This is a genomic window from Microbacterium yannicii PS01 (genome assembly GCF_000304335.1).
In the GTDB taxonomy this organism is placed as follows: Bacteria; Actinomycetota; Actinomycetes; order Actinomycetales; family Microbacteriaceae; genus Microbacterium; species Microbacterium yannicii_A.
This window is the reverse complement of record NZ_CAJF01000027.1, coordinates 1-56,695: the sequence shown is the minus strand read 5'-3', so window position 1 is coordinate 56,695 and position 56,695 is coordinate 1. Positions and strand designations below refer to the sequence as shown.

Here is a 56,695-nt window from a genome sequence, read left to right as displayed (position 1 = left end):
CGTCAACGTGTTCGACCAGGGCCAGGACGGCGACATGGCCTACCTCGTCATGGAGTACCTGCCGGGCATCACGCTGCGCGAGCTGCTGCGCGAACAGCGCCGGCTGACGGTCCCGCAGGCCGTGACGATCCTCGACGCGGTGCTGTCGGGACTCGCCGCCGCCCACAAGGCGGGCATCGTCCACCGTGACGTCAAACCCGAGAACGTCCTCCTCGCCGAGGACGGCCGCATCAAGATCGGCGATTTCGGTCTCGCCCGCGCGACCACGGCCAACACGGCGTCAGGCGCCCAGCTGCTCGGCACGATCGCGTACCTCGCCCCCGAGCTCGTCACCCGCGGGACCGCCGACGCCCGCAGCGACATCTACGCGCTCGGCATCATGCTCTACGAGATGCTCACCGGCGAGCAGCCGTACAAGGGCGAGCAGCCGATGCAGATCGCGTTCCAGCACGCCACCGACTCGGTGCCGCGACCGAGCGTGAAGAACCCGGGTGTACCCGAGCCGCTCGACGAGCTCGTGCTGTGGGCGACCGAGCGCTCCCCCGATGACCGCCCGCTCGACGCGCGGGAGATGCTCGACCGGCTGCGCGAGATCGAGCGCGACCTCAGCATCACGCCGGTGATCACCCGCACGAGCCCGATCGGGGTCCTCCGCGACGACGTCGCCGCGACCGGCGAGCTCACCGCGGTGCTTCCTGCGACCTCGACCGGGCCGACGGCCTCGATGGAAGAGGTCGACAACGCGACACGACTGCGCCGGGCCACGCAGCGCCGGCGCGCCAAGGGCGGGTGGCTCATCGCCGTCGTCATCCTGCTCGCCGCCCTCGCGGGGGGCGCCGGATGGTGGTTCGGGTCCGGCCCCGGCTCGCTCGTCGCGGTCGCCGATGTCTCGAACATGTCGTTCGCCGACGCGGCGGCGCGGCTACAGGAGGACTCGCTGATCGCGGTGCAGCGCGACGAGAACAGCCTCGATGTTCCCGCCGGCCTCGTCATCCGCACCGAGCCCCCCAGCGGCTCCCGCGTCGACCGCGAGGCCGAGGTGACGGTGGTCGTCTCGCTCGGCCCCGCTGAAGTGCAGATCCCCTCCTTCATCGACAGCGCCGAAGCCGACGCCCGTGCCGGGCTGGACACGCTCGAGATCCGGGTGGATGCCGAGAACGCCACCTTCTTCACCGACTCCGCGCCCGACACCGTCGTCGGCGTCATGATCACGCCCGCCGACGGCGCCGAGCCCTTCGCGTGCGGCGACGGCTGCGCCGCCCGTCAGGGCGATTCCGCGCAGCTGTGGGTCTCGCTCGGGCCCGCCCCCGACGTCGTCGGAGACAGTGAGGGCTCCGCGCGGAGCGAGCTCGAAGGCGTGCAGCTCGTCGTCGCCGACGAGAGCGCCACCGAGACCAGCGAGTCCATCGAGGAGGGCCGCGTCATCCGGGTTCTCGGCCGCGAGGACGGCGGGTGGCTGCGCCCGGGCGACACGGTGACGCTCGTCGTGTCGACCGGACCGCCGCTGTTCGAAGTGCCCGACGTCGTGGGACTCACGCGCGACGAGGCCAAGGCCGAGCTCGAGGCCGAGGGCTTCGCGGTGAACTGGGCGCTGTTCTGGAACGCCGTCCCCAACGACCTGACCGAAGTGACGAGCCAGGACATCGAGGCCGGCGAACTTCGCCGCAGGGGCACCGAGGTCTACCTGCAGCTCACCGTCACCGGCTGAGACAGCGGAATCCCGGATGCCTCGGGTCGAGGCATCCGGGATTCTCTGCGTGTCGGCGGCAGCCGTCGCTCAGCGCTTCTCGAGCTCCTCGGCGACGAGGAAGGCGAGCTCGAGACTCTGCATGTGGTTCAGACGCGGGTCGCACAGCGACTCGTAGCGCGTTGCGAGTGCGGCCTCGTCGATCTCTTCGGATCCGCCGAGGCACTCGGTTACGTCGTCGCCGGTGAGCTCGACGTGGATGCCGCCGGGGAACGTGCCGACCTCCCGGTGCGCCTCGAAGAACCCGCGCACCTCGTCGACGACGTCGTCGAAGCGACGGGTCTTGTAGCCGGTGGGCGTTGTGATGCCGTTGCCGTGCATCGGATCGGTGACCCACAGCGGCGTGGCGCCGGAATCGCGCACGGCCTCCAGCAGCGGCGGCAGCGCGTCGCGGATCTTGCCGGCTCCCATGCGGGTGATGAACGTCAGGCGGCCGGGCTCGCGCTCGGGATCGAGCTTGTCGATCAGGGCGAGCGCGGTCTCGGGCGACGTGGTCGGGCCGAGCTTAACGCCGATCGGGTTGCGGATCTTCGAGAAGTAGTCGACGTGTGCGCCGTCGAGCTCGCGAGTCCGCTCACCGATCCACAGGAAGTGCGCCGACGTGTTGTACGGCGTGTTCGTGCGGGAGTCGATGCGCGTCATCGGCCGCTCGTAGTCCATGAGCAGGCCCTCGTGACCGGTGTAGAACTCCACGCGCTTGAGCTCGTCGAAGTCGGCGCCGGCGGCCTCCATGAAGCGGATGGCGCGGTCGATCTCGCCCGCCATGCGCTCGTACGCCTGGTTGGCCGGGTTCTGCGCGAAGCCCTTGTTCCACGAGTGCACCTCGCGAAGGTCGGCGAAGCCGCCCTGCGTGAAGGCGCGGATGAGGTTGATCGTCGAGGCGGCCGTGTGGTAGCCCTTCAGCAGCCGCTGCGGATCGGCCCGACGCGAACCCTCGGTGAAGTCGTAGCCGTTCACGATGTCGCCGCGGTAGGCGGGAAGCGTGACCTCGCCACGCGTCTCGGTGTCGCTGGAGCGGGGCTTGGCGAACTGACCCGCCATGCGGCCCATCTTCACGACCGGCATCGAGGCGCCGTAGGTGAGCACGACCGCCATCTGCAGCACCGTCTTGATGCGGTTGCGGATCTGCTCGGCGGTGGCCCCGGCGAAGGTCTCGGCGCAGTCGCCGCCCTGCAGCAGGAAGGCCCGTCCGGACGCCGCGCGCGCCAGGCGGTCGCGGAGGTTGTCGACCTCGCCCGCGAAGACGAGCGGGGGCAGGGTCGAAATCTCAGCGGATGTCGCAGCCACCGCCTCGGCGTCGGGCCAGGCGGGCTGCTGCTTGATGGGCAGGGATCGCCAGTGGTCGAGGGGGTCGAGCTGCTGCAGCATCCCTCGAGTCTAGCCGCGGGCGCACCGGCCCCGGCGCCGGATGACAGCGGTCAGCGCGGGGTCTTCAGCCGGTCCTTCACCGTCGACGCGTAGACGTCTTCGTACTCCTGCTCGCCCAGTCGCTGCAGTGCGACCATGATCTCGTCGGTGATCGAGCGGAGGATGTAGCGGTCGCCTTCCATCCCCTCGAAGCGCGAGAAGTCCAGCGGCTCGCCGATGACGATGCCGACCCGCACGATGCGGGGCACGCGGGTGCCGATCGGCATCATCGTGTCGGTGTCGACCATCACGACCGGCACGACGGGGACGTGCGCCTCGAGGGCCATGCGGGCCAGGCCGGTGCGGCCCCGGTAGAGCTTGCCGTCGGGGCTGCGCGTGCCCTCCGGGTAGATGCCGAGCAGGTCGCCGCGGCCGAGCACCTGCAGCCCTGTGTTCAGCGAGGCCTCGGAGGCCTTGCCGCCCGACCGGTCGATCGGGATCATGCCGGTGGCCTTGAAGAACATGCGGGTGGACCAGCCCCTGAGGCCCTTGCCGGTGAAGTAGTCGCTCTTGGCGAGGAACGCGACCGGACGGTCGATCATCAGCGGCAGGAACACGGAGTCGACGAACGAGAGGTGGTTGCTCGCGAGGATCGCGGCACCCCCGGCGGGGATGTTGCGACGGCCGATGATCCACGGGCGCCAGATCGCCTTGACGATCGGGCCGATCACCACGTACTTCATCAGCCAGTAGAACATCGCCTACTCCTCCGCGGACGCCAGGTCGGCGGCGCCGATGAGGCCGGCGTCGTTGCCGAGCTCGGCGATCGCGAACTCGGCGATCGGCCGCTCGCCGTACCCGGGCAGGGACGTCTCATACGCGATGCGCACCGGCTCCAGAAGGTCCTCGCCGAGCTGCGCGACACCGCCGCCGATCACGAAGAGCTCCGGGTCGAGCACGGCCTGGAATCCTCCGCACGCTTCGCCGAGGGCGGTCGCGACCCGCCGGAGCGCCTCGACGGCGCCTTCGTCGCCCGCGAGCACGAGGCGCGAGACCGCCGGGCCGGTGATCGTGCCCTTCTCCGCGCGGAGCGCCGCGAGAGCGGCGCCGATGCCGCCGGCGTCGGCGATGGCGTTGGCCTCGCGCTGCAGCGCCCGGCCCGACGCGTACTGCTCCAGGCATCCGTTCTGGCCGCAGCCGCAGGGCAGGCCGTCGCGGATGAACCGCATGTGGCCGAGCTCGCCCCCGATGCCGTGACCGCCGCGGAACAGCTCGCCCTCGGCGACGATGGCGCCGCCCACGCCTGTGCCCATCGTGAGCATCACCATGTGGTCGACTTCGCGGCCGGCGCCGAAGCGGAACTCGGCCCACCCGGCGGCGTTGGCGTCGTTCTCGATCGTGACGGGCACGTCGATCCGCGCCTCGAGGCGCGCCTTGAGCGGTTCGTCGTGCCACGCGATGTTCGGCGCGTGGATGACGGTGGCGCGGTCGCGGTCGATGAAGCCGGCGGCCGCGACGCCGACGGCGACGACGTCATGGCGCGACGCCAGATGCCGGGTCATGTCGACGACGGCGTCGGCCAGGGCGCTGGTGTCGATCGGGGTGTCGACGCGGAGCTTCTCGACGATGCGGCCGTGGGAGTCGACGACACCTCCCGCGATCTTCGTTCCGCCGATGTCGATCCCGACCTTGAGCACTGCACTCCCTCTCCGGCCTCCGCGCGCGCGACGGCGCCTTGAAGTCTATCCAGGGCACGCCCGTCCACAGTGCCGCTGGTCGCAGCGTGACGGCGGATTAGACTCAGGTCAGATCCGCCCGAGATTCACCCCGTCCGGTACCGAAGGAGCTGCCGTGGTCCAGTTCGAAGTCCCTCCGATCGTCCCTGCTGATGCGCAGGCGAACATCACCGATCTCTTGGTCGAGCGGGTGAAGCAGACGCCCGACCTGGCGCTTTTCGCCGTTCCCGACGGAGGCGGGTGGCGCGACATCAGTGCGCGAGACTTCCACCGCCAGGTCATCGCCCTCGCCAAGGGCTTCGTCGCGGCGGGTGTCGAACCCGGCGACAAGGTCGCCTTCATCGCCCGCACAACCTACGACTGGACTCTGGTCGACTTCGCGCTCTTCTTCGCGGGCGCCGTCATGGTCCCGGTGTACGAGACGAGCTCCGCGTCGCAGGTGGGCTGGATCCTCTCCGACTCGGGCGCCGTGGCGTGCATCGCCGAGTCGGCCGACCACACCGCCCGCCTCGCCGAGGTGCGCGGCGAGCTTCCGCTGATCCGCTCCACGTGGGAGATGCAGCGCGGCGACCTCGACACCCTCATCGCGGGTGGCGTCGACGTCAGCGACGACGAGATCGAGCGGCGTCGCAACCTCGCCAACGGCGCCGACATCGCGACCCTGATCTACACGTCCGGCTCCACGGGACGCCCGAAGGGCTGCGTGCTCACGCACAGCAACTTCGTCGAGCTCACGCGCAACTCCGCCAAGGCTCTGCACGAGGTCGTCGCCACGCCGGGCGCCTCGACCCTGCTGTTCATCACCACCGCGCACATCTTCGCCCGGTTCATCTCGATCCTGAACATCCACGCGGGCGTGAAGACGGGGCACCAGCCCGACACCAAGCAGCTGCTCCCGGCGCTCGGATCGTTCAAGCCGACCTACCTGCTGGCCGTGCCGCGCGTGTTCGAGAAGGTCTACAACTCCGCCGAGCAGAAGGCCGAGGCCGGCGGCAAGGGCAAGATCTTCCGCGCCGCCGCCCACACCGCCATCGAGCACTCCACGCTCCTCCAGGACGGCAAGAAGGTTCCCTTCCTCACCAAGATCAAGTTCGCTCTCTTCGACCGGCTCGTCTACAGCAAGCTGCGCGCGGCGATGGGCGGCAACGTCGTTTACGCCGTGTCGGGTTCTGCGCCGCTCGGACCGCGCCTCGGCCACTTCTTCCACAGCCTGGGCGTCACCATCCTCGAGGGCTACGGTCTCACCGAGACCACGGCGCCGGCGACGGTCAACCTCGCGACGAAGTCGAAGATCGGCACCGTCGGACCCGTGCTTCCCGGCGTCGCGATCCGGCTGGGTGAGGACGACGAGGTCCAGGTCCGCGGTATCAACGTCTTCAAGGAGTACTGGCGCAACCCCGAGGCGACGGCCGCATCGTTCGACGGCGACTGGTTCCGCACCGGCGACATCGGCTCGTTCGACGAAGAGGGCTTCCTGAAGATCACCGGCCGCAAGAAGGAGATCATCGTGACCGCCGGCGGCAAGAACGTCGCACCGGCGGTGCTCGAGGACCCGATCCGCGCCAATCCGATCGTCGGTCAGGTCGTCGTCGTCGGAGACCAGAAGCCGTTCATCTCGGCACTGATCACCCTCGACCCCGAGATGCTGCCGACATGGCTGGCGAACAACAGCCTCGACAAGAGCATGTCGCTCGACGAGGCGGCGAAGAACCCGGCCGTGCGCGCCGAGGTGCAGCGGGCGATCGATGAGGCCAACACGCACGTCTCGCGTGCAGAGTCGATCCGCAAGTTCACGCTCCTCCCGCTCGAGTGGACCGAGGCGAGCGGACACCTCACGCCGAAGATGAGCATCAAGCGCAATGTCATCATGGACGACTTCGCGACCGACATCGAGGAGCTCTACGCGGTGCCGGTGAACACGTCGAACGTCTCGTTGAGCTGATCCGCCGCAAGAGAAGAGCGGATGCCGGGACCCCGGCATCCGCTCTCTTGCTTGACGCCGAACCCGACGCGGAATCAGAACCAGTCGGACTCGCGGATCTCTCGCATCGCGACGCGGCGCTCCTCCGGGCTCAGCCGGTCGAGGTAGAGGGTGCCGTCGAGGTGGTCCGTCTCGTGCTGCAGCGCCTGGGCGAGCAGGCCCTCCCCCTCGATGACGATCTCGTTCCCGTCGAGGTCGATGCCCACGACCTTCGCCCTCGGATACCGGATGGCATCGTGCCACAGACCGGGCACCGATAGGCAGCCCTCGCCGATGGGCTCGGGCTCGCCCGACACCTCGACGAGCACGGGGTTGAGCACGTATCCGATGTCGCCGTCGATGTTGTAGCTGAAGGCCCGCAGGCCGACGCCGATCTGGGGCGCCGCCACGCCGGCGCGGCCGGGAAGCTCGACGGTGTCGACGAGGTCGCGCACGAGCGCGCGCACTCCGTCGTCGATCTCATCGATCGATGTGCTGACGGACTTCAGGACGGGGTCGCCGAAGACACGGATGGGACGAACGGCCATCGGATGCCTCAGGCGGCCGGCGCGTAGGAGCGCAGACCCTCGATGACCGTCGCCGCGAGCTCCCGGGCCGCGAGGCGCGTGTCGGCCTGCAGTTCCCGGAATCCGATCGCGCTGCCGGCCGCGATGTGCGGGTCGTACGGCACGCGGACGACCGCGCGTACACGGGAGCGGAAGTGCGCCTCGAGCTCGTCCAGCTGGACGAGGGGCTGGCCGGGACGGGCGTTGTTGAGCACCACGACGGCGCCGCGCACCTTGTCGGAGTAGCCGTTGGTCTCGAGCCAGGTCAGCGTCTCGGAAGCCAGCCGCGCCTCGTCGACGCTGAGGCCGGCCACGATGACGAGCTGGTCGGCCAGGTCGAGCGTGGCTCCCATGACGGAGTGGACGATTCCGGTGCCGGTGTCGGTGAGGACGACGGAGTAGTAGTGCGCGGCGAGTGAGGCCACATCCCGGTAGTCGTTGTCGTTGAACGCTTCGGACACGCGCGGGTCGGTGTCGGACGCGACGACATCCAGCCGCGTCTCGTCGCGCGCGACGATGTTCGACAGGTCATTGAAGCCGACGACGTCGCCGCGCACCCGCACGAGGTCGCGGACGGTCTTTCCGCTGTCGCGCGAGATGCGCTCGGCGAGGGTGCCGCGATCGGGGTTGGCGTCCACCGCGATCACGCGGTCGTCGCGGGCGTCGGCGAGGGCCATGCCGAGCAGCGTCGTCACGGTCGTCTTGCCGACGCCGCCCTTGCGGGAGAGCACCGGCACGAACCGCGCACCGCCCGTGAGCGGCGCGGCGATACGGCGGTCGAGCTCCTTGCGCGCCCGCGCGCGCTTGCTGTCGCCGAGGTTGATCCGGCGGCCGGAGAGCGAGTAGACGAAGTGCTGCCACATGCCTTCCGGCTCGGAGCGCACGACCTGGTGCGGGTCGAGGAGGCGATCGGCGGTGAGCAGATCGGCCGTCTCGCGATCGGCCTCGAACTCGCCCAGGCGCTTCGAGGTCAGGGCGATTCCCGGACGCGGCTGCGAACGCTCGACCGCACGCTCGGGGACGGGCACGGCGCCGGTGTGGTGGGCTTCGCGGCGGGTGGCCGGCGTGGGCCCGGCGACCGGCAGCGGCGGCACCGGCGGGGCGGTCCGGGCTGCGGCATCGGTCGCCGACGATGCCGGCGACGCGGCCGGCTGGGGGTTCTGGGGTTTCAGCGGTCATGGGTTCCTCCGCGATCGCGGCCGTCTCTTCTGCCAGGGCGGTGGCGAAGTCGACATCCGCGAACTCGACGTCCTCGAACGCGGCATCGTCGTCGAACACGGCATCGTCGTCTGACTCCGCGGCACTCTCCGGCGCCGCGTCGTCGAGCGCTGCCGCGCCTCCAGAGCCGGCGTCGTCATCCGCGTGGGGCTGGTCGGCGTCGCTCTGCCAGGGCTCCGCCGGCGCGGAATCCTCGGCGGCGTGCGGCTCCGCATCGGGCTGAGGGTCGGCCTCGGGCTCCCGATGATTGATCACCGTCGCCTCGTACACCTCATCGGCATCCGCGATGTCTTCCGAGGGGCTCGCCGCCGCGAATCCCTCGCCCTCGACCGTCCACTCCTCGAGGTCGGCGTGCGCGGTGTCGCTCTCGATGATCTCGGCCTCGGCCGTCTCCACCGCCGGCTCCGGCTCAGCCGGACGGGCGAGCACCGGCAGATCGGCGTTGGCGGGGATCTCGATGACGAACGGGATCTCGTCGTCGATCACGTCGTCATCGGCCAGATCGTCCTCGGATTCCGTGGGCAGCTCGACGCTCACCTGAGCCGTCGCACCGCCCAGAATGCCGATCCCGGTCGTCTCGAGACTCCCCGTGTCGGAGAGCACGCCGTTCTCGGGTTCGTCGGGCGTGTGGTCGGGTCGGTCGGGCGTCACTGCGGAGATCTCCAGGGCAGAGGGGCGTTTCGGGCGGATGCCACCCTCCAGGCTACTGCGACGGGCGGATCACGACCAAAAGGTCGCCTGCGTCGACCTGGGCGGTCTCGGCGATCGCCAGGCGCTCCACGACGCCGTCGACGGGCGCGGTGATGGCCGCCTCCATCTTCATGGCCTCGATGGAGGCGACCGGCTGCCCCGCCGTGACGGCATCGCCGACGACGGTCTTGAGCGTGACGACACCCGAGAACGGCGCCGCGACCTGACCCGGCTTGGAGGTGTCGGCCTTCTCCGCCTGACGCGACTCGACCGAGATGCTGCGGTCGCGGACGAAGACGGGTCTCAGCTGACCGTTCAGCGTGGTCATGACGGTGCGCATGCCCTTGTCGTCCGCCTCGCCGATCGCCTCCAGGCCGACGAAGAGCTGCACGCCGCGCTCGATCTCGACGACGTGCTCGGTCCCCTGAGCGAGGCCGTACAGGTAATCCGCCGTATCGAGGACGCTGAGGTCGCCGAAGACCTCTCGTCGCTGCTCGTACTCGCGGGTCGGTGCCGGGAAGAGGAGCTTGTTGAGCATCGCGCGGCGGGCTTCGGCATCCGCTCCGAGGGCCGCCGACTCGCTCTCGGTGAGGGGCGTCACCTCGATGCTGACGTCGCGGCCCTGCAGCACCTTGGTGCGGAAGGGCTCGGGCCAGCCGCCGGGCAGGTCTCCCAGCTCGCCCGCCATGAAGCCCACGACCGAGTCGGGGATGTCGTAGTTCTGGGGGTTCTCGGCGAAGTCCGCCGGGTCGGCCTTGACGGCGGCCAGATGCAGGGCGAGGTCGCCGACGACCTTCGACGACGGCGTCACCTTCGGCACCCGGCCGAGGATGTCGTTCGCAGCGGCGTACATGTCCTCGATGAGCTCGAAGTCCTCGGCCAGGCCCAGGGCGATCGCCTGCTGTCGCAGGTTCGACAGCTGCCCGCCGGGGATCTCGTGGTGGTACACGCGCCCGGTCGGACCCGGAAGCCCCGACTCGAACGGGCGGTAGAGGTGGCGCACAGCCTCCCAGTACGGCTCGAGGTCGCTCACGGCGCCGAGGTCGATACCGGTGTCGCGCTCGGTGTGGGTGAGAGCGGCCACGAGCGCCGACAGCGAGGGCTGGCTGGTCGTGCCCGACATCGGCGCAGCCGCCGCATCCACGGCATCCGCCCCTGCCGCGCTCGCGGCCAGCAGCGTCGCCAGCTGTCCGCCGGCGGTGTCGTGCGTGTGCACGTGCACCGGGAGGTTGAAGTTCTCGCGCAGCGCGGCGACCAGACGGGATGCCGCGGCCGGCCGCAGCAGTCCCGCCATGTCTTTGATGGCCAGCACGTGCGCGCCCGCTGCCGTGATCTGCTCGGCGAGGCGGAGGTAGTAGTCGAGCGTGTAGAGGTCCTCGGCGGGGTTGAGCAGGTCGCCGGTGTAGCAGACGGCGACCTCGGCGAGAGAAGTGCCGGTCTGCAGCACCGCGTCGATCGCGGGCCGCATCTGCGCCACGTCGTTGAGCGCGTCGAAGATGCGGAAGATGTCGATGCCCGATGCCGCGGCCTCGGCGACGAACGCGTCGGTGACCTCGGTCGGGTACGGCGTGTACCCCACCGTGTTGCGGCCGCGCAGCAGCATCTGGATGGCGATGTTGGGCAGCGCCGTCCGGAGCCGGTCCAGCCGCTCCCACGGGTCTTCGCCGAGGAAGCGCAGGGCGACGTCGTAGGTAGCCCCGCCCCAGGCCTCGACCGACAGCAGCTGGGGGGTGAGGCGCGCGACGTACGGAGCGACGGTCACCAGGTCCTTCGTCCGCACGCGCGTCGCGAGAAGCGACTGGTGGGCGTCGCGGAACGTGGTCTCGGTGACGGCGAGGGCGGTCTGCGCACGCAGGGCCTGCGCGAAGCCGGCCGGTCCGAGCTCGAGCAGACGCTGACGCGAGCCGGCGGACGGCTCGACCGTCAGATCGGCCGTGGGCAGCTTGAGCCGCGGGTCGACGGTCACGGGGTTGTCGCCGTGCGGCTTGTTGACCGTCGTGTCGGTCAGCCAGTTGAGGATCTTCGTGCCGCGGTCCTTCGACTCGCGGCCCTTGAGCAGCTGCGGCCGCTCGTCGATGAACGACGTCGAGACGTCACCCGCCACGAACGCGGGGTCGTCGAGCACGGCCTGCAGGAAGGGGATGTTCGTCGAGACCCCGCGGATGCGGAACTCGGCGAGTGCGCGCCGTGCGCGCACGACGGCAGCCCCGAAGTCGCGCCCGCGGCAGGTCAGCTTCGACAGCATCGAGTCGAAGTGCGGGCTGATCTGCGCGCCCGCGGCGGTCGTGCCGCCGTCCAGGCGGATGCCGGCACCGCCCGGTGAGCGGTAGGTCGTGATCTTGCCGGTGTCGGGCCGGAAGCCCTGGGTCGGGTCCTCCGTCGTGATGCGGCACTGCAGAGCCGCACCGCGCAGGCGGATGCGGTCCTGGGTCAGCCCGAGCTCGTCGAGGCTCTGGCCGGCGGCGATGCGCATCTGCGACTGCACAAGGTCGACGTCGGTGACCTCTTCGGTGACCGTGTGCTCGACCTGGATGCGCGGATTCATCTCGATGAAGACGACCTCGCCCGTACGCGGACCGGCCGTCTCGAGCAGGAACTCGACCGTTCCGGCGTTCTGATAGCCGATCGAGCGGGCGAACGCGACGGCGTAGCCGTGCAGCGCGTCGCGCACGGCCGGGTCGAGGTTCGGCGCGGGCGCGATCTCGATGACCTTCTGGTGCCGTCGCTGCACCGAGCAGTCACGCTCGAACAGGTGAACGGTCTCCCCCGCCGCGTCGGCGAGGATCTGCACCTCGACGTGGCGCGGCCGCTGCACGGCCTGCTCGAGGAAGACGCGGGCGTCGCCGAAGGCGCTGCCGGCTTCGCGCATGGCTTCGGCCACCGCCGGCGCCAGCTCTTCGCGGGCCTCGACCCGCCGCATCCCCCGGCCGCCGCCACCGGCCACAGCCTTGACGAAGATCGGGAAGCCGATGTCGTCGGCCTGGGCGAGGAGGACGTCGACGTCATCCGATGCCTCGGTCGAACGCAGCACGGGCACACCGGCAGCGATCGCATGATGCTTCGCCGTGACCTTGTTGCCCGCCATCTCGAGCACGCTCGCGGGCGGGCCGATGAAGGCGATGCCGTTGGCGGCGGCCTTCTCGGCGAGCTCGGGGTTCTCCGAGAGGAAGCCGTAGCCCGGATAGATCGCGTCCGCGCCGGCCTCCTTCGCTACGCGCACGATCTCGTCCACGTCGAGGTAGGCCCGCACGGGGTGACCCTTCTCGCCGATGAGGTAGGCCTCGTCGGCCTTCAGCCGGTGCAGCGAGTTGCGATCTTCGTACGGGAAGACGGCAACGGTGCGGGCTCCCAGCTCGTACGCTGCGCGAAACGCGCGGATCGCGATCTCTCCACGGTTCGCGACGAGGATCTTGCGGAACATTCGACCTCCGGAGGCGGGGGTGCGGACGGGGCGCTTCACACGGGCCCGGGAAACAGCCCCTGATAACGGCCCCAGATGATGGCCTGAGTGTGCTCACAGCCTAGGGGACGGTAACGTGGTGCCTTGTGCACGTCCTTTCCGTCAGCTCGCTCAAGGGGGGTGTCGGCAAGACGACCGTGACTCTCGGACTCGCGTCGGCGGCTTTCGCCCGTGGTGTCCGCACGCTCGTCGTCGACCTCGACCCGCAGTCCGACGTGTCGACGGGCATGGATATCCAAGTCGCGGGGCGCCTGAACGTCGCCGACGTCCTGGCCAATCCGAAAGAGAAGACCGTCCGGCAGGCCATCACCTCCAGCGGGTGGGCGAAGGTGCACCCCGGCACGATCGATGTCATGATCGGCAGCCCGTCCGCCATCAACTTCGACGGCCCCCACCCGAGCGTCCGCGACGTCTGGAAGCTCGAGGAGGCGCTCGCGACGATCGAGGCCGACTACGACCTCGTTCTCATCGACTGCGCGCCGTCGCTGAACGCCCTCACCCGCACCGCTTGGGCGGCCAGCGACCGGGTCATCGTCGTCACCGAGCCTGGACTGTTCTCGGTGGCCGCCGCCGACCGCGCCCTCCGCGCGATCGAAGAGATCCGCCGTGGGCTCTCCCCTCGCCTGCAGCCGCTCGGCATCGTGGTGAACCGCGTGCGCCCGCAGTCGATCGAGCACCAGTTCCGCATCAAAGAGCTGCGCGACATGTTCGGCCCGCTCGTGCTCAGCCCGCAGCTGCCCGAGCGCACGTCGCTGCAGCAGGCGCAGGGCGCCGCCAAGCCGCTGCACATCTGGCCCGGCGACTCCGCGCAGGAGCTCGCGGCCGACTTCGACTCGCTGCTGGACCGCGTCATGCGCACCGGCCGCATCCCGGTCGCGGACGACACGCGGGCGTAACGCCGTACGCCCCGGCTTCTGGTGACCACTTTGCTCATCAGATGATCAGATTGCGTACTTCCTGCGCGCTCTGATCAGCAGGACTTGCCTTTCGCCGCGCTGTCGCTGACCATATCGACCATGGCATCGACGACGCTGCATCCCGACAGTCTTGCCGTGCACGCCGGCCGCGATGATCTCGCGAACCTGGGCGTCCACGCTCTCCCCCTCGACCTCTCGTCGACGAACCCCCTGCCCGACGTCGACCTCGGCGGCCTGTCGTATGAGGTGCTCGCGACCGGCGGGCATCCGTTCGACGGCGGGTCGAACGTGTACGCACGGCTCTGGAATCCCACGGTCGCCCGGTTCGAGCAGGCTCTGGCGCAGCTCGAGCACGCCGAAGAGGCGGTCGCGTTCTCCTCGGGCATGGCCGCGGTGACCGCTGCCCTCCTCGCCCTCGCCCACGAGAGCGGCCGCCGCCACGTCGTGGCGGTGCGCCCCCTGTACGGCGGCACCGACCATCTGCTGGCGTCAGGGCTCCTGAGCGTCGAGACGACGTACTGCACGGCGGATGCCGTCGCCACCGCGATCCGCGATGACACCGCGCTGGTCGTCCTGGAGTCACCGGCCAACCCGACGCTCGAGCTCGTCGATATCCGGGCCGTCGTGGCGGCGGGCGATGTCCCGGTGCTCGTCGACAACACCTTCGCAACGCCGGTGCTTCAGCATCCGCTCGATCTCGGCGCCACCCTTTCGCTGCACAGCGCCACGAAGTACCTCGGCGGCCACGGTGATGTGGTCGGCGGTGTGATCGCGTGCGACGCTCGCACCGCGGCAGCTCTGCGACGGGTGCGCGCCATCACCGGCGGCATCCTTCATCCGCTCGGCGCCTACCTGCTGCACCGGGGTCTCGCGACACTGCCCGTCCGCGTCCGCGCGCAGCAGGAGGCGGCGCGGACCGTCGCCGACTGGCTCACCCGGCGGGATGACGTGGCCCGCGTGTACTTCCCCGGACTGGCGGAGTGCGACCCCCGCGGCCTGATCGGCACGCAGCAGTCCGGTCCCGGAGCCATGATCTCGCTCGAGCTCGTCGGCGGGTATGGGGCCGCGGCAGGTCTCACCTCGTCGGTGCGGCTGTTCACGCATGCGGTGTCGCTGGGCAGCGTCGACTCGCTCATCCAGCATCCGGCCGCGCTCACGCATCGACCCGTGCAGTCCGAGGCCAAGCCTTCGGCAGGCCTCGTCCGGCTCTCGATCGGGCTCGAAGACCCGGCCGACCTCATCGCAGATCTCGACCAGGCGCTCGCGACCCGGGCGGAGCGACTGAGCAGCCCCGTGTCGGCTGCGAACTGATCCCCGAGATCGGGTCAGGCGGTGCGTGCGGCGCGGCGCAGCGCCAGCTCATCCATCGCTTCGGGCTTCTCGACCTCGAAGTCGACGAGCTCCGACTCGACCTCACGGAGCACCTTGCCGACCGCGATCCCGAACACGCCCTGACCGCGGCTGACGAGGTCGATGACCTCGTCGTTCGACGTGCACAGGTACACCGAGGCGCCGTCGCTCATGAGGGTGGTGCCCGCGAGGTCGCGGATGCCCGCGGCGCGGAGCTGATCCACCGCGGTACGGATCTGCTGAAGAGAGATCCCGGTGTCGAGCAGGCGCTTGACGAGCTTGAGGACGAGGATGTCGCGGAAACCATAGAGCCGCTGAGATCCCGAGCCGCTCGCGCCGCGCACGGTGGGCTCGACGAGTTCGGTGCGTGCCCAGTAATCGAGCTGGCGATACGTGATGCCGGCGGCCCGCGCGGCGACCGCGCCCCGATAGCCGACTTCGTCGTCCATCGCGGGAAGCCCGTCGGTGAAGAGGAGTTCGGCGACGAACGGCTCGTTGTCTGCCGCGTCTCGAGCAGTCATGCCCGTCCCCCTCCGGATCGGATATCTCCACGCTAGATCAGCCTTCCCCCTGCGGCAATGACATCCGCCGTCGGCGGCCCGGCGTGTCGCGGGCCGGACGCGCTCAGGAGAGCAGTCGGTCCAATGCCGACCGGACGAAGATCGCACGCACCTCGTCCAGGCGCTTGGCGAGTTCGGGCGCGATCTCGCCGGCCCGTCCCCGCGATGCGGAATCGGTCCGGCGCAGCAGCGGTGCCAGCGCCGATTCGACCAGCGAGACATCTCGCTCGGCGTTCTGCCGGAGAGCTCGCACATGGCGCGGCTCGATCCCGTGTCGATCGAGGGCCACGAGGGCGCGCAGCAGGGCCACCGACTGCTCGGTGTACACCTCGCCCGACACGAGCACGCCGGTGCTGATCGCGTCGTTGAGCAGCTGGGGGGCGGCGCCCGACGCGGCGAGCAGCTCGTCGCGACGGTAGCGGCGCGGCGCCGGCAGGATCGACGGCGGCGGCACGGCCGTCGGAGTCACCGGATCCCGGCCCGCGTCCACGTCTTCGAGATAGTCGCGGATCACCGACAACGGCAGGTAGTGGTCGCGCTGAAGCGTCAGGGCGAGCCGCAGGCGCTCGAGGTCCTCCGGGGAGAACTTCCGGTAGCCGGAGTCCGTGCGCACGGGCGTGACGATGCCCTGCACCTCGAGGAAGCGGAGCTTGCTCGAGGTCAGCGACGGGAACTCCGGAGAGAGCCGCGCCAGCACCTGGCCGATGCTCAGAAGACCCGCGGACGATGATCGTTCGCGGGCGGAGGCGGCGGGCATCAGACGTCCGCGGCCTGAGGCAGGTCGGCGGGCGAGACGAAGAAGTTGAGGCGGAACTTGCCGACGCGCACCTCGGCGCCGTTCGTGAGCGGAGCGCGGTCGACCCGCTCGCCGTTCACGTAGGTGCCGTTGAGCGAGCGCTGATCGACCAGTTCGAACGCGGCGCCGCTGCGGGTGATCTCGGCGTGACGGCGCGAGACGGTCACGTCGTCGAAGAAGATGTCGGCCTCGGGATGCCGGCCGACGGTCGTCACATCGGTGTCGAGCAGATACCGGGCTCCGGCCGTGGGTCCCGACCGCACGAGCAGCAGTGCGGCACCGGACGGCAGGGCCTCGATCGCGTCGAGCTCCGCTTCGGCCAGCTCGCTGCCGAACGGCACGAACGACAGGTCGGAATCGTGCCCGAACGTCTGCGTCGTGTCGGCGGCGCGCTCGGAATCGCGTGCGTCAGCCCCGGCGGCCCGGCGGATGTCACCCTGGTCGGGGCGGCGGTCGTCCTCCACGTTGTCCTCCTCTGACGCCCCAGCCTATCCGATCACCCGATGCGCGAAAGAGGCGGATGGGGCGGGTTGTCGCCCGCATTGTTTCGCCTCGTGTCAGCCGGCGTGACCCCGCGCAGGCCGGCGCTTAGCCTGACTGAGTCCGAACCGACGATACCCATTCGAGGAGATCACCGTGTCCACCCCGCACAGCCACATCCCGCCCCTCGAGGTGCGCGAGCGTGCGTTGTGCATGTGCGACCGCGGCGACACCTGCTCCTCCTACGCTCCCGGCCACGCGCTGCATCTGATCCAGGCGCGGCTCGCGTCGGCGACGCCCGCTGACTGGGCGGATGCGATCGTCGAGGACGCCGACTCCCGCTCCGGCTTCGTGATCGTGCGCAGGCTCGGCGACGATGCACCGGTCGCGCTGTGGAACGGCAGCGGGGCTGCGGCCCGTGTCTCCGTGGGCACGCCGGTCGCCCTGCACGAGCGCTACCACGTTCTCGCCGTAGGCGGCGAGCGGTTCAACGTCCTGCGCGCGTGAGGTGTCGGGCCTGGCCCCGTACGTGCGGCGAGCTCAGCTCATCGCCATCATCCTGTCTTTGACGGCCGTGCAGGCGTCCATGCACGCCTGGCAGGCCTGAGCGCACATCCGGCAGACCTCGCTGTGGTCGGCGTGCTTCATGCACTCGTCCATGCACAGCTGGCACATCGCGATGCAGGCGTTGAGCATCGCCATCATCGCGGCCGGGTCCATGCCCTGCATGCGCATCATGCTGCGCACCATCGTGTTGCACATGTCCGCGCAGTTCATGCACGCCGGGGCGCACGACAGCATCTGCGTGGAACACACCGTGCATGCCTGCTCGCACGCCGAGCAGGCATCCATACAGGCCTGCAGCACCGACATGTCCATCTCCTGCATGCCGGGCATCGACATCATGTCCTTCGACATGGCGCCCATCATCATGGCGTCCATGGCCCACCTTCCTTCCGTCATCCGGTCGGCGGGCAGGTCCTCCCGCCTGCCGCCATGCTAGACCTCGGGGTTCGCCCAGCGAAGGGGCGGATAGGGTCGATCGGGTGATGTCACAAGGAATTCACGCGCACCGCGTCGCCCGTCTCCCGCGCCTCACCGTCGTCCTCGCCGCACTGATCCTCGCCGCCGCAGCCGTCCTCGTCGGAGCTCCGCCGGCGCAGGCGCACGACGAACTCCTCGGCAGCGATCCCGCAGCCGGAAGCACGGTCGAAGGTCTCCCCGACGCGCTCGCCCTCACCTTCAGCGGCGCGATCGCGCCCGACGACGGAGCCTCTGAAGTGCAGGTGACGGATGCCGCGGGCACGAGCCTCGTGGACGGAGCACCCACGGCGCAGGACAACGTGCTCACGCAGCCCCTCGCCGCCGAGGGACTGGGGGGCGAGGCATCCGGGGTGATCACCGTGCTGTGGAAGGTCGTCTCGAGCGACGGTCACCCGATCTCGGGCGAGCTCTCGTTCACCGTGACCGCTGCGGCAGCGCCGACCACGTCGCCCACGCCGAGCGCCGAGCCCACCGAGACGACCGCGCCCGGCGCGACCGTCGAACCGGCCCCCACCGAGACCGCGCCGCCGGCCGAACCGGCCGGCGAGGACTCGGGCTTCGCCGACGTATGGCCGTGGGTGCTCTTCGGCCTCATCGCGGCCGCCGTGGCAGGGGCTGTGCTGTACCTGCTTCTCTCGCGCTCGCGCCGCGAGAGGGCGCTCGCCGAGGGCCGCCCCGACGGCACGCAGCCCGGAACCGAGCCCCCTGCCGACCGATAGGCTTGGAGTCATGCCTCACTACGACGTCGTCATCCTCGGCGCTGGCCCCGGCGGGTACGTCGCGGCCGTCCGCAGCGCTCAGCTCGGCCTCTCGGTCGCGATCATCGAAGAGAAGTACTGGGGCGGTGTCTGCCTCAACGTCGGCTGCATCCCCTCCAAGGCGCTTCTGAAGAACGCCGACCTCGCGCACCAGTTCCACCACAAGGCGGACCTGTTCGGGATCTCGGGCGATGTCTCGTTCGACTTCGGCGTCGCGTGGGACCGCAGCCGCAAGGTCGCCGAGACCCACGTCAAGGGCATCCACTACCTGATGAAGAAGAACAAGGTCACCGAGTACGAGGGCCGCGGCTCCTTCGTCGACGCGAACACGATCGACGTCGCGAAGACCGACGGCTCGAGCGAGCGGGTGACCTTCGACAACGCCATCATCTCGACGGGCTCGAAGGTGCGCCTCCTCCCCGGCGTGCAGCTGAGCGAGAACGTCGTCACCTACGAGGAGCAGATCCTCACGCGCGACCTTCCGGAGTCGATCGTCATCGTGGGCGCAGGCGCGATCGGCATGGAGTTCGGGTTCGTGATGGTGAACTACGGCGTCAAGGTAACGATCATCGAGTTCCTCGACCGCGCGCTCCCCAACGAGGACGCCGATGTGTCGAAGGAGATCGCCAAGCAGTACAAGGGCTACGGTGTCGACATCCTGACCTCGACCAAGGTCGAGTCGGTCACGGATCAGGGCGACAAGGTCACTGTCGCCTACACCGCCAAGGACGGCAGCGCCGGTTCCATCGAAGCCGACAAGGTGCTGATGTCGATCGGGTTCGCCGCGAACGTCGAGGGCTACGGCCTCGAGAACACCGGCGTCAAGCTCACCGACCGCGGCGCGATCGACATCGACGACCACATGCGCACCAACGTGCCGCACATCTACGCCATCGGCGATGTGACCGCCAAGCTGCAGCTGGCCCACGTGGCAGAGGCGCAGGCCGTCGTCGCTGCCGAGACCATCGGCAAGGCCGAGACGATGACCCTCGGGGACTATCGCATGATGCCGCGGGCGACCTTCTGCTCGCCGCAGGTGGCGTCGTTCGGCCTCACCGAGCAGCAGGCGCGCGACGCCGGCTATGACGTCAAGGTCGCGAAGTTCCCGTTCTCGGCCAACGGCAAGGCGAACGGCCTGGGCGAGCCCATCGGCTTCGTCAAGCTCATCGCCGACGGCGAGCATCTGGAGCTGCTCGGCGGTCACCTCATCGGACCGGACGTCTCGGAGCTCCTTCCCGAGCTCACTCTCGCTCAGAAGTGGGACCTCACCGCGCTCGAGGCCTCCCGCAACGTCCACACGCACCCGACGCTGTCGGAGGCCGTGCAGGAGGCCTTCCACGGCCTCGCCGGACACATGATCAACCTGTGACCTGACACGGAAGGCCCGGGACGCTGGTCCCGGGCCTTCTTCGTGTGTGCCGCGAGCTCGTCAGTGTCCGAGCGCTCGCGCGAGTTTCGAATCGGATGCCGCAGACCGCGCGCCGGCGGCGAGCGCCGCGTCTGTGACCGCAGCGAAGAATGCCGCGCGCCCGTCGGCGTCGGCAGGGGCGGCAGCGCCGAGCTCGACCTCCCATTCCTGCCACTCCCGCTCGGCTCCGGAGCGCTCGTCGCGCGTGCGCACCCGGTCATCGGCGAATTCGGCCAGCACTCCCCCGGATTCGTTCAGGAGGAGGAAGACAGTGCGCTCGTTGCGGATCCGTGCGAGCGGCAGGAAGGGTCCGCGGGTGACCGCGGCCAGTTCGCTGAGCGCCCCCTCGGGCGGGACGCTCGGCTCGCCGAGCGGCCACTGCAGCTCGACGCGACCGCCGTCGGCACCGCGGGGCCCCTTGATGTGCCACCCGGCATCGGGCCCGCCGGTCCGCCGGCGCAGAGCGAATCCCGCACGCGCGAGCGAGAGCCCGGCATCGTCGAGATACACCGCATCGAGTTCGCGCCGCTCGCCGGCAGTGACCGACGCGACCCCCGGCACCGCCGACCAGTCCGGCCTCGCCACGCCGGCGTCGACGTCGAACTTCAGCTCGACTTCGACCGACCGGCTTCCGGCTGACCGCGAGGGACCGATGTCACCGCCGGTCACGAGCGGTGTCGCTGAAGGGGTCGATGTCGTCCTCGGATTCTATGAACCAGAACTCCGCCTCGGTAGGACCGTCGCCCTCGCCCGTGTTCTCGGGCCTTCCCTTCCGCTCGTAGACGACCTGCGTCTCGCTGTAGGGGACGATCATGCGTTCGAGCTGCGGGTCGTCGAGAGGCAGGACCTGCCCGTCGAGCGGACCTCCGTGAAGTCGTGCGATAGCCATGAGCCGAGCCTAGACCCGGCCCGCCGACACCGATCCGGCCTTGACAGCAGGACGCTGTCGCCGACGTGGGTGCAAGCGCTTTCAGCCGATGCGCCTAGACTCGCTCGCGTGAAGGCCATCCGCACGTTCACCGTCCGCCCCGTCCTCGCCGAGTCCCTCGCTCCGCTGGATCGCCTCGCGTCCAACTGGCGCTGGTCATGGAGCCGCTCCACTCACGCCCTGTTCGCCGCGATGGATCCGGTCCTGTGGGCCCTGACCGGCGCGAATCCGGCGCGCATGCTCGGGGCCCTGGGTCAAGCGCGGCTCGACGAGCTGGCTCACGACGACTCGTTCGTCGCCCGCGTGCGCGAAGAGGACGAGCGCCTCGAGTCCTATCTCGGCGGCGAGCGCTGGTACCAGGGTCTCGAGGGCCCGAAGCCGGCTCACATCGCGTACTTCTCCCCCGAGTTCGGCGTCGACGGCTCGCTGCCGCAGTACTCCGGCGGTCTCGGCATCCTCGCCGGCGATCACCTCAAGAGCGCGTCCGACCTGGGCGTTCCGCTCACCGGCGTCGGCCTGTTCTACCGGGCGGGCTACTTCCGCCAGTCGATCGGCGACGACGGGTGGCAGCGCGAGAGCTACCCCCTGCTCGACCCGTACGGCCTCGGCCTCACGCTGCTGCGCGACCGCGACGGCGCGCCGGTCGAGGTGGCCCTCGACCTGCCCGGGGCACGACGGCTTCACGCCCGGATCTGGATCGCCGACATCGGCCGCGTGCCGCTGCTGCTGCTCGACTCCGAGACGCCGTCCAACACCGATGAGATGCGCAAGGTCACGGATCGCCTCTACGGCGGTGGCGGCGAGCACCGGCTGCTGCAGGAGCTGCTGCTGGGCGTGGGCGGTGTGCGCGCCGTACGCGCGTGGTCCGATCTCTCCGGCCGGCCGGCGCCGGATGTGTATCACACCAACGAGGGGCACGCCGGGTTCCAGGGTCTCGAGCGGATGTCGGAGCTCATCACGCACGACGCGCTCGGCTTCGACGAGGCGCTGGCCCAGGTGCGGGCCTCCACGGTCTTCACGACGCACACGCCCGTGCCCGCCGGCATCGACCGGTTCCCCCGCGATCTCATCGCCGACTTCCTCACCGGCGGGCTCTTCGAGGGCCTCGACGCCGGACGCGCCATCGCGCTCGGGCTGGAGACGTGGAGCGGCGGCGACCAGAGCGTCTTCAACATGGCGGTGCTCGGGCTCCATCTCGGGCAGCACGCCAACGGGGTGTCCGTTCTGCACGGAGCGGTCAGCCGCGGCATGTTCGGTCAGCTGTGGCCGGGCATCGACACCGACGAAGTGCCCATCACCTCGATCACCAACGGCGTGCACGCTCCGACATGGGTCCACCCCGCTCTCAAGGCGGTGAGCGAGCGCGCCTGGGGCGATGCGCGCACCGACACCCACGACTGGACCGACCGCGAGACGATCAGCGACGCCGAGCTGTGGGGCGTGCGCCAGCAGATGAAGAGTGAGCTGGTGGCCGAGGCGCGCCGCCGTGTCGCGGCTGGGCTGAAGGTCAACGGCAACGGCGGCCCGCCGACCTGGATCGAGGAGCTGCTCGACCCCGAGGTGCTGACGATCGGGTTCGCGCGTCGCGTGCCGACCTACAAGCGCCTCACGCTCATGCTGCGCGATCCCGAGCGGCTCACGCGGCTGCTCACCGATCCGAAGCGGCCGGTGCAGATCGTGATCGGCGGCAAATCCCATCCCGCCGACGACTCGGGCAAGATCCTCATTCAGCAGCTCGTGCGCTTCAGCCGCGACCCGAAGGTGCGCGGGCGCATCGTGTTCCTCCCCGACTACGACATCACTCTCGCCAAGGACCTCTACCCCGGGTGCGATGTGTGGCTGAACAACCCGCTGCGCCCGCTCGAGGCGTGCGGCACGAGCGGCATGAAGGCGGCGCTGAACGGCGCGCTCAACCTGTCCATCCTCGACGGCTGGTGGGACGAGTGGTTCGACGGTGAGAACGGCTGGGCGATCCCGACCGCCGACACGGCCACGAGCGACGAGGAGCGCGACGACGCTGAGGCTTCGGCGCTGTACGACCTCATCGAGCACCAGCTCGTCCCGAAGTTCTACGAGCGCGAGGGCGGCATCCCTCTCGAGTGGCTGCGGATGGTCCGCCACACGATGACGGATCTCGGTGGCAAGGCGACGAGTGACCGCATGGTGCGCGACTACGTCCAGCGCCTCTACGTGCCCGCCGCGGCGCACGACGCCGCTCTGCGTGCCGATGGGTTCGCCGAGGCCAAGGCCCTCGCCGCGTTCGTCAGCCGCGTGAAGGACGCCTGGGGGCGGGTCTCGGTGGCGAGCATCGACAGCTCGGGCATCCCCCAGCAGGCCCAGGCCGGCGACGCTCTCGACGTGCGCGCCGACGTGCGGCTGGACGGGCTCTCGCCCGACGACGTTGCGGTGGAGCTGGTGTACGGCCGCACCGACGAGGACGACGCCCTGGCGACCGATCACTCCGTGCACCGCCTGTCCCCCGCCGGGCCGCCGGTCGACGGCGTGACGAGCTACACCGGGACCCTTCCGCTGACGGTCACCGGCACGTTCGGCTATGCCGTGCGGGTCGTGCCCACACACCCTCAGCTGGTCTCGCCCGTCGAGCTCGGCCTGGTGACGTACGCCTCGTAGCCGCGCGTGCGGGCCGGGGGCGTTCATGAAGACGTTCCGATGAAACGTGTCAGATCCATCGTCGGTCATTGACCGTGGCGGCGGCCCGGGTTAGCCTCTCGGTGCAGGAAAGCGCATTCCAACGCGGCGCTCCCCCACCTGCACCGAAAGAAGGATTCGATGTTGAACCTCCGAAAGAGATCCACGTGCGCACTGTTGGCGACCACCGCCGCGGGCGCTCTTGTCCTCGGGCTGGCGCAGCCCGCGACCGCCCACTCGGCGCCGCCGCACCACGGCGCACCACAGGTCGAGGCCCTCGACCGCGGCCTCATCGCCGTCTCGACCGGCGAGGGCGTCTTCCTTAGCTGGCGCCTTCTCGCGACGGAGGCCGGTCCCGCCACCGACACCGGCGTGAGCGGTCCGTCGTTCGCGGTGTTCCGCGACGGTGATCGCATCGCGACCGTCGACGACAGCACCAACTACGCCGATCCGGACGGCACCGCCGCGTCCGTCTACACCGTCGCGCCGGCGTGGCACGAGGTGACCGGGCAGCAGTCGGCCGAGGTATCGGTGTGGGGCGACGGGTTCTACGACCTTCCTCTGACCAAGCCGGCGGACGGCGTGACGCCGGCAGGCGAGGCGTACACATACGCGGCCAACGACGCATCGGTCGCCGACGTCGACGGCGACGGCGCTTACGAGTTCGTCGTGAAGTGGGACCCGTCCAACGCCAAGGACGTCTCGCAGAAGGGCTACACCGGTCCGGTGTACGTCGACACGTACGAGCTGGACGGCACTCTGCTGAACCGCATCGACCTCGGCGTCAACATCCGCGCCGGCGCCCACTACACGCAGTTCATGGTCTCCGACTTCGACGGCGACGGCCGCTCCGAGACGATGCTCAAAACCGCCCCGGGCACGAAGTCGGTGCGCTACAACGCGGACGGAACCGTTGCCGACGAAGCGAACATCACACTGCTCGCCGAAGACGCGGCCGCAGGGTATTCGCACGCCGACGACTACCGCATGAGCGCCGCGGACTACCGCGAGCACCTCATCGAGATGTTCCAGGGCTGGTCGGAGCACCCAGAGGTCACGGCCGGCACCTGGCCCGCCACCCTCGAGGAGGCCTGGGGCATCCCGGTCGAGCACGAGTACCCGCTCTCGGAAGAGGCGGCGAGCGAGCTGACGGACTACTACATCACGACGTACGCGCCCGCGCGCAGCGCCCGCAACGACCTCACGACGTTCGAGGGCTTCATCCTCGACGGCCCCGAGTACCTCACGGTGTTCGACTCGGCGACCGGCGAAGAGCTCGAGACCGTGCGCTACAAGCCGGGTCGCGGCGACGACGGCCTGCTGTGGGGCGACTACGCGATGTCGCGCATCGAGCCCGGCAACCGCGTCGACCGGTTCCTCGCGGGCGTCGCCTACCTTGACGGCACCCATCCTTCGGCGATCTTCGCCCGCGGCTACTACACGCGCGCGACCGTCGCGGCCTACGACTGGGACGGCGAGCACCTGAAGGAGCGCTGGTTCGCAGACAGCGGTCACGTGCCGATGACCAACCCGTTCAATGACGGCCCGCACGGCCGTGACGGCACGGACCCGGAGTTCGCGACGCTCACCACGCAGGGCTTCCACTCGCTCAGCGCCTCCGACGTCGATGGCGACGGCAAACACGAGATCGTGTATGGCGCCGCCACGATCGACGACGACGGCGGTCTGCTGTACAGCTCGTTCGACGTGCTCCCCGAGGGCAGCGCCGCTCCCGGCGAGAACGTGCGGCTCGGCCACGGCGACGCCCTGCACGTCACCGACATCGACCCGAACCGCCCGGGACTGGAGATCTGGACCGCGCATGAAGGGGGCACCTTCGCGCCGTACGGTTCGGCGATGCGGGATGCCGCGACCGGTGAGGTGCTGCACGGCACCTACTCCGGCCGCGACACCGGTCGCAGCATGATCGGTGATGTGCGCGCCGACGTGCCGGGCCTCGAGGCGTGGGCGAGCATGCCGGGCGGCACCGACGGATCGGGTCTGCTCAGCGCGACCGGCGAGAACCTCGAGCCGGCGATCCCCGGCACCAACCAGTCGATCCGCTGGGCCGCCGATCTCACGACGCAGATCGTCAACGGCAGCGGCGACGCGACGCCCACGATCGACGACTGGAAGCGGGGCACGCTGCTCACCGCGGAAGGCACGCGCACGAACAACGGCACGAAAGGCAACCCGTCGCTCGTGGCTGATGTGCTCGGCGACTGGCGCGAGGAACTGCTCGTGCGCACTGCGGACTCGTCGGCGCTGCGCATCTACTCCAGTACCGAGGTGACGGCGCACAAGCTCCCGACCCTCATGCACGATGTGCAGTACCGCGCCGAGGTCGCACGCCAGAACACCGCGTACAACCAGCCGTCGTACACGAGCTACTACCTCGCGAGCGACATGGATTTCGCGGGTGTTCCGGTCCTCACGCAGGCGGCCACGCCGCGGGAGCCGCGGTTCGTCGACCCGCGCGGCTCGCTGCTGGACTTCGTGGTGATCGTCCCCGACCGGGCGTTCGACTACTACGTGGACGGCGTCAAGGTGCGCATCCCGCTGGTGAAGGTGGCGCGCGGCGCCGAGGCGACGGTCACCGCGGTGCCGAAGCAGGGCTACGCCGTCGCCTCCGGAGCGACGTCCACGTGGACGCATCAATTCGGCGCCGGACGCTGATGACGAGATGACGGATGCCTCGGCCCCGCTCCTGCGGCGGTCCGAGGCATCCGTCGCTCCGTCTAGGGTGGTGTGGTGAAGCCGTTCGTCCTCCTCGCCACCCGCGCCGAGGATGTGCCGGCCGACGAGGAGTACGAGCTCTTCCTGCGCTATACCGGCCTCGAGGAGCGCGACCTGATGCGCGTCCGGCTCGAGGCCGGCCCGATGCCGGCACTCGAGCTCGACGGACTGTCCGGGATCTTCGTCGGCGGAGGACCGTTCAACGCCTCCGACCCGCCGGGCGAGAAGTCCGTCGTCCAGCGTCGCGTCGAGGCCGAGTTCCAGGCGCTGCTCGACCAGGTGGTGCAGCGCGACTTCCCGTTCCTCGGGGCCTGTTACGGCATCGGAACGCTCGGCGCGCACCAAGGGGCGACGATCGATCGCCGGTACGGCGAGCCGATCAGCGTCGTGCCCGTCACGCTGACCGAGGCTGCGGCATCCGATCCCCTGCTGACCGGACTGCCGAGCACATTCGACGCCTTCGTGGGGCACAAGGAGGGGATGTCCGGCCTCCCCGCGCGGGCGACCCTCCTCGCCTCATCGCCGGCGTGCCCGGTGCAGATGTTCAAGGTGCGCCGGAACATCTATGCCACGCAGTTCCATCCCGAGCTCGACCTCGAAGGCATCACCACGCGCATCCACGCGTACGCGGGGCACGGCTACTTCGCGGTCGACGAGCTCGAGCTGACGCTCGCCGCCGTCCGACGCGCCGCCGTCTCGCACCCGAGCCGCATGCTCCGCACCTTCGTCGAGCTCTACGCACGCTGAGCGCTCGCCGGGCGCGGGGGCTGTTCAGCGGCCGGACCGGTGGCGCACCACGCGCGACACCGTCACCTCGCCGACAGGCGCGAACCCGTCGAGCTCGGGACCGAGGCCGATGTCGGCGAGCACCACCTCGCCGGCCAGCGCGGGACCGCGGTCCCGCGTCAGCCCGGCCTTCACCGCGCCGAACGTGACCGTGACGGATGCCGGCATCACGATGTCGCCTGCCGCACCGGTGTCGGGGTGCAGACCGCTCGGCAGATCGACGGCGATCACCCTCGATCGCCCGTCGGCGACCGCCGGGAGCAGCGCCTGGACGGCCTCACGAGCCGTGCCGCGCAGCGTCGGGTCCTTCGTCGCGCCGATTCCCAGGATGCCGTCGAGAACGAGATCGTAGTCGACGGCGCCCTCGCGCACGGCGGGCAGCTCGACGCGGCGCGCGCCGGCACCGAGCGCGGTCGCGAGACCCGTCTCGTGCACCCGCGCGCCCACGGTGAGCACGTCCACGTCCATCTCGTCGGCGAGCAGCGCCGCGGCGTACAAAGCGTCCCCGCCGTTGTCGCCGCTGCCGGCCAGAACGAGCACGTGCTGCGCGTGGGTCGAAGGAACGCCGCGTGGCGGCCGGGCATCCGCGCCCGCGTGGTCGCGGTCGAACTCGTCGCGCACCACCTGTGCGAGGGCGGCGGCCGCTCTGGCCATGAGCGGCTCCCCCGACGCGAGGAGCGACGACTCCGCCGTGCGCACCTGCTCGACGGTGAAGACAGGAACGCCGCTCATGACTTCGCCCGCTCGGCGTCGGCCTCGTCGCGGGCGAGACGCAGCTCTTCGCTCGCGACCGCCACCGCGTCCTCGGCGCGGCGGACGCGACGCAGAGCGAACGTCGGCGAGCCGTGCCGCTCACGCACGCGATCGACGCGCTCGCGCTCCCCCACGATGACCCACGTGGAGGCGAGGAGGATCACCTGCGACGACAGGTTCATCCACAGCAGCAGGGCGATCAGCGCGGCGAAGGACGCCAGCAGGGGGTTGGAGCCCGCGCCCCGGACGAACAGGCCCGACAGCTGCTGGAGCACCGTGAGACCGACGGCGCCGATCAGCGCTCCGGTCCAGAGCGAGCGAGCTCCCGGCCGCACGCCGCTCAGCGTCCGGAAGGCCAGCGCGACCATGGCGGCGTCCAGCACGAACACGACGGCGAGCGATACGCCGCGCGTGGCGAGGTCGGTGATCGGACCCGGGCCGATGCCCGCCCACTCGCGCAGGAGGTCGACGAACGCCGTGCCGGCGAACGTCGCCGCCGCCGAGAGCACCAGGCCGCCGCCGATGGCGACCGCCAGCAGCAGGTTGCGCAGCAGCACCCACACGAAGAAGACGTCGTCGTGCACCTTGTCGGCGAGCGTGCGCAGGGCGCTGCGGAGCGACCCGATCGCGCCGATCGCGGCGCCGACCAGCCCGACGAGTCCGAGGATCCCGGCGAGGGTGAATCCGGCGGGCGCCTCGATGTCACGGACATCGATGAGGCCCTCCTCGCCCACCAGTCCCGGTACGGCGGCATCGACCGCGTCGACGAGCGAGCGGAACGCCTCCGGATTGCCGCTGAGCCACAGCGAAGCGAACGAGAATCCCAGCAGCACGCCCGCGAAGACGGAGAAGAGCGCCCGATACGTGATGCTGTCGGCGAGCATCGGCCCCCTGTGCTCGGAGTAGTGGAACCACACTCGCACCGGCTTGATCGACAGCATCCATGCGATCAGGCGTGGCATGAATCCGCGGGAAGCGCTCATGGCGCCACCCTATCGAGGGGCGAAAACCGGGATCGCCGCTTGACGAGGGCCCCGTCGTGTGCCCGCCCGACCCGTCAGCCCGGCGGGAGCAGGCGGCTGTACCCCGACGCGATCGCCTCGCCGACGAAGATCCCGGCCCAGGCACCCGCCAGCATCCAGGGACCGAACGGGATCGCCGTCTTGCCATCCGCGCGACGAAGCAGGATGAGCGCCATGCCGAACAGACCACCGAGCAGGAAGGCCGCGAAGACACCGACCGCCAGCGCACCCCATCCGAGATAGGCCAGGAACAACCCGATGACTCCGGCGAGCTTGACGTCGCCGCCGCCCATCCCACCCGGCCGAACGAGCCGCAGCGCGAAGTAGAACCCGTACATGAGCGCCATGCCGATCGCCGCACGCAGCAGCGCCGACCAGTCTCCGCTCACGGCGCTCGCGATCGTCAGCAGAGCGCCGCCCACGAGGTACGCCGGAAGGACGATGGCGTTCGGAAGGCGATGCGTCCGGATATCGATCCGGGTGAGCACGATGCTGATGACGGCGAAGTACATGTAGGCGAGTGCGAGGACCCCGCGCACCCAGATCTGGGCATCCGGGCCGGATCCGCCGGAGGCCCCACTCGCCGAGGCGCCCGACAGGTACCACCACCCGACGACAGGCAGCAGGGCCGCGCACGCCACCGCGATGGCGTCGAATCGAACGCGGGGCGCAGCGCCCGGGTCACGCGCCGTGGAGCGGCCCTCGTCGATCGTGCGCACCGTCGCAGTGTAGGCGGCCCCGACCCCAGGCCGGGACCGACCGCGTACGAGCTGTTGATAACCCTTCCCGCCACCTGCGGAGGTCGGCTCGTGAAAGCTCACTCCTGGTGGTCGTCGTGAGCATCCTTCATGAGCCTCCCGACCGACGTCGGTAGTCCCTGATCAGCCGTCCAGCACTTCGAGCCGGACTGTGACCGGACCTCCGTCGACGAGGGATTCGGCATCCCTGACAGCTTTCTTCAGCGGAAGCACGTACGAGCCGGCGGAAGAATCGGGGAAGATCGAGGTCGTCCACTCGGACCCGCCGATCCGTGCCCGGACCCGCACGGCACCGAAGCCGCGGTAGGGTCGCGGGATCTCCCGGATCTCTTCGCTCAGCTCGGGCGGGACGGCGGTGAAGAACCACGCCGAGTCCTCGCGCGCGCTCCAGCGGAAGACGTCGCTGTCGAACTCGATGATCACGTCATCGAGGCTAGCGAAAGCCTCCGACGCCGCGTCAGAGGTGCTCGCCCGGCGGCCCACCGTAGCGGTCGACGAGCCGCTGCAGGCAGTTGGACCAGCCTTCGACGTGGCTCGCGCGCTCCTCGTCCGACACGAACCCGGAGTGACGCACGATCACGCGTGTGGAGCCATCGGCGGCCGGCTCGAGGAAGAGCTCGACGTCCGTCGAATGATCTTCTCCGGCCCACCGCCACGCCAGCCGCAGCGTCCGGGGGGCATCGACCGCAAGGATGGTCGCCTCGACCGCGAGTTCTGCGACGTCGGAGCGCAGCTCCCACCGGCCCAGCTCGCGCAGGTCTACCGCCGCCGTGCTCTCGAACCGGGGCGGCCACATCCACTCCTGGAGGCGATCGGCGCGGGTGAAGTCCGCCCAGACGTCGTCGACGGATGCCGCAACCAGCGCCTCTTCGGTGAGCTCCTGCATGGCTCATACCGTAGCCGGTCACGCGGACATCGAGATCAGCGGCCGTACCCCGCCGCCCAGTCGTCGGCCTCGGGAGCCCACGCGGTCTGCTCACGCGACGCAGTCGCCGAGGTGTCGATCCGGCGCCATGGCGCGCCTTCGGGCCAGCTCGCGGCGAACGTCGTCACGACCTTGCCCACGCGGCGCGACAGACCCGAGAAGGTCTGGACCGGTCGCGCCGACACCGGCATCCGCAGCTGCGGGTCATACCGGACGCCGTCGGGCGCGCGGAGCCGGATCGTCAGATCCAGATCGTCGTGGATGCGCGGGTTTCCGCGGTCGACGCGCAGCCGCACCCGCTCCCATACCGCTGTGCGCATGGCGAAGTTCGACCCGAAGACGAGCGGGATCCCGAGCCACTTCCTGATCCAGTAGTGCCCGCCGCCCACGTACCAGCGCTCGCCGAGCAGGTTCTGCAGCGGCGTGCCGCCGTAGAACTCCGCTCCCCCGGTCAGGACGCCCAGCGAGGGATCGCTCACGAAGGCGCGCACCAGCCGCGCGACCCAGTCGGGATGGGGACGCGAGTCGGCGTCGAGCCGCGCGATGATGTCGGCGTCCGCCATCGCCTCGTCGTACCCGCGCGCCGCGGCCGGCCAGATGCCGATCACCGGCTCGGTGATGACGTCGGCCCCGTAGCGACGGGCCACCGCCGCCGAGGCATCCGTGCTGCCGTTGTCGACCACGATCACGCGATCGGCGACGCGCGTCTGATTGCTGAGCGCACCCAGGCAGGCTTCCAGGAACGGGGCGTCGTCGCGGCACGGGACGACGACTGTGACGCGTGGGGCCAGGGGCACAGCCACACGATACTCTCGCGGCGGCCGAGCGCGATCAGCCCGCCCGATCGTACGCCCGGGCGTCACCAGAGCGGGTGGATGGCCTCTCGCAGCGATCGGTCGTACACCTCGCGGACGACCCGGTCGAACGCGTCCACATCGAATCCGCCCTCGAGCAGCGCACCGGCGCCGGCGTTGGACTGCGCCTGCCGCACGTTGCGAGCCCCGGGGATCGCACTGGTGACACCGCGCTGGGCGGCGATCCACGCGAGCGTAGCCGCCGGCAGCGTCACGCCCTCGGGCAGAGCGGCCGCGAGCTCGTGCGCGGCGGAGAGCCCGACTTCGAAGTCCACGCCCGAGAACGTCTCGCCGCGGTCGAACGCCTCGCCGTGACGGTTGTAGGTGCGGTGGTCGTCGGCGGCGAACGTCGTCGTCGCCGTGTACTTGCCCGACAGCAGGCCCGAGGCGAGGGGCACGCGCGCGAACACAGCGACACCGGCATCCGCCGCTGCCGGCAGCACCTCGTCGAGCGGCTTGAGCCGGAACGGGTTGAAGATGATCTGCACGTTGGTGACGTTGGGCCTCGCGATGGCGGCGAGCGCCTGCGCACACGTCTCGACCGACACACCGTACGCGGCGATCGATCCGTCGGTCACGAGGGCGTCGAGGGCGTCGTACGTGGCGGCATCCTCGATCACGGCCGTCGGGGGGCAGTGCAGCTGCACGAGATCGAGCGTCTCGACGCCGAGGTTGCGGCGCGACCGTTCGGTCCACGCGCGGAAGTTCTCGGGTGTGTAGTTCTCGGGCTCCTGCGCCAGCCGCCGGCCCATCTTCGTCGCCACCGTCACCCCGTGGTCGCCGCGCCCTGCGAGGAAGCGGCCGATGATCGACTCGCTCCGCCCGTCGCCATAGACATCGGCGGTGTCGAACAGCGTCACGCCGCGCTCGACGGATGCCGCGAGCACCGCGGTCGCATCGTCCTCGCTCACCGCGCCCCAGTCGGCGCCGAGCTGCCACGTGCCGAGACCGATCGCCGACACCGATCGACCGGTGCGACCGAGGGTGCGCTGCTGCATGGGAGTCCTTCCGAAGGGAGCGCCGCGGGCGCCACGGGGGGTCGTAGTGCACGGTTCGCTCAGGTGCACGCCCTACGGTAGCGGGGGTTCACACGTTCGGGGCGACCACCGCCCGGACGATCGCGGAGGGGAGCCGTGTGACCGAGAAGCGCACGATCAAGGCACGCCGACGAGTGAGCGCATGGACGGCCGAAGTCGCCAATCAGTCGCGGCTGCTGCTGGCCGCCAAGACCGCACTCGCCGCGGTACTCGCCTGGTACCTGGCACCGCTCATCCCGTTCGCCGAGGACCAGTACTCGTATTACGCGCCGCTGGGCGCACTCGTGACGATGTACCCCACACTCGCCCGGTCGGCGCGCGTGGGACTCGAGGCCCTGATCGGGCTCGCCCTCGGCATCGCGATCGGGCTCGGCGGTCTGCTCCTCGTCCGCGCGGGGGCACCCGCCGGGATGGGCCTGGCCGTCGTGGTGGCCGTCGGCGTGATCCTCGGTGGCATCCGCCGGCTCGGGGCAGGCGGCGACTGGGTCACCCTCGCCGCCCTGTTCGTTCTGCTGCTGGGGGGCAGTGACGCCGACGGCTTCTCGGTCTCCTACCTGGTGACGATGGCGTTCGGCGTCCTGGTCGGACTGGCCGTGAATCTGATCGTCTTCCCGCCGCTGTACCTGCGTCGCGCGAGCGAGCGTCTGTCTGTCTTGCGCGCCGCCGTGACCGATCGCCTTCACGAGCTGTCGGAGGCGGTCGGGACCGGCCACCTCGATGCCGAGCGCTTCGAGGCCGCCCTCGACGACCTGAGCGCCACGATCGCCGCCGTGGGCGACGAGGTCCATGAGGCCGAAGAGAGTCGGCGGGGCAATCCGCGCCGCCGCAGGCGCGTCGCGGAGCAGAACGCCGTGCAGGACGAGAACGCCCACCGCTTGGCGGCGCTGGAACGCGTCTCATTCCTCACGCGTGACCTCGTCGACCTGCTGCTGAGCATCGAGAGCCGTGGCGGCTCCAGCCTGGAATCGCCGTACCGCGCGCTCCTCGTGATCGCGATCACTCGCGCGGCCGATGTCGTCGCGACGCCCATCGGGGCGGACGAAGCACCCGATCGACTGGATGCCGCCACCGCGGCCGTGGACGGTTGTCAGCGCGCGCTCGACGCCGAGGGTCGCGCAACGGCCTCCGCCGTCGCCGACGACATGGCGGTCACAGTGTGCCTGCGCCGGATCGTCGACGCCTCGCGACCGTTCGTGGAGTCCCGCTCGGGGTAAGAGGTACGGGCCCTCAGGGGTTGACGATGACCGGGGTCCCGAGCGGCAGCGCGGCGAGCTTCGTGATCGCATCGGGATCGACCCGCAGGCATCCGTTCGAGATCGCACCCGAGCGGGCGTCGTGGTAATGGAAGGCCGTCACCGCGACATCCGCTCCCCCGAAGCCGTCCAGCGTCGGCGACTGCACCGACAGGTACACGATGGGGTGCCCGCGGGTGTAGCCGTACTCGGGAACGACCTGCGTGGTCATGATGTACGAACGGCCGACCGGTGTCGGTGTCGCATCGGTGCCCCACGCGAAGTCCGAGGCGATGCGCTCGGCGACGCCGTCGCGCACGATGTCGATCGTGCGCGCCGAAATGCTGACGACGACGCTCTCGGGCGCCGGTGAGATCTCGACGTCGGCGGTGCGCAGCCACCCGGTCACCTGTGCGGGGTTGCCCTGAGACGGCACCGCCTGGCGGCCGACCAGGAGGACTCTGACCCAGTGCTCCTGGCGCTCCACGATCGGCACCGTTGTGCCGCCGTAGTCGTACGACCGCGGAAGGTAGGCGACCGGATCGGCGTTCGGGTCGGCCCACACCGGCGCGCCATCCCCCCGCGGCAGCGCGCGCTCCTCCGTGGGGACGGTGAAGGGAGCATCGTCGACCGGCAGCGCCGGCACCACCGAGAACACGGTGACCTGCGGCAGCGAGGCAAGGTCGTACGACGCGGTGTCCGCGGGAAACCCGGGCGGCGGAGGCGCCGGCGTGTCGGTCGGGGATGCGACAGGAGACGGCGCGCGCGTCTCGCTCGCCGACGGCGTCGGAGTGGATGCCGAAGGGTCGTCAGGCCGCGTGATCCACAGCGCGACGAGCACAGCGGCGATGATCAGCGCCGCGACGCCCCCGATGATCGCGAACCGGGCGATGCGTCGCTGCGATGTCGTGTCCTCCCCCATTGTTCTATCGTCGGCGGGGATCGCGATTGCAGCAAGCCGAGGCAGTCATCTCGTGATTCACCCCGTCGTGATGCGCGCCCAGGCGATGCGCCGTGGCGACGTCGACCACCGCAAGGAGGGCGATCACGGTCAGGTAGATCACGAGGTCCCGGCCATCGAAGACCGTGCCGAGCACGAGCATCGCCGGCGGGAACTGCGCGCCGAGGACCAGCGGGATCCCCGTCAGCTGGAAGAGCTCCACCGCGACGCACCACGCGGCAGCGAAGCCGGCGACGGCCATCGCCCGCCACCGCGGTGCGACGAACGCGAGCGCCAGAGAGACGGCGGCGGCGTAGAGCGCATCGCCCGCGATGTCGGTCGCCGCTGTGTCGGGCAGCAGCGAGTGAACGGCCAGACCGGACCCGATCACGGCGGCGAGCGCGACGACGGCGGCGATCCGGCGGCGCCCGGTGAACGGATGCCGCGGGCCCCTCGCTTCGGAGGCTGTCACTCGATCACCCCGGCCGCCCGTGCCGGCTCGGCATACGCCTCGGCCAGCGAGGCGACGGTGTCGTGCGCGTTCAACCCGCTCGGGTTCGGGACGACCCAGAGCTCGGCGCCGCCCAGCTGTTCCGGCTGGCGGCCACTCGTCGCCCGTGGGATGCCGAAGCCCTGCCGATACGCCGTGAGCCCGACGATCGCCACGACCGGCGTACGCCACCGTTCGACGTCGGCTGCAAGGCGCTCGGCCCCCTCCCGCAGCTCCATGCGGTCGAGCTCGTCAGCTCGGGCCGTGGCACGGTGCACGATGTTCGAGATGCCGATGCCCGCCTCGAGGAACATGCGACGGTCGGGCTCCGGCATCCCGTCGCTCGTCACCTCGGGCATCCGGGGGATGATCCCGGCCGCGACGAGGGCGGGATAGAACCGGTTCCCCGGGTGAGCGAAGTGCACTCCCGTCGCGGCCGTCCACAGCCCCGGATTGATGCCGACGAAGACCAGTCGGGGACGCTGGGGCATCAGGTCCGGAGCGCTTCGATCCCGGAACTGCGCGAGTTCGGCGCGCGTGAAGGCCATGTGTTCCAGTCTGAGGGGCGAAGCTGTCCGCTGCTTCACGGAAAAGCGAGAGGGCCGGCCTTCCGGCCGACCCTCTCGCATGCTGTCGGGATGACAGGATTTGAACCTGCGACCCCTTGACCCCCAGTCAAGTGCGCTACCAAGCTGCGCCACATCCCGATGCCCCCGCTCGCGCGCGGGCAACTCGACTATCCTACCCGCTCGCCGATGCGCGCGCGAACCGGCGGAGGCGGGGTGCGGCATCCCGTCGTCTTGCCGGTGTCGGCTGCCGGGGATACCGTCACGGAATGGCGAAGATCACGATCCAGCCCGCCACCGCCGACCGCTTCGACGACGCCGAGCACGCCCTGAGCGGCGGCGGAGACGGCAAGGGGTGCCAGTGCCAGTGGTGGATGATGTCGGGCGCCCAGTTCGACAAGCTCACCCAGCAGGAGCGCGAGAAGCTGCTGCGCGACGAGATCACGACCGGTCCCCCGCCCGCTCTCATCGCATATGTCGACGGCGAGCCCGCCGGCTGGGTTCGCGTCGGTCCTCGCACCCGCCAGGTGCGCCTCGCGCGAACGCGCAAGTACGGACCGCACTCCGAAGAACCGTGGGACGACCCGGATGTGTGGGCGGTGAGCTGCTTCGTCGTGCGGAAGGAGCACCGTGGTCTGGGCCTGAGCGCGAAGCTCCTCGACGCCGCCGTCGATCACGCTCGGAAGGCCGGCGCACGCGTCGTGGAGGCCTACCCCGTCGATCCTGAAGCAGGACGCCAGAAGCCCGCGAACGACCTTTACCACGGCGTCGTGTCGACGTTCGCGCAGGCGGAATTCCGCGAGGTGGCGCGTCCGCGGCCCGATGTCGCGATCGTCGCTCTCGAGCTCTCGCGCTGACCGCCGTGCGGCGGACATGGGACGATATCGAGATGACGGATGCCGCAGGCCGAACCGCATCGGTGCGGGTCGACGCGTGGCTCTGGGCGATCCGCGTCTACAAGACGCGATCCGCGGCCACGACGGCGTGCCGGGCGGGCCACGTGCGAGTCAACGGCGATCGAGTGAAGGCCGCCCAGGCGGTGCGTCCCGGCGATGAGCTGCGCGTGCGCATCAACGGATTCGACCGGATCCTCGTCGTCAAGCAGCCGATCTCCAAGCGCGTCGGCGCGTCCGTCGCGGCGGACGCGGTCGACGACAGAACACCGCCTCCGCCGCCGCGCGAGCTGACGGCGTTCGTGCCCGTGCGCGACCGTGGCGCCGGTCGCCCCACCAAACGCGAGCGCCGCGACATCGACCGTCTGCGCGGCCGAGACGAGGACTGAGGCCCGCGGAGGCCCGGCTACGCGCTCGGTGGCGCGTCGAGCTGAGCTGCGTAGGCGGCGAGGCCGCGGCGCAGCTCCAGATAGATCTCCCGCACGCTGGCCGGTGTGCCGAGCTCGACCCGCCGCGCCCACTCGTCGAAAGCGAGCCGGGTGGTGGTCGACACCGCGGCCACGAGAGCCCGGGCGATGAGCACATCGGCCTGTGCCCCGGCCGCGTCGACGGCGGCGTCGGTCAACTCGTCGGCGTGCTCGGCGTCGTTCGCGAGCGCCAGGGCGAGGAGAGCCGGCTCAGCGTGGATGAGTCGCTTGACCCGGAGGACCCGCGCGTGCTCGGCCGGCTGCGCGTCGAAGTCGTCGAAGAGCCGCAGCCAGCCCGCCTCGAGTGCCGCCACGACGGGCGCTCCTCCGCGGATGGCCGCCACCGCCTCGCGCATCACCGTGCCGAACCCCTCGTCGCCGGCGAAGACGGCGTGCTCCTTCGTCGGGTAGTAGCGGAAGAACGTGCGCTGCGAGATGCCCGCGGCCTGGGCGATGTCGTCGACCGTGGTCCCCTGCACGCCTTTTCGCTCGAAGAGCTCGATTGCGGCATCCGACACCTCGCGAAGCGTGTCGCGTCGCCGGCGCTCGCGCAGGCCGAGCGCCGGCTCGTTCTGAGCGCTCTCGGAATCGATGGGTGAGGTCGAGGTCACGCGCGAAACTCTACACGGTGTGTCAAAGTGACAGTTACTGCCATATACTTTTCCCTTGCCCGCACGGCCCGACGACGCGCCCGTGCCCCGGATCCGTCGCCGTGCGCCCCGCCGTCGCGACCCGAGAGAAAGTCCGTCGTGACCCTCGAAAAACACCCGCCCACCCTCACGTCGCAACCCTCCGTTACCGCGCGCCCCGCGGTGCGCACGGGCCCCGTCATCGCGCTGCTCGTCGCCTCGGCCTTCGTCGTCATCCTCAACGAGACGATCATGAGCGTCGCCCTCCCGAGCCTCATGATCGACCTCGACATCACTGCGGCGACCGCCCAGTGGCTGACCACGGGGTATCTGCTGACGATGGCCGTGGTGATCCCGCTGACGGGGTATCTGCTCGAGCGCTTCCCGCTGCGGCGCGTCTACCTCGCGGCGATGTCGCTGTTCACCGCGGGGACGCTCATCGCGGGCCTCGCCCCCGGATTCGACATGCTGCTGGCCGGTCGCATCGTTCAGGCGTCAGGCACCGCGATCATGATGCCGCTGCTGTTCACCACCGTGCTGTCGATCGTCCCGCCGAATCGCCGGGGTCGCATGATGGGCGTCATCTCGATCGTGATCGCGGTGGCGCCCGCGGTCGGCCCGACGGTGTCGGGCATCATCCTGTCGGCGCTCGACTGGCGCTGGATGTTCTGGCTCGTGCTCCCGATCGCCGCCCTGGCCCTGGTGCTCGGAGCCATCTGGGTGCGGAACGTGACCGAGACGCAGAGGGTTCGCTTCGACGCGCTGTCGGTGGTCCTCTCGGCCCTCGGCTTCGGCGGCCTCATCTACGGCCTGAGCTCCATCGGCGAAGCCGGGTCGGGCCACGCGCCCGTCCCCGTCTGGGTTCCCCTCGTCGTGGGCGCCGCGTCGCTGGTCGCGTTCGTGGTGCGGCAGCTCCGCCTGCAGCGCACCGATTCTGCGCTGCTCGACCTGCGCACCTTCCGCTCGCGCTCGTTCAGTCTCGCGATCATCCTGGTCGTCGTCGTCATGGCGGCACTGTTCGGCTCCCTCGTCCTGCTGCCGATCTATCTGCAGCAGGTGCTCGGCCTCGACACGCTCACGGTCGGCCTCATGCTCCTTCCGGGCGGCATCCTGATGGGCGTCATCGCGCCGATCGTGGGCGCTCTGTTCGACAAGTACGGCCCGACTCCGCTGGTGATCCCCGGCATGGCCGTCGCGGCCACGGCACTGTGGGGCATGGCGACGTTCGGTGCTGACACGCCTATCGCATGGATCGTGGCCGTCCACATGGCGCTCAACCTAGGACTCGGGTTCGTGTTCACCCCGCTGCTCACCTCCGCTCTGGTCTCGCTGCCCCGCCCGCTGTACCCGCACGGCAGCGCGATCGTCGGCACGCTCCAGCAGGTGGCCGGCGCAGCCGGCACCGCCCTGTTCGTCACCCTCATGTCGGTGACCGCCGCAGCCGGGATGGCAAGCGGGGAGGATGCCGTGACCGCGACTGCGTCCGGCATCCACAGCGCCTTCCTGATCGGCGCGATCATCGCGTCGGCCGCTGTGGTACTGGCGTGCTTCGTCCGCAGGCCTGCGGAGGCCGAACTGGAGGCGGACGCCGAGGCGATGCTCGCCCACTGATCCGACGAATCGGACAGGCGGGGTCGGCGGCTGCGGTCGCCGGCCCCGCTTCCTTTCGCCGGCTCCGGGGTCAGCCCTGCCGGTGACGGATCACTCGAGCAGATCGAGCAGCCAATGCGCTCCTCGGGCGGCGGCCCCGACATCGGTGACGCGCTGCACCAGTCCCCGATCGCTCGTGACGACGGTCACGCTGCGTCCCGCGTTCGCGAGGCGCTCGGCGGTGGCGGCGATCGCGTCGTCGCCGGATGCCGCGGCTCGCTCCATCTCGACACCCGGCGTCGCCGTGGCTTCGCGTGCCCGCCCCTCGACGACCGCCGTGAATTCGGGGTACCAGGTGTGAGCGGGCAGCTCGAGGGCGTCGGCCGCGACGCCGCGGCCCGAGAGCTCGCCGATGCGGGCGAGCATCCGCTCGGCGGCTCCTGCCCGATCGCGCCACCAGCCGTCGGGCACCGAGCCGACGACGTTCGCCACGTCGACGATGACTGTCGGACGTGTGCCGAGCAGGGCATGGAGCTCCTGCCACGACGCGGCGAAGCCCGGATGCAGCGGATGCCGCGTCACCTCGTTCGCCGGAACCCACGAGAGCTCACGGCTCTCGGGATCGCTGATCACCGGCTCGAAGGGCTCGACGACGTCGCCGACGACGGTCGTGTAGCTCCAGTAGCCGAGATCCAGAACGCTCAGGAAGCGCGGACGGATCGAGGCATCCGGCACTCCGGCCTCTTCCGCCGCCTCGCGCAGCGCCGCGTCGCACGCGGACTCGTCCTCGTGGCGCGCGCCGCCGGGGAGAGCCCAGGTGTCGCCGAAGTGGCTCCACGAGACGCGATGCTGCAGCAGCACGCCGCGATCGGCATCGAGGGCGAGCAGCCCGGCTGCGCCGAAGCGCCCCCAGTACCGCTCCCCTGTCGGCGCCACCACCCACGCGTCACCGGGGTCGCGCGGCCCGTGAGGACGCCGCGGCTCACCGGGAACGAGAGGTTCGATCGTCACCCTGCCAGCCTCGCACACGTGACTCGCCCGAGCGCCGAGGCCGCCCGAGCCGAAACGACACGTGCTCGGTCAGCGCTGGCGACGCTCGCGCACGCGCATGTTGATGACGATCGGGGTTCCCTCGAAGCCGTACAGCTCGCGGAGGCGACGCTGGATGAACCGGCGATAGCCGGGGTCGAGGAAGCCCGTCGTGAACAGCACGAAGGTCGGCGGCCGCGTGGCGGCCTGCGTGCCGAACAGGATGCGCGGCTGCTTGCCCCCGCGGACCGGGTGCGGGTGCTCGGCGACGAGCTCCGAGAGGAACGCGTTGAACTTGCCCGTCGCGATGCGCTGGTCCCACGACTCGAGCGCCGTCTCGAGGGCTGGAACGAGCTTGTCGAGGTGGCGGCCGGTGCGGGCCGAGATGTTGACACGCGGAGCCCACGCGACGTGCGCGAGATCCTGCTCGATCTCGCGCTCGAGGTAGCGCCGGCGGTCCTGGCCGTCCATGTCGTCGTCGTTGAGGCGATCCCACTTGTTGAAAGCCAGCACGAGCGCCCGGCCCGACTCGAGCACGAGGTCGATGATGCGCACGTCCTGCTCGCTGAGCGGCTGCGTCACGTCGAGCACGACGACGGCGACCTCCGCCTTCTCGAGCGCGGCCGAGGTGCGCAGCGACGCGTAGAAGTCGGCGCCCTGCTGCAGGTGCACGCGACGGCGGATGCCCGCGGTGTCGACGAAGCGCCACATCTTGCCGCCGACCTCGACGATCTCGTCCACGGGATCGCGGGTGGTGCCCGCCAGCTCGTTGACGACCACGCGCTCCTCGCCCGCCGCCTTGTTCAGGAGGGAGCTCTTGCCCACGTTGGGGCGCCCCAGGATCGCGACGCGACGCGGCCCGCCGATCTCCTGCTTGGCGACGGCCGAGACGTCGGGAAGCACCTTCATGAGCTCGTCGAGGAGGTCGGCGACGCCGCGACCGTGGATCGCCGACACCGGACGCGGCTCACCGAGACCGAGGTTCCACAGCGCGGCGGCCTCCGGCTCCTGACGGGCGTCGTCGACCTTGTTCGCGACGAGGAACACGGGCTTGCCGCTCTTGCGCAGCAGCCGGACGACGTGCTCGTCGGTGGAGGTGGCGCCCACCATCGCGTCTACGACGAACAGCACCACGTCCGACAGGTCGATCGCGACCTCGGCCTGCGCCGCCACGGACCGGTCGATCCCGCGCGCGTCGGGCTCCCACCCGCCGGTGTCGACGAGCGTGAACCGGCGATCCATCCACTCGGCCTTGTACGTCACGCGGTCGCGCGTGACGCCGGGCGTGTCTTCGACGACGGCTTCCCGGCGACCCAGGATGCGGTTCACCAGGGCGGACTTGCCCACGTTCGGGCGGCCCACGATCGCGACGACGGGAAGCGCCGGCAGGTACTCGATGCCATCCTCGCCACGGACCAGCCCCTCGAGCAGCTCCGCATCCTCCTCGTCGAGCTCGTAGTCCTCGAGCCCGACGCGCAGTGCCGCTGCGCGCTGTTCGGCGAGCTCGTCGTCGATCGCGGCGAGGTTCTCGGCGAGGTGATCCTCGCCGGCCTCGTAATCGTCGGCGGCGCCATCGGGCGTCTGGGCGGAACGGTCGTCAGCGGCCATGTCGGCCTCCTGTCTGCACGGGATCGGACGCGGGCAGGATGCTGCGGATCACGCCGAGCACGGCGTCCACGGTCTGATCGAAATCGAGGTGGCTGGAGTCGACGACCTCGACGCCGGGCGCGGCGGTGAGGAAGTCGACGACAGCGGAGTCTGAGGCGTCGCGGCGGTGAAGGGCGTCGGCCACGGCCGCGGCATCCTCCGTCGTCAGTTCGGCGCTGCGGCGGGCCGCGCGCACTTCGGGCGCCGCGGTGAGGAGGATCCGCACGGGCGCATCGGGCGCCACGACGGTCGTGATGTCGCGGCCTTCGATGACGACGCCGGGGCGGCCGGAGCTCGTCACGACGGAACGGAAGAGAGAGTTGACGTACTGGCGCACCGCCGGCACGCGCGCGACGCCGCTCACCGCGTCGGTCACGCGAGACTCGCGGATGGCCTCGGTCACATCGGTCGCCCCCACCCGCACGTGGAAGGCGTCGGGATCGAGCGATATCGCGTACTCGAAGTCGCCCATGACGTCCAGAACGGATGTCGAGTCCGACGTGTCGATGCCGTGCTCGAGGGCGTGCCAGGCCAGCGCCCGGTACGCGGCGCCGGTGTCGAGGAAGCCGAAGCCGAGGCGGCGGGCGACCTGCTTCGAGACGCTCGACTTGCCGCTTCCCGCCGGTCCGTCGATCGCGACGACCGTCACGTCCGCCGGCGCTCCAGGGGTCCCTGAGCCACCCACGGCCCCTGAGTCACTCACGGTCCCTGAGCCGCGCACGGTTCCTGACCCGCGCACGGTCCCTGACCCGCGCACGGTCCCTGACCCGCGCACGGTCCCTGAGCCTGTCGAAGGGTCAGTCATTGGTGCTGCTCGCAATCTTCCAGCCACGGGATTCCAAACCGTCCACGGCGCCGCGTACGGCGCTGGGGACGACACTGATCTCTGCGAGGCCGAACTGAGCGCCCGGAGAGTGCTCCAGGCGAAGGTCTTCGACGTTGACGCCGAGCTCGCCGAGCTCGCCGAACAGGCGTCCGAGCTGGCCCGGGGTGTCGTCGACCATGACGACGACCTGCTCGAACCGGCGATTCTGGCCGTGCTTGCCGGGAAGGCGCTCGACGCCGTCGTTCCCGCGGCGGATGGTGTCTGCGACGGCGCGGCGGGATCCCGGCGCGTCCGGCGCGCGCAGCGCATCCGCGACCGAGGTCAGATCGGCGGCGAGCCGGTCGAGCACATCCACGACGGGCTCGGCGTTCGCGCCCAGGATCTGAACCCACAGCTCGGGCGCCGACGCGGCGATCCGCGTCGTATCGCGCACGCCCTGCCCGGCCAGGCGCAAGGAGCCGTCGGGCGCGTCGACGAAGCGGCCGGCGAGCAGGCTCGCGACGAGCTGCGGCACATGCGAGACGAGCGCGACGGCGCGGTCGTGGTCGTCGGGCGTCATCTCGATAGGCGTCGCGCCGAGCTCGAGGGCGAGCGCCTCGACGATGGCGAGGTCGGCGGAGGACGTCTCCTCGTCGCGGCACACGACCCAGGGCCGACCGACGAAGATGTCGGCGCGGGCCGAGATGGCTCCGCCGCGTTCGCGTCCGGCGAGCGGATGCGAACCGATGTAATGGGTGAGGTCGACGCCGCGCTCGCGCAGCGTGCGCAGCGGCTCGAGCTTGACGCTCGCCACGTCGGTGACGACGGCCCGAGGATGGCGCAGCAGCTCACGCTGGATGACGTCGGCGGTCACATCCGGCGGCACCGCCACGACGACGAGCGCCGGCTCGTCGGTGTCGGCGGCATGCCGGCCGGCGCCGTAGTCCACGGCGAGGCGGAGCTGCGACGGGGAGGTGTCGTCGAGGGCGACGTCGACGCCCCGCGCGCTGAGCGCGTGGCCGATGCTCGCGCCGAGCAGTCCGGCGCCGACGATGCGCACCGTTCCCTGCACGCGGGTGGCGAGGGATGCCTCGGCACGCTGCCGGCGGGCGGCGATCGGCATCGGCTCGGTCACTTACGTCTCCTGTTCGCCTCGCGGGGCGGGTTCGCCCGTCGGCGTCGAAGCGCTGTCGCGGGTGTGGGATGCGTCCGGCTGATCATCGGTCGCGCGCACGCCGCGAGAGAGAGTCAGCAGGGCGCCACGTTCCACTTTAGTCAGTTCGCGCACACCGCCCGCTGGCAGGGTTCCCAGGTGGAGAGGACCGAACTGCCGCCGCACGAGCTCGACGACCGGATGCCCGACCTCGGCCATCATGCGGCGAACGATGCGATTGCGGCCCGAGTGCAGCGTCAGCTCGACCAGCGACTCGGTCTCGCCGGTCGCCGCCGCGGTCGAGGCCGACAGCAGCCGCGCCTTGTCGGCGGCGATCGGACCATCCTCCAGCGTGATGCCGCGCACCAGCTTCTGGATCGTCTGCGGGGTCACCCGGCCCTCGACCTTGGCGATGTAGACCTTGGTCACCCCGAACGACGGATGGGCCAGGACGTGGGCCAGCTCGCCGTCGTTGGTGAGCACGAGCAGGCCGCTGGTCTCGGCATCCAGTCGCCCGACGTTGTAAAGACGTTCCTCGAAATCCTTCGTGAAGCGCCGCAGATCGGGACGACCGCGGTCGTCCTTCATCGAGCTCACGACCCCGGTGGGCTTGTTGAGCATGACGTACCGCTTCGATTGGTCGAGCTGGATGGCCGTGCCGTCGACGTCGACGAGGTCCGACTCCGGATCGATGCGGCTGCCCAGCTCGGTGACCACCTCGCCGTTCACCCGCACCCGACCCTCGACGATCAGCTGTTCGGCGACGCGACGCGATGCGACCCCGGCGTTGGCCAGCACCTTCTGCAGCCGTACGCCCTCGGTGTCGCGCTGTCCTTCGGCGTTGTCGGTCATCGTGTCACTCCCCCGTCGAATCCGTCGACGCCGGCCGCGCCGACCTCGTCGGCGCCGTCCAGCAGCGGCGAGATATGCGGCAGCTCATCGAGCGAGTTGATGCCGAGGTGCTCGAGCAGCGCGTCGGTCGTGCCGTAGTTGATCGCTCCGGTCTCGGCGTCGGCGAACAGCTCCGTGATGAGGCCGCGCGCCAGCAGCGTCCGAACGACGGAGTCGACGTTCACGGCGCGGATGGAGGCGACCTGGCTGCGCGTCACCGGCTGCTTGTATGCGATCACCGCAAGGGTCTCGAGTGCGGCCTGCGAGAGGCGTGACGGAGCCTGCCCGCCGACGAACTCGCTCACGAGGTCATCGTGCTCCTCGCGCACGTACAGCCGCCAGCCCCCGCCCACCTCGCGCAGCTCGAAGCCGCGCACCGGTCCGCCGGTCCTGCCGTCGTAGTCGTCGACCAGCCCCTCGATCGCCTGGCGCACCGCGGGCACCGGGGCGCTGACGGCGGCCGCGAGGCTCACCAGGCTCTGCGGCTCCTCGACGATCAGCAGGATCGCCTCGAGCCGCGCTCGTACGTCATCGGTCATAGTCTGCTCCCAGAGTGGCGAGGTTCTCATCCGACCAGCGCTGCGCACTCCAGCGCAGCGTCAGCTCTCCGAGCGGCTCGAGCTGCTCGAACGACAGGGCGGCGTGACGGTAGAGCTCGAGCACCGAGAGGAACCGGGCCACCACGACGCCCGACTGGTTCACCCCGGCGATGAGCTCGCGGAATGTCAGTGATCCGGCGTCCCGCAGCAGAGTGACGACGATCGCCGCCTGCTCGCGGATGCTGATCAGCGGAGCGTGCAGGTGGTCCAGTCCGACTCGCGGGATCTCCTTCGGCGTCATCGCCAGCAGGGCGAGCGCCGCGAAGTCGTCTGCGCTGAGGCTCCAGACGAGTTCGGGCACGGCGTTGCGGTACTTCTCGTCGAGCCGAGCCGACCGGGTATGCCGACGTCCCTCGCGCTGGAGGCAGCGCTCGAACCAGGCCGAGACCTCTTTGAAGGCCCGGTACTGCAGCAGCCGGGCGAACAGCAGGTCGCGCGCCTCCAGCAGGGCGACGGACTCGGCGTCCACGAGCTCGCCCTGCGGCAGCAGACCCGCCACCTTCATGTCGAGCAGCGTCGCCGCGACGACGAGGAACTCGGATGCCTCGTCCAGCTCTTCGTCGGGCCCCAGATGCCGCAGATACGAGATGAACTCGTCGGTCACCTTCGACAGCGAGACCTCGGTGATGTCGAGCTCCTGCTTGGAGATGAGGTTCAGCAGCAGATCGAACGGGCCGTCGAAATTCGACAGCGAGACCCGGAACCCTTCGACAGGCTCAGGGACCGCGACAGGCTCAGGGACCGCGACAGGCTCAGGGACCGCGACAGGCTCAGGGACCGCGACGGGCTCAGGGACCGCGGCAGGCTCAGGGGTCGCTGCGGTGTCTGGCGCCGCGGCGGGCTCGGGGACCGGCGCCGTGTCAGGCGACGGCGCCACGGGCGACCAGCTCTCGCGCCAGTCGCAGATAGGCCTGCGCGGCGGCGTGCTCGGGCGCGAAATCGGTGATCGGCATGCCCGAGACCGAGGCATCCGGGAACTTGACGGTCCGGCCGATGACCGTCTCGAGCACGTCGTCGCCGAAGGCGTCGACTACGCGCTCGAGCACCTCGCGCGAATGCAGCGTGCGCGGGTCGTACATCGTGGCGAGAACACCGTCGAGGGCGATCGTGGGGTTCAGCCGGTCGCGCACCTTGTCGATCGTCTCGATGAGCAGCGCGACACCGCGCAGCGCGAAGAACTCGCACTCCAGCGGGATGATGACGCCGTGACTGGCGGTCAGTGCGTTCACCGTCAGGAGTCCCAGCGAGGGCTGGCAGTCCACGAGGATGACGTCGTAGTCCTGCGCGACCTTGCGCAGCACTCGCGAGAGCGTCTGCTCGCGCGCCACCTCGTTGACCAGGTGCACCTCGGCCGCCGACAGGTCGATGTTCGCGGGCAGCAGGTCGAGGTTCTCGACACGCGTCTGCACGATGACCTGGCGCGGATCGGCCTTGCCGTCCAGCAGCAGGTCGTAGATCGTCGGGATCTCGTGGGTCTGGATGCCGAGCCCGGCCGACAGCGCGCCCTGCGGGTCGAAATCGACGGCGAGCACTTTGCGCCCGTACCCGGCGAGTGCCGCCGCGAGATTGATGGTCGTCGTCGTCTTGCCGACGCCGCCCTTCTGGTTGCACAGCGAGATGATCCGGGCGGGACCGTGGCCGTCGAGCTTCGGCGGCGTGGCGAAGCCCTGATACGGACGCCCCGTCGGCCCGATGGGGACCTCCGACTCCGAGGCCCTCGCCGACCTGGTCTTCGTCCTGCTCTCAGCCACGTGCTCCTGCTTCCTCGTGCTCGCTCGATATTAGTCGGCGCGACGGGTTTCAGTCGGCACCGAGCCGCCGTCCGCCCGAAACAGCACCGCGGCCGAATCGGAGACGCCGCATCGACTGGCGCTCATCGCGCGCGCGGATGCGACGTGGCGTACACGTCGCGCAGCGCGTCGACCGAGACGTAGGTGTAGATCTGAGTGGTCGCCACCGACGCGTGTCCCAGCAGCTCCTGCACGACGCGCACGTCGGCGCCGCCCTGCAGGAGGTGCGTCGCGAAGGAGTGTCGCAGCGTGTGCGGCGACACGTGTGCGCTCAGCTCAGCACGCTCGGCAGCGGAGCGGATGACGAGCCATGCGCTCTGCCGCGAGAGCGGGGCCCCGCGGGCGCCGAGGAACAGTCTCGGGGTCGCTCGGCCGCGCCGCGAGAGCTCAGGCCGCGCGCGGGTGAGATAAGCGTCGACCGCAGCGCGCGCGTACGACCCGACGGGGACGATGCGCTCCTTCGACCCCTTGCCCCGCACGCGCAGCACGTCGCCGTGCGAGACGTCGTCGACGTCCAGCTGCACGATCTCCGACACCCGCGCGCCCGTCGCGTACAGCAGCTCGAGCAGCGCGCGATCTCGCAGACTCGTCACGTTCCCCGATGCGGGCGTCGACTCAGGGGCGTCCGTCGTCGAGGGCGCCGGGCCGGAGGCGTCCAGGAGCTGCTCGACCTGGTCGATCGTGAGAGCCTTGGGCAGCCGACGCGGCTGTTTCGGCGGCCGCAGGTTGGTCGAGGGATCCGCGGCCTCGACGCCCTCCCGGGCGAGGAAACGGTGCAGACCACGCACCGACGACTGCAGCCTCGCCAGCGAGGAGGCCGCGATGGGCGGTCGCACCGCCGCCCGGTCGGCGACGAAGCTCGCCACGAGGGTGGCGGTGATCGCGGATGTGTCGTCGATCCCCTGCTCGCTCAGCCACGAACCGTATGAGGCCAGGTCGCGCCGGTACGCGGCGACGGTGTTCTCCGACAGTCCCCGTTCGATCGAGACGTGCCGCAGATACGAGTCCACCGCTCGCTCGACGTTCATGCCGGGCAGACCGCCGAAGCCGGCTCAGCGATGATCACGTCAGGCCGGGGACTCGGCGGTCGTCGCCCCGCGAAGTCGCTCCGCCGCCGCCAGCGCCCCGACCATCATGATGCCGTTTCGAAGGCGGCCCGCGAGGATGCCCGCGATCACCTCATCCAGCGGGACCCATTCGAGCTCGATGTCCGCCTCTTCCTCCTCGCGACCGTGCACGGCGTCTGCGGCCGAGAGTCCTCGGGCGAGGAACAGATGGACGATCTCGTCGTTCCCGCCCGGAGTGGTGAAGATGCTGACCAGAGGCTCCCACGAGTCCGCGACCAGGTCGACCTCTTCGGCGAGCTCTCGTCGCGCCGTCTCGATCGGCGTCTCCCCGTCGACGTCGAGCAGGCCGGCGGGGATCTCCCAGTCGCGATGACGGATCGGATGCCGGTACTGCTGGATCAGCAGCATCCGCCCTGCGTCATCGAGGACCACGACGGCCGCCGCTCCGGGGTGCTCCACGTACTGGCGCACGATCTCACCGCCGCCGTACGCGACGGTGTCGCTGCGCACGTTCCACACGCGTCCCTCGTACACGAGGTCGCTCTCGAGCACCGGCGCGTCGAGCCGCTCGTCGGCGAGGTGCTCGGATCCGCCGTGATGCGGCATTCGCTCCCCGCTCTCGGCCGCCGTCACGCCACCGGCTCCGGGGCGGCCTCGAATGGCTCGACGTCGAACAGCTCGCTCGCGCGGTGACGGTCGAGCGCTGCGCCCACGAGGCCGCGGAACAGCGGGTTGGCGTCGGTCGGGCGGGAGCGCAGCTCGGGGTGCGCCTGGGTCGCGATGTAGTACGGGTGCACGTCGCGCGGCAGCTCGACGTACTCCACCAGATTCAGCTCGGGGTTGATGCCCGAGAACACCAGGCCCGCCTCGGCGATCTGCTCGCGGTAGCGGTTGTTCACCTCGTAGCGGTGGCGGTGACGCTCCGACGCGGAGGCCGCGCCGTACACCTCGGCGGCGATCGATCCGTCGAGAAGATCGGCCGGCGACAGCCCGAGACGCATCGTGCCCCCCATGTCGCCCCGGTCGAGGATGTCGATCTGCTCCTCCATCGTCGCGATGACCGGGTGCTCGGTGTCCGGATCGAACTCGCTCGAGGAGGCTCCCTCGATGCCCGCCACGTGACGGGCGTACTCGATCACGATGCACTGCAGTCCCAGGCAGATGCCGAGCGTGGGAATGCCCTGCTCGCGGGCGAACTTCAGCGCTCCGATCTTCCCCTCGATGCCGCGGATGCCGAAGCCTCCGGGGATCACGATGCCGTCGAGCGGCGCCAGCGCCTTCTCGGCGCCCTCGGGCGTCTCGCACTCGTCCGACGGGATCCAGCGGATGTTGACGTGCGTCTCCTGCGCGAAACCGCCGGCCTTGAGCGCCTCGGTGACCGAGAGGTATGCGTCCGGAAGGTCGATGTACTTGCCGACGAGGCCGATCGTGACCTCGTGCTTGGGATTGTGGACGGCCTGGAGCACGCGCTCCCACCGCGACCAGTCCACGTCCGCCGCCTTCGACAGACCCAGCGCCCGGACGATGTACTCGTCCAGTCCCTGCTCGTTGAGCATCGTGGGGATGTCGTAGATGCTCGGCACGTCGACCGCGTTGACCACGGCCCCTTCGTCGACGTCGCACATCAGCGCGATCTTGCGCTTGTTGGACTCGGTCACGGGACGGTCGCTGCGCAGCACCAGCGCGTCGGGCTGGATGCCGATGGAGCGCAGGGTCGCGACGGAGTGCTGCGTCGGCTTGGTCTTCTGCTCGCCCGAGGCGCCCATGAACGGCACCAGCGAGACGTGGACGAAGAAGACGTTCTGGCGGCCCAGCTCGTGACGGATCTGCCGTGCCGACTCGATGAACGGCTGCGACTCGATGTCACCGACGGTGCCGCCGATCTCGGTGATGATGACGTCGGGGCGCGGCTCTTCGGTCGCCTGGAGGCGCATACGGCGCTTGATCTCGTCGGTGATGTGGGGAATCACCTGCACGGTGTCGCCGAGGTATTCGCCCCGGCGCTCCTTCGCGATGACCTGCGAGTAGATCTGACCCGTCGTGACATTCGCGGCCTGGCTGAGCTCGATGTCGAGGAAGCGCTCGTAGTGACCGATGTCGAGATCGGTCTCGGCGCCGTCGTCGGTCACGAAGACCTCGCCGTGCTGGAAGGGATTCATGGTCCCGGGATCGACGTTGAGATACGGGTCGAGCTTCTGCATCACGACGCGCAGACCGCGCGCGGTGAGGAGATTACCCAGGCTCGCGGCGGTCAGGCCCTTGCCCAGAGAAGAAACGACACCACCGGTCACGAAGATGTGCTTGGTGGTGTCGTTCGAAGAGTCGCCGCGGGAAGAACCAGAAGTCTGCATCACGGGCTTTTATCCTATCAGTGGACTTCGCTGCGAAGGCTGAGCAACTCACGTGCGTGAGTCAGCGCGGCTTCCGAATCGGGCATTCCGGAGAGCAGGCGCGCCATCTCGGCCTCGCGCTGCGGGCCGTCCAGACGGCGGACGTCCGAAGCGGTGACCGATCCGTCGTTGGCCTTGACCACGCTCAGATGGTTGGTCGCGAACGCGGCCACCTGCGCGAGATGGGTGACGGCGATCACCTGCGACGAGTGAGAGAGCCGGGCCAGGCGGCGCCCCACCTCGATGGCGGCCGCGCCGCCGATGCCCGCGTCCACCTCGTCGAAGACGAAGGTCGGCACCGGGTCGACCCCGGCGATGACGACCTCGATGGCGAGCATGACCCGGCTGAGCTCACCGCCGCTCGCGCCCTTCGAGACCGCGCGGGGCTCGGCGCCGGGGTGGGGAGAAAGAAGGATCGCGACGTCGTCGCGTCCCGCCGCCGATGCGGCGCCGGGGCTTACCGACACCTCCAGGCGCGCGTCGGGCATCGCGAGGGCGCGCAACTCGGTGGTCACCGCCGTGCCGAGCCTGCCGGCAGCCTCGGTGCGGGCGCGGGTCAGCACGGCCGCGGTGTCGTCGAGAGCGGATGCCGCGGCATCCCGCTCCGCGGTGAGACGCTCGATGCGCTCTGAGTCGTCCTCGAGTTCGGCCAGGCGGCTCGACCCGGTCTCGAGAAGGTCGAGCGCCGCGTCCAGCGAGCCGTGAGCGCGCACCAGTCCGGCCAGGACCGAGCGGCGCTCCTCGACCGCGGCCAGCTCGTGAGGCCCCGTCTCGTCGAGGTCGGCCAGGTAGCCCGCCAGAGCAGCCGCGATGTCGGCCGTGCGATAACCCAGGTCGGCGACCTGGCCGGCGAGGTCCTCGAGGACCGGGTCGTCGACGCGCTCCAGGGAACGACGGGCCTCGGCGAGCAGCGCGCTCGCGTCAGGGCCGTCACCCTCGCCCGACAGTGCCTCGTGCGCCGAGGCGGCGGCGAGGCGAAGCTCCTCCGCGTTGGCGAGGCGCTCGGCGCGCTGGGTCAGCTCGACGTCCTCGCCGGGCTGCGGCCCGGCCTGCTCGATGTCGGCCAGCTGCGTGCGCAGCTCGTCGGCCTCGCTCGCGCGTGCATCCCGATCGGCGGCGAGCTGCGTGAGCTCGCGGTCCGCCTCCCGCCAGCGCTCGAAGGCACGGCGGTACTCGTCGCGCGCCGTGCGCACCGGCTCACCGCCGAATCGATCGAGCGCGTCCCGCTGAGCGGCGGCCGAGCGCAGTCGCAGCTGATCGGACTGACCGTGCACGACGACGAGCTCGTCGGCGAGGTCGGCCAGCACACCGGCTGGGGCGGAGCGACCGCCCACTGATGCACGGCCGCGACCTTCGCTGGAGATCGACCGGCCGACGAAGAGCTCGGCGCTGCCGTCGCCGAGCGGCTCGACATCGCCGCCCGCTTCCCGCACCCGGTCGGCGACCGGCCCGTCCTCTGGCACGATCCAGACCCCGTCCACCGTCGCCTGGGCCGCTCCTGCGCGCACGGCGCCCGAGTCGGCCCGCTGACCGAGAAGAAGCCCCAGCCCGGTGACGACCATCGTCTTGCCCGCGCCGGTCTCGCCGGTGATGGCGGTGAATCCCGGCCCGATGGGCAGCGTCGCCTCTGCGATGACGCCCAGATCGCGCAGGCGCATCTCTTCGATCACGGAGCAACCTCCGCGTCGCGGATGGCGGTCGCCTCATCTCGGGCGATCGGGGAGTCCGTCCGCAGCAGCGGCAGCACGCCGGTGATCGCTGCCGGACCCCTCCAGCCCTCGACGGGGAGGCGGAACTTGCGCACCAGGCGGTCGGTGAACTGCGCCGGGTGCAGGCGCGCCAGCCGGACCGGGTGCTCTGAGCGTCGCACCACCACGCGGGCTCCCGGCGGAAGATCGTGCGACCTCCGCCCGTCGCACCAGAGGATCCCGGTGCCGTTGGTGTGCTCGAGCACCTCGATCGCCACCGCGTGCTCAGGACCGACCACGAGCGGCTTGGCGAACAGCGCGTGCGCCGAGAGCGGCACCACCGAGATCGCCTGAACGGTCGGCCAGATGACCGGTCCTCCGGCGGAGAAGTTGTAGGCCGTCGATCCGGTCGGCGTTGAGATCACGACGCCGTCGCAGCCGAAGCTCGACAGCGGACGCCCATCGACCTCGATCACCACCTCGAGCATTCGTTCACGGCTGGCCTTCTCGACCGTGGCCTCGTTCAGGGCCCAGGTCTCGTAGATCACGGAGTCCACGGTGTCCTTGACGCGCACCTGCAGAGCGAGGCGCTCCTCGACCTCGTAGTCACGGTCGATCACGCGGCCCACGGCTTCGTCCATGTCGTCGCGCTCGATCTCGGCGAGGAACCCGACGTGGCCCATGTTGATGCCCAGGACCGGCGCGGTCCCCTCGCGAACGAGCTCCGCCGCACGCAGGATGGTGCCGTCACCGCCGAGCACGATCGCCAGTTCGACGTCTTCGACGGCCACATCCTCACCGAGGGCGGCGACGTCCGCGAATGACGCGCGGACGGCAGCCAGCTCGGCTCGATCGTCGGGCGCCAGCACGGGGCGAGCGCCCGCCCCACGCAGTGCGGCGACGACACGTTCCGCTGCGATCACCGTGTCGTCGCGATGGGCGTGCGCGACGACCAGGATGCTGCGCTGAGCGAGGTCGTCGCGTGCGTCGGCGTTGTTCATCGGCTCCCCGCCAGTCGGTTCACGTGCTCCCCCATTCTGTCCGATCACCCTCGCGGTCGGGTCATCGACACCGTGGCCGGCGATCTCACGCCGTCAGGGCGTCGACCTCGTCGCGCCAGCGCTCCGGCATGGATCCGCGGCCGACCGCCAGGTGCACGACGTATTCGCGGTTGCCGTGCGTTCCGGCGATGGGCGACGCGATGAGGCCGCACGTGCCCAGCCCGAGATCCCACGCCGCCCAGAGCACCGTCGACACCGCATCAGCGCGCAGCGTCGGGTTCGTCACGAGGCCGCCCTTGACCGCCGTCCTGCCGACCTCGAACTGCGGCTTGATGAGCAGCACGAGGTCCGCGTCGCCCGCCGCGACCTCGCGCGCGGCCGGAAGGACGTGGGTCAGCGAGATGAAGGAGAGGTCGCCGGTGATGACCGACGGCGGCGCGTCCACGCCGCTGGCCTCCGCCAGGGACGACGGCGTCATGTATCGGACGTTCAGGCCTTCGATGGAGACCACACCCGTGTCGCCGGCGATGGATGCCGCGAGCTGGTCGTGGCCGACATCCACCGCGATCACCGGCTCAGCGCCACGTTCCCGCAGCACCTGGGTGAACCCGCCGGTCGACGCGCCCATGTCGAGGGCGACGCGCCCGCTCACGTCCACCGCGAAGGCGTCGAGCGCGGCCAGCAGCTTGTGAGCCGCGCGGCTGACATAGTGGTCGGCACCGCTCACCTCGATCGCGCTGGCATCGGTGACCGGGGTCGAGGCCTTCACGACGGGGCGGCCGTCGACGCTCACGCGCCCCTCCGCGATCAGGCTGGCCGCATGCGTGCGGGATCGCGCGAGTCCTCGAGCAGCCAGCGCGGCATCGAGGCGTGCCGTCATGACGCCGGGCCGGAGCCGCGCGTCGGAGTCCCGGTGGGGGCCGCCTCGAGGCGGCGGGACAGCGTGTCGTGCAGCGAGTCGTACGCCTGCGCGCGGGTCGCGAGGGGTTGCGCCTCGATCACCTCGAGCGTGGACAGCAGATCGCCGGGGTCGAAGTCGGTCTCACGGCGCTCATCCATGCCCCCCAGGATACGGCTGCCGCCGCGGTCGACCCGGAGATCAGGGCCGGTGAAAGGGATCTGCGTAGAGACGCTCCGGGATCCGAAAGCCGTAGATGGCGCGGCCGGTGGACCAGATCGCGGCCGCTCCCGCACGCACGAGGTCGACCGGACGGTCGCCTTCGCTGAGGATGCGCACGTCCGGGCCGTCGATCTGCACCCGCGCGCCGCGCACGGTCGCCACACAGTCGGCTACGCGCACCTCCGGGTACGGCTCGTGCAGCTCACGCAGATCGCCCAGGATGTACGTCGGCCGCGACCCCTCGGGAGCGGCGAGGACGTGCTTGGGCCGGTCGATCCCGGTGAGCACCAGCGCGGACTCGATGCCGGCACGGCTTGCGCCGAGGATGTCGGTGTCGAGGCGGTCCCCGAGGAAGAGGGGATGCTGCGCCTGAAAGCGCGAGACCGCCTCTTGGAAGATCGGCACCTCGGGCTTGCCCGCGACCGTCGCCAGCCGCCCGACCGCCGTGTGGACGGCTGACACGAGCGTCCCGTTGCCCGGCGCGATGCCGCGGGACTGCGGGATCGTCCAGTCGGTGTTCGTCGCGATCCAGGGGATGCCGCCCTCCTCCTCGGGCACCTTGAGCGCGAACGCCGCTTCAGCCAGCTGAGTCCAGCCCACCTCGGGCGCGAATCCCTGCACGACCGCAGCAGGGGCGTCATCGGCGCTGCGAGTGACCGCGAACCCCGCCTTCTCCACCTCGACCACCAGTCCGTCGCCGCCCACGACGAGGACCGTGGACCCGGCCGGGATGCGGGACGCCAGGAGCCGCATCGCCGCCTGAGGGCTGGTCACCACATCATGCGGCCGGGTAGGCAGCCCGAGTTCGGTGAGATGGCTCGCCACCGAGGCATCCGTCCGAGAGGCGTTGTTCGTGATGTACGCGAGCGTCCGACCGTCGCGCGCACCGTTGAGGCTCTCGACCGCGTGGGGCAACGCGCCGGCGCCGGCGTACACCACCCCGTCGAGGTCGGCGAGCACCACATCGACACCGTCCAGCGGTGCGGCCGTCACCGACCGCCGTCCGAAAAGCGCCATCAGCGGCCGGCCTCTTCCGGCGACTCCTCGGCGTTCGCGGCGTCTTCGGAGCCCGGTGCGTGGGAGCGAGCGTCCTCGTCTTCGGCACCGGGGGCGTCGTCCACACCGGCTTCGATCAGGATCTCGGCGACCTCGTCCGCCACCGATGGAGCGGGCTCCGCGGGCATGTCCGGCTCGTTCGATTGGCGTGCGGGCGACTCGTCGGGCTCGGCATACGCGGCGTCGTCATCCGCTTCGACATCGGCAGGGACGTCGTCGGAGAGCGCGTCGTCGTCTTCTGACTCGCCGATCGGCGGCGCGTCTTCCTCGTCGTGCTCCTCGAAGACCTCCTCGACGAAGACGGTCTCGAGGTCGCCGGCGCCGGTGGCGGCGTCGATGGCGTCGGCGGCGACGATCGCACGCTGGCTCCACTGTGCCGCTTCGTCGTCCCGCCCGAGTTCCTCGAGCACGGTCGCGCGCGCGGCGAAGAGTGCGGGGCTCCATTCGAAGGCCCGGTGGGGATCGAGTTCGGGGATGTCGAGTTCCAGGAGGGCCCGTTCCGGCTCGCCGAGGTCGAGACGTGCGCCCGACATGGCGATCGCGAGCTCGACCCGCACCGACGTCGGAAGCGTCGCGCGGTCGACCGAGCGCCCCGCCTCGAGGGCGCGATCCGGCCGGCCGACGCCTCGCTCACTGTCGACGAGGAGCGCGATCTGGTCATCGTTGCCCGAGATGCGTCGGTAGGTGCGCAGCTCGCGGACGGCGAGGGCGAAGTCGCCGGTCGCGTACGCGGTGATGGCGAGCGTCTCGCGCACCACCGCGATGCGGCCGGCGCGGCGCGATGCCGACACTGCATGACGGTGGGCCAGCTCCGGGTCTTCATCGATCAGCTGCGACGCCATCGCCAGATGCCGGGCGACCTGATCGGCGTTCTCCTTGCTGAGCGTCTTCAGCTCGTTTCGCGCGCTCGGGTGCAGGTCCTTCGGCGTCACGTCATCGGGGATCACGGGATCGTCGTGGCGGGGCCGCACAGAGCGGATCTCGCCGTCGCGAACAGCGCGATCGGGACGGTCGGCGCCGCCACGCGTCGGACGCGGTCCGCGCGCCGAGGCGTACCGGTCCCCTTCACGCTTCTCGTAGGGCTTGCGATCGCCGTCGCGCTTGACGTACGGCCTATCGCCGTCGCGCTTGGCGTACGGCTTGCGGTCGCCATCGCGCGGGGCATAA

55 protein-coding genes and 1 tRNA gene (1 of these 56 cut by a window edge) are annotated in these 56,695 nt (G+C 70.3%); 15 read left to right on the top strand and 41 right to left on the bottom strand.

Annotated elements, in window-relative coordinates:
• Positions 1 to 1,708 carry the 3' portion of a Stk1 family PASTA domain-containing Ser/Thr kinase gene (pknB, locus tag WYM_RS14610; RefSeq protein WP_019181592.1) on the top strand. Its footprint begins 236 nt before the window's first position, so only the last 1,708 of its 1,944 coding nucleotides appear in the window; its start codon lies beyond the left edge, outside the window; the stop codon is at positions 1,706 to 1,708.
• A gap of 69 nt (positions 1,709 to 1,777) precedes the next feature.
• Here pknB and WYM_RS14605 read toward each other — a convergent pair whose 3' ends face one another.
• Genes WYM_RS14605 through WYM_RS14595 form a run of 3 tightly spaced genes read right to left on the bottom strand, consistent with a single transcriptional unit; the run spans position 1,778 to position 4,791 of the window.
• Positions 1,778 to 3,115, bottom strand: a complete 1,338-nt coding sequence (locus tag WYM_RS14605; RefSeq protein WP_019181591.1) for a class II 3-deoxy-7-phosphoheptulonate synthase — start codon at positions 3,113 to 3,115, stop codon at positions 1,778 to 1,780.
• A 50-nt stretch (positions 3,116 to 3,165) separates the two neighbouring features.
• The gene (locus WYM_RS14600) at positions 3,166 to 3,852 is read right to left on the bottom strand and encodes a lysophospholipid acyltransferase family protein (RefSeq protein ID WP_019181590.1); all 687 of its coding nucleotides are present in this window, start codon (positions 3,850 to 3,852) and stop codon (positions 3,166 to 3,168) included.
• Between the two features lie 3 nt (positions 3,853 to 3,855).
• Positions 3,856 to 4,791 carry an ROK family glucokinase gene (locus tag WYM_RS14595; RefSeq protein ID WP_019181589.1) on the bottom strand — a complete coding sequence of 312 codons (936 nt, stop codon included), beginning with the start codon at positions 4,789 to 4,791 and terminating at the stop codon, positions 3,856 to 3,858.
• Between the two features lie 154 nt (positions 4,792 to 4,945).
• Between WYM_RS14595 and WYM_RS14590 the strand changes: the two genes are divergently transcribed.
• Complete coding sequence (locus WYM_RS14590; RefSeq protein WP_019181588.1) at positions 4,946 to 6,772, top strand: AMP-dependent synthetase/ligase; 1,827 nt, start codon at positions 4,946 to 4,948, stop codon at positions 6,770 to 6,772.
• 74 nt (positions 6,773 to 6,846) lie between these two features.
• On the opposite strand, the gene def is transcribed toward WYM_RS14590, so the two are convergent.
• Positions 6,847 to 7,338, bottom strand: coding sequence for a peptide deformylase (gene def / locus WYM_RS14585; protein WP_019181587.1), 492 nt, complete (start codon positions 7,336 to 7,338; stop codon positions 6,847 to 6,849).
• Positions 7,339 to 7,346: 8 nt separating this feature from the next.
• Entirely contained in the window at positions 7,347 to 8,384 is a 1,038-nt protein-coding gene (locus tag WYM_RS20380; RefSeq protein WP_019181586.1) for an AAA family ATPase, read from the bottom strand.
• A 37-nt stretch (positions 8,385 to 8,421) separates the two neighbouring features.
• On the opposite strand from WYM_RS20380, the gene WYM_RS21205 reads away from it, so the two are divergent.
• The gene (locus WYM_RS21205; protein ID WP_157525220.1) at positions 8,422 to 8,649 is read left to right on the top strand and encodes a hypothetical protein; all 228 of its coding nucleotides are present in this window, start codon (positions 8,422 to 8,424) and stop codon (positions 8,647 to 8,649) included.
• A 628-nt stretch (positions 8,650 to 9,277) separates the two neighbouring features.
• Here WYM_RS21205 and WYM_RS14565 read toward each other — a convergent pair.
• The gene (locus WYM_RS14565; protein WP_019181583.1) at positions 9,278 to 12,685 is read right to left on the bottom strand and encodes a pyruvate carboxylase; all 3,408 of its coding nucleotides are present in this window, start codon (positions 12,683 to 12,685) and stop codon (positions 9,278 to 9,280) included.
• Positions 12,686 to 12,810: 125 nt separating this feature from the next.
• Here WYM_RS14565 and WYM_RS14560 point away from each other — a divergent pair, with 125 nt between their 5' ends.
• On the top strand, positions 12,811 to 13,620 hold the full coding sequence (locus WYM_RS14560) for a ParA family protein (protein ID WP_019181582.1): 810 nt from the start codon (positions 12,811 to 12,813) through the stop codon (positions 13,618 to 13,620).
• A 120-nt stretch (positions 13,621 to 13,740) separates the two neighbouring features.
• A complete protein-coding gene (locus tag WYM_RS14555) occupies positions 13,741 to 14,952 on the top strand; it encodes a trans-sulfuration enzyme family protein (protein ID WP_019181581.1) in 1,212 nt (403 codons plus the stop codon).
• A gap of 14 nt (positions 14,953 to 14,966) precedes the next feature.
• Here WYM_RS14555 and WYM_RS14550 read toward each other — a convergent pair whose 3' ends face one another.
• From WYM_RS14550 to WYM_RS14540, 3 genes are all read right to left on the bottom strand, one after another.
• Complete coding sequence (locus WYM_RS14550; RefSeq protein ID WP_019181580.1) at positions 14,967 to 15,512, bottom strand: MerR family transcriptional regulator; 546 nt, start codon at positions 15,510 to 15,512, stop codon at positions 14,967 to 14,969.
• Positions 15,513 to 15,615: 103 nt separating this feature from the next.
• Positions 15,616 to 16,308 (bottom strand): MerR family transcriptional regulator, encoded by a 693-nt coding sequence (locus tag WYM_RS14545; protein WP_019181579.1) that lies wholly within the window; start codon positions 16,306 to 16,308, stop codon positions 15,616 to 15,618.
• On the bottom strand, positions 16,308 to 16,811 hold the full coding sequence (locus WYM_RS14540) for an FHA domain-containing protein (RefSeq protein ID WP_019181578.1): 504 nt from the start codon (positions 16,809 to 16,811) through the stop codon (positions 16,308 to 16,310). The genes WYM_RS14545 and WYM_RS14540 overlap by 1 nt, the downstream gene beginning before the upstream one ends.
• A 172-nt stretch (positions 16,812 to 16,983) precedes the next feature.
• Between WYM_RS14540 and WYM_RS14535 the strand changes: the two genes are divergently transcribed.
• Entirely contained in the window at positions 16,984 to 17,334 is a 351-nt protein-coding gene (locus WYM_RS14535) for a hypothetical protein (protein ID WP_019181577.1), read from the top strand.
• Positions 17,335 to 17,367: 33 nt separating this feature from the next.
• On the opposite strand, the gene WYM_RS14530 is transcribed toward WYM_RS14535, so the two are convergent.
• Complete coding sequence (locus WYM_RS14530) at positions 17,368 to 17,769, bottom strand: hypothetical protein (RefSeq protein WP_019181576.1); 402 nt, start codon at positions 17,767 to 17,769, stop codon at positions 17,368 to 17,370.
• Positions 17,770 to 17,876: 107 nt separating this feature from the next.
• Between WYM_RS14530 and WYM_RS14525 the strand changes: the two genes are divergently transcribed.
• Positions 17,877 to 18,590, top strand: a complete 714-nt coding sequence (locus WYM_RS14525; protein WP_019181575.1) for a copper resistance CopC family protein — start codon at positions 17,877 to 17,879, stop codon at positions 18,588 to 18,590.
• A 10-nt stretch (positions 18,591 to 18,600) separates the two neighbouring features.
• The gene (lpdA, locus tag WYM_RS14520) at positions 18,601 to 19,998 is read left to right on the top strand and encodes a dihydrolipoyl dehydrogenase (protein ID WP_019181574.1); all 1,398 of its coding nucleotides are present in this window, start codon (positions 18,601 to 18,603) and stop codon (positions 19,996 to 19,998) included.
• Positions 19,999 to 20,058: 60 nt separating this feature from the next.
• Here lpdA and WYM_RS14515 read toward each other — a convergent pair whose 3' ends face one another.
• Both WYM_RS14515 and WYM_RS14510 read right to left on the bottom strand, forming a co-directional pair.
• Positions 20,059 to 20,706, bottom strand: coding sequence for a CYTH domain-containing protein (locus WYM_RS14515; protein WP_019181573.1), 648 nt, complete (start codon positions 20,704 to 20,706; stop codon positions 20,059 to 20,061).
• Positions 20,693 to 20,926 (bottom strand): hypothetical protein, encoded by a 234-nt coding sequence (locus WYM_RS14510; protein WP_019181572.1) that lies wholly within the window; start codon positions 20,924 to 20,926, stop codon positions 20,693 to 20,695. The genes WYM_RS14515 and WYM_RS14510 overlap by 14 nt, the downstream gene beginning before the upstream one ends.
• Positions 20,927 to 21,034: 108 nt before the next feature.
• Here WYM_RS14510 and glgP point away from each other — a divergent pair, with 108 nt between their 5' ends.
• The 3 genes from glgP (at position 21,035) to WYM_RS14495 (ending at position 27,097) form a co-directional block, all read left to right on the top strand.
• Entirely contained in the window at positions 21,035 to 23,596 is a 2,562-nt protein-coding gene (gene glgP / locus WYM_RS14505; RefSeq protein ID WP_019181571.1) for an alpha-glucan family phosphorylase, read from the top strand.
• A 159-nt stretch (positions 23,597 to 23,755) separates the two neighbouring features.
• Complete coding sequence (locus tag WYM_RS14500; protein ID WP_019181570.1) at positions 23,756 to 26,290, top strand: rhamnogalacturonan lyase; 2,535 nt, start codon at positions 23,756 to 23,758, stop codon at positions 26,288 to 26,290.
• Between the two features lie 75 nt (positions 26,291 to 26,365).
• Positions 26,366 to 27,097, top strand: a complete 732-nt coding sequence (locus tag WYM_RS14495; RefSeq protein WP_026059834.1) for a glutamine amidotransferase — start codon at positions 26,366 to 26,368, stop codon at positions 27,095 to 27,097.
• 24 nt (positions 27,098 to 27,121) lie between these two features.
• On the opposite strand, the gene WYM_RS14490 is transcribed toward WYM_RS14495, so the two are convergent.
• The 7 genes from WYM_RS14490 to WYM_RS14460 form a co-directional block, all read right to left on the bottom strand.
• Positions 27,122 to 27,868: an NAD(P)H-hydrate epimerase gene (locus WYM_RS14490; protein WP_019181568.1), complete on the bottom strand. Its 747-nt coding sequence runs from the start codon at positions 27,866 to 27,868 to the stop codon at positions 27,122 to 27,124.
• The gene (locus WYM_RS14485; RefSeq protein WP_019181567.1) at positions 27,865 to 28,872 is read right to left on the bottom strand and encodes a YihY/virulence factor BrkB family protein; all 1,008 of its coding nucleotides are present in this window, start codon (positions 28,870 to 28,872) and stop codon (positions 27,865 to 27,867) included. The genes WYM_RS14490 and WYM_RS14485 overlap by 4 nt, the downstream gene beginning before the upstream one ends.
• A gap of 74 nt (positions 28,873 to 28,946) precedes the next feature.
• Entirely contained in the window at positions 28,947 to 29,630 is a 684-nt protein-coding gene (locus WYM_RS20375; RefSeq protein ID WP_019181566.1) for a prepilin peptidase, read from the bottom strand.
• A 162-nt stretch (positions 29,631 to 29,792) separates the two neighbouring features.
• Complete coding sequence (locus WYM_RS14475; RefSeq protein WP_026059833.1) at positions 29,793 to 30,092, bottom strand: DUF1905 domain-containing protein; 300 nt, start codon at positions 30,090 to 30,092, stop codon at positions 29,793 to 29,795.
• A gap of 34 nt (positions 30,093 to 30,126) precedes the next feature.
• A complete protein-coding gene (locus WYM_RS14470; protein ID WP_019181564.1) occupies positions 30,127 to 30,555 on the bottom strand; it encodes an SRPBCC family protein in 429 nt (142 codons plus the stop codon).
• 35 nt (positions 30,556 to 30,590) lie between these two features.
• Positions 30,591 to 31,391, bottom strand: a complete 801-nt coding sequence (locus WYM_RS20370; protein ID WP_019181563.1) for a glycosyltransferase family 2 protein — start codon at positions 31,389 to 31,391, stop codon at positions 30,591 to 30,593.
• Positions 31,392 to 31,453: 62 nt separating this feature from the next.
• The gene (locus WYM_RS14460; RefSeq protein WP_019181562.1) at positions 31,454 to 32,446 is read right to left on the bottom strand and encodes an aldo/keto reductase; all 993 of its coding nucleotides are present in this window, start codon (positions 32,444 to 32,446) and stop codon (positions 31,454 to 31,456) included.
• Between the two features lie 137 nt (positions 32,447 to 32,583).
• On the opposite strand from WYM_RS14460, the gene WYM_RS14455 reads away from it, so the two are divergent.
• The gene (locus WYM_RS14455; protein ID WP_019181561.1) at positions 32,584 to 33,699 is read left to right on the top strand and encodes an FUSC family protein; all 1,116 of its coding nucleotides are present in this window, start codon (positions 32,584 to 32,586) and stop codon (positions 33,697 to 33,699) included.
• 13 nt (positions 33,700 to 33,712) lie between these two features.
• Here WYM_RS14455 and WYM_RS14450 read toward each other — a convergent pair whose 3' ends face one another.
• The 4 genes from WYM_RS14450 to WYM_RS14435 all read right to left on the bottom strand — a co-directional run bounded on the left by WYM_RS14450 (position 33,713) and on the right by WYM_RS14435 (position 35,854).
• Positions 33,713 to 34,639: a L,D-transpeptidase gene (locus WYM_RS14450; RefSeq protein WP_019181560.1), complete on the bottom strand. Its 927-nt coding sequence runs from the start codon at positions 34,637 to 34,639 to the stop codon at positions 33,713 to 33,715.
• Positions 34,640 to 34,643: 4 nt separating this feature from the next.
• Entirely contained in the window at positions 34,644 to 35,129 is a 486-nt protein-coding gene (locus WYM_RS20365; protein WP_019181559.1) for a DUF2809 domain-containing protein, read from the bottom strand.
• Positions 35,126 to 35,695: a mismatch-specific DNA-glycosylase gene (locus WYM_RS14440; RefSeq protein ID WP_019181558.1), complete on the bottom strand. Its 570-nt coding sequence runs from the start codon at positions 35,693 to 35,695 to the stop codon at positions 35,126 to 35,128. The genes WYM_RS20365 and WYM_RS14440 overlap by 4 nt, the downstream gene beginning before the upstream one ends.
• 85 nt (positions 35,696 to 35,780) lie before the next feature.
• A tRNA-Pro gene (locus WYM_RS14435) sits at positions 35,781 to 35,854 on the bottom strand.
• A 128-nt stretch (positions 35,855 to 35,982) separates the two neighbouring features.
• On the opposite strand from WYM_RS14435, the gene WYM_RS14430 reads away from it, so the two are divergent.
• Positions 35,983 to 36,570, top strand: a complete 588-nt coding sequence (locus WYM_RS14430; RefSeq protein ID WP_019181557.1) for a GNAT family N-acetyltransferase — start codon at positions 35,983 to 35,985, stop codon at positions 36,568 to 36,570.
• 32 nt (positions 36,571 to 36,602) lie between these two features.
• Complete coding sequence (locus WYM_RS14425; protein WP_019181556.1) at positions 36,603 to 36,995, top strand: RNA-binding S4 domain-containing protein; 393 nt, start codon at positions 36,603 to 36,605, stop codon at positions 36,993 to 36,995.
• 17 nt (positions 36,996 to 37,012) lie between these two features.
• Here the strand turns inward: WYM_RS14425 and WYM_RS20360 are convergent, their stop codons facing one another.
• The gene (locus WYM_RS20360) at positions 37,013 to 37,684 is read right to left on the bottom strand and encodes a TetR family transcriptional regulator (RefSeq protein WP_019181555.1); all 672 of its coding nucleotides are present in this window, start codon (positions 37,682 to 37,684) and stop codon (positions 37,013 to 37,015) included.
• A gap of 201 nt (positions 37,685 to 37,885) precedes the next feature.
• On the opposite strand from WYM_RS20360, the gene WYM_RS14415 reads away from it, so the two are divergent.
• The gene (locus tag WYM_RS14415; RefSeq protein WP_019181554.1) at positions 37,886 to 39,313 is read left to right on the top strand and encodes a DHA2 family efflux MFS transporter permease subunit; all 1,428 of its coding nucleotides are present in this window, start codon (positions 37,886 to 37,888) and stop codon (positions 39,311 to 39,313) included.
• A gap of 90 nt (positions 39,314 to 39,403) precedes the next feature.
• On the opposite strand, the gene WYM_RS14410 is transcribed toward WYM_RS14415, so the two are convergent.
• The 17 genes from WYM_RS14410 to WYM_RS22000 form a co-directional block, all read right to left on the bottom strand.
• Entirely contained in the window at positions 39,404 to 40,303 is a 900-nt protein-coding gene (locus WYM_RS14410; protein WP_019181553.1) for an NUDIX domain-containing protein, read from the bottom strand.
• A gap of 69 nt (positions 40,304 to 40,372) precedes the next feature.
• A complete protein-coding gene (gene der / locus WYM_RS14405; protein WP_019181552.1) occupies positions 40,373 to 41,929 on the bottom strand; it encodes a ribosome biogenesis GTPase Der in 1,557 nt (518 codons plus the stop codon).
• Complete coding sequence (cmk, locus tag WYM_RS14400) at positions 41,919 to 42,617, bottom strand: (d)CMP kinase (protein ID WP_019181551.1); 699 nt, start codon at positions 42,615 to 42,617, stop codon at positions 41,919 to 41,921. Before cmk ends, der begins: the two co-directional genes overlap by 11 nt.
• A gap of 148 nt (positions 42,618 to 42,765) precedes the next feature.
• Complete coding sequence (locus tag WYM_RS14395) at positions 42,766 to 43,896, bottom strand: prephenate dehydrogenase (RefSeq protein ID WP_051008141.1); 1,131 nt, start codon at positions 43,894 to 43,896, stop codon at positions 42,766 to 42,768.
• A 12-nt stretch (positions 43,897 to 43,908) separates the two neighbouring features.
• Positions 43,909 to 44,778, bottom strand: coding sequence for a pseudouridine synthase (locus WYM_RS14390; RefSeq protein ID WP_019181549.1), 870 nt, complete (start codon positions 44,776 to 44,778; stop codon positions 43,909 to 43,911).
• Positions 44,775 to 45,356, bottom strand: a complete 582-nt coding sequence (scpB, locus tag WYM_RS14385; RefSeq protein WP_019181548.1) for an SMC-Scp complex subunit ScpB — start codon at positions 45,354 to 45,356, stop codon at positions 44,775 to 44,777. The genes WYM_RS14390 and scpB overlap by 4 nt, the downstream gene beginning before the upstream one ends.
• Complete coding sequence (locus WYM_RS14380) at positions 45,346 to 46,293, bottom strand: segregation/condensation protein A (protein ID WP_019181547.1); 948 nt, start codon at positions 46,291 to 46,293, stop codon at positions 45,346 to 45,348. Before WYM_RS14380 ends, scpB begins: the two co-directional genes overlap by 11 nt.
• Positions 46,277 to 47,167, bottom strand: a complete 891-nt coding sequence (locus WYM_RS14375) for a ParA family protein (RefSeq protein ID WP_019181546.1) — start codon at positions 47,165 to 47,167, stop codon at positions 46,277 to 46,279. Before WYM_RS14375 ends, WYM_RS14380 begins: the two co-directional genes overlap by 17 nt.
• Positions 47,168 to 47,289: 122 nt before the next feature.
• On the bottom strand, positions 47,290 to 48,234 hold the full coding sequence (gene xerD / locus WYM_RS14370) for a site-specific tyrosine recombinase XerD (protein ID WP_019181545.1): 945 nt from the start codon (positions 48,232 to 48,234) through the stop codon (positions 47,290 to 47,292).
• Between the two features lie 39 nt (positions 48,235 to 48,273).
• A complete protein-coding gene (locus WYM_RS14365) occupies positions 48,274 to 48,879 on the bottom strand; it encodes an NUDIX domain-containing protein (RefSeq protein WP_040569391.1) in 606 nt (201 codons plus the stop codon).
• Between the two features lie 23 nt (positions 48,880 to 48,902).
• Positions 48,903 to 50,624 carry a CTP synthase gene (locus WYM_RS14360; protein WP_019181543.1) on the bottom strand — a complete coding sequence of 574 codons (1,722 nt, stop codon included), beginning with the start codon at positions 50,622 to 50,624 and terminating at the stop codon, positions 48,903 to 48,905.
• A gap of 17 nt (positions 50,625 to 50,641) precedes the next feature.
• Complete coding sequence (gene recN, locus WYM_RS14355) at positions 50,642 to 52,333, bottom strand: DNA repair protein RecN (RefSeq protein WP_019181542.1); 1,692 nt, start codon at positions 52,331 to 52,333, stop codon at positions 50,642 to 50,644.
• Complete coding sequence (locus tag WYM_RS14350) at positions 52,330 to 53,352, bottom strand: NAD kinase (protein WP_019181541.1); 1,023 nt, start codon at positions 53,350 to 53,352, stop codon at positions 52,330 to 52,332. The genes recN and WYM_RS14350 overlap by 4 nt, the downstream gene beginning before the upstream one ends.
• An 85-nt stretch (positions 53,353 to 53,437) precedes the next feature.
• Positions 53,438 to 54,232: a TlyA family RNA methyltransferase gene (locus WYM_RS14345; RefSeq protein WP_019181540.1), complete on the bottom strand. Its 795-nt coding sequence runs from the start codon at positions 54,230 to 54,232 to the stop codon at positions 53,438 to 53,440.
• Entirely contained in the window at positions 54,229 to 54,411 is a 183-nt protein-coding gene (locus WYM_RS14340; protein WP_019181539.1) for a hypothetical protein, read from the bottom strand. The genes WYM_RS14345 and WYM_RS14340 overlap by 4 nt, the downstream gene beginning before the upstream one ends.
• A gap of 40 nt (positions 54,412 to 54,451) precedes the next feature.
• On the bottom strand, positions 54,452 to 55,489 hold the full coding sequence (locus WYM_RS14335) for an HAD-IIA family hydrolase (protein WP_019181538.1): 1,038 nt from the start codon (positions 55,487 to 55,489) through the stop codon (positions 54,452 to 54,454).
• On the bottom strand, positions 55,489 to 56,695 hold a 1,207-nt coding region (locus tag WYM_RS22000), incomplete at its 5' end, for a hypothetical protein (protein WP_019181537.1). The genes WYM_RS22000 and WYM_RS14335, both read right to left, overlap by 1 nt.

What these genes read in the sequence shown, in the direction of transcription:
- WYM_RS14605 (WP_019181591.1), bottom strand. Translation starts at nt 3,115, where the DNA reads ATGCTGCAGCAGCTCGACCCCCTCGACCACTGGCGATCCCTGCCCATC.
- WYM_RS14600 (WP_019181590.1), bottom strand. Translation starts at nt 3,852, where the DNA reads ATGTTCTACTGGCTGATGAAGTACGTGGTGATCGGCCCGATCGTCAAG.
- def (WP_019181587.1), bottom strand. Translation starts at nt 7,338, where the DNA reads ATGGCCGTTCGTCCCATCCGTGTCTTCGGCGACCCCGTCCTGAAGTCC.
- WYM_RS14565 (WP_019181583.1), bottom strand. Translation starts at nt 12,685, where the DNA reads ATGTTCCGCAAGATCCTCGTCGCGAACCGTGGAGAGATCGCGATCCGC.
- WYM_RS14555 (WP_019181581.1), top strand. Translation starts at nt 13,741, where the DNA reads ATGGCATCGACGACGCTGCATCCCGACAGTCTTGCCGTGCACGCCGGC.
- WYM_RS14550 (WP_019181580.1), bottom strand. Translation starts at nt 15,512, where the DNA reads ATGACTGCTCGAGACGCGGCAGACAACGAGCCGTTCGTCGCCGAACTC.
- WYM_RS14545 (WP_019181579.1), bottom strand. Translation starts at nt 16,308, where the DNA reads ATGCCCGCCGCCTCCGCCCGCGAACGATCATCGTCCGCGGGTCTTCTG.
- WYM_RS14530 (WP_019181576.1), bottom strand. Translation starts at nt 17,769, where the DNA reads ATGGACGCCATGATGATGGGCGCCATGTCGAAGGACATGATGTCGATG.
- WYM_RS14525 (WP_019181575.1), top strand. Translation starts at nt 17,877, where the DNA reads ATGTCACAAGGAATTCACGCGCACCGCGTCGCCCGTCTCCCGCGCCTC.
- lpdA (WP_019181574.1), top strand. Translation starts at nt 18,601, where the DNA reads ATGCCTCACTACGACGTCGTCATCCTCGGCGCTGGCCCCGGCGGGTAC.
- WYM_RS14510 (WP_019181572.1), bottom strand. Translation starts at nt 20,926, where the DNA reads ATGGCTATCGCACGACTTCACGGAGGTCCGCTCGACGGGCAGGTCCTG.
- WYM_RS14500 (WP_019181570.1), top strand. Translation starts at nt 23,756, where the DNA reads ATGTTGAACCTCCGAAAGAGATCCACGTGCGCACTGTTGGCGACCACC.
- WYM_RS14490 (WP_019181568.1), bottom strand. Translation starts at nt 27,868, where the DNA reads ATGAGCGGCGTTCCTGTCTTCACCGTCGAGCAGGTGCGCACGGCGGAG.
- WYM_RS14485 (WP_019181567.1), bottom strand. Translation starts at nt 28,872, where the DNA reads ATGAGCGCTTCCCGCGGATTCATGCCACGCCTGATCGCATGGATGCTG.
- WYM_RS14470 (WP_019181564.1), bottom strand. Translation starts at nt 30,555, where the DNA reads ATGCAGGAGCTCACCGAAGAGGCGCTGGTTGCGGCATCCGTCGACGAC.
- WYM_RS14460 (WP_019181562.1), bottom strand. Translation starts at nt 32,446, where the DNA reads ATGCAGCAGCGCACCCTCGGTCGCACCGGTCGATCGGTGTCGGCGATC.
- WYM_RS14450 (WP_019181560.1), bottom strand. Translation starts at nt 34,639, where the DNA reads ATGGGGGAGGACACGACATCGCAGCGACGCATCGCCCGGTTCGCGATC.
- WYM_RS14440 (WP_019181558.1), bottom strand. Translation starts at nt 35,695, where the DNA reads ATGGCCTTCACGCGCGCCGAACTCGCGCAGTTCCGGGATCGAAGCGCT.
- WYM_RS14430 (WP_019181557.1), top strand. Translation starts at nt 35,983, where the DNA reads ATGGCGAAGATCACGATCCAGCCCGCCACCGCCGACCGCTTCGACGAC.
- WYM_RS14425 (WP_019181556.1), top strand. Translation starts at nt 36,603, where the DNA reads ATGACGGATGCCGCAGGCCGAACCGCATCGGTGCGGGTCGACGCGTGG.
- der (WP_019181552.1), bottom strand. Translation starts at nt 41,929, where the DNA reads ATGGCCGCTGACGACCGTTCCGCCCAGACGCCCGATGGCGCCGCCGAC.
- WYM_RS14395 (WP_051008141.1), bottom strand. Translation starts at nt 43,896, where the DNA reads ATGCCGATCGCCGCCCGCCGGCAGCGTGCCGAGGCATCCCTCGCCACC.
- WYM_RS14390 (WP_019181549.1), bottom strand. Translation starts at nt 44,778, where the DNA reads ATGACCGACAACGCCGAAGGACAGCGCGACACCGAGGGCGTACGGCTG.
- scpB (WP_019181548.1), bottom strand. Translation starts at nt 45,356, where the DNA reads ATGACCGATGACGTACGAGCGCGGCTCGAGGCGATCCTGCTGATCGTC.
- xerD (WP_019181545.1), bottom strand. Translation starts at nt 48,234, where the DNA reads ATGAACGTCGAGCGAGCGGTGGACTCGTATCTGCGGCACGTCTCGATC.
- WYM_RS14365 (WP_040569391.1), bottom strand. Translation starts at nt 48,879, where the DNA reads ATGCCGCATCACGGCGGATCCGAGCACCTCGCCGACGAGCGGCTCGAC.
- WYM_RS14360 (WP_019181543.1), bottom strand. Translation starts at nt 50,624, where the DNA reads ATGCAGACTTCTGGTTCTTCCCGCGGCGACTCTTCGAACGACACCACC.
- WYM_RS14350 (WP_019181541.1), bottom strand. Translation starts at nt 53,352, where the DNA reads ATGAACAACGCCGACGCACGCGACGACCTCGCTCAGCGCAGCATCCTG.
- WYM_RS14345 (WP_019181540.1), bottom strand. Translation starts at nt 54,232, where the DNA reads ATGACGGCACGCCTCGATGCCGCGCTGGCTGCTCGAGGACTCGCGCGA.
- WYM_RS14340 (WP_019181539.1), bottom strand. Translation starts at nt 54,411, where the DNA reads ATGGATGAGCGCCGTGAGACCGACTTCGACCCCGGCGATCTGCTGTCC.
- WYM_RS14335 (WP_019181538.1), bottom strand. Translation starts at nt 55,489, where the DNA reads ATGGCGCTTTTCGGACGGCGGTCGGTGACGGCCGCACCGCTGGACGGT.